Origin of the sequence: Streptacidiphilus neutrinimicus, from assembly GCF_000787815.1 — a bacterium.
In the GTDB taxonomy this organism is placed as follows: Bacteria; Actinomycetota; Actinomycetes; order Streptomycetales; family Streptomycetaceae; genus Streptacidiphilus; species Streptacidiphilus neutrinimicus.
This window is the reverse complement of the sequence record NZ_BBPO01000011.1, coordinates 1982-48828: the sequence shown is the minus strand read 5'-3', so window position 1 is coordinate 48828 and position 46847 is coordinate 1982. Positions and strand designations below refer to the sequence as shown.

Genomic DNA, 46847 nt, shown 5'->3' with positions numbered 1-46847 from the left:
GGGTCCGGCTCCGGCCGTACGGCCTGGAGGATACGGACCCGCCTCGGTCTGGCGCCGGTCGACAGGGCCTCGGTACGGCGCCGTGGCATGGGGGCGAACGGACGGTTGGTCGAGTGTCAGGGGCCGACCGGCCCAAGCGGTTGCGCCGGGGTGACAGTGAGACTGGAGCTTGTGAGCATAACCGGCACGCCCTTGCTGGACCACGCGCAGTGCCTGGCCCTACTGGCGGCCTGCCCCTACGGGCGGTTGGTCTTCACCGAGCAGGCGCTTCCCGTCGTCGTCCCCGTCTCCTGCCTGCTGGACCCGGACGGTCTGGTGATCGGCGACGGCGGGGACCGACGCCTGGACCACTTGGGCGACGGCGACGTCGTCGTCTTCCAGGCCGACAGGCCCGATCCGCGGGGCCGGTGCACCGAGAGCGTCGCGGTCACCGGACACGTCGAGCGCATCCGCGATCCGGCGGAGATCGGGCGCCTGTCCGCGGCTGCGTCCGAGGGGCGCTGGCATCCGGGCGCGGACGAGCGGGTCCTGCGGCTGACGCCCGCGGTCGTGCACGGCCGCCGCTACCGTCTCCTGCCGGGCTGACCACACGTGACGCAATCCGAGCGGTCACGTGCCCGTGTTCGGCGCGATACTGGTGACGCACGACGTCCGCCGGGAGCGCGAGCATGCCTGCGTCCACCAATCCATCCGAGGGGCCGGACCCACCGGCCAGGGACACGCCTGGGTCGCGTCCCTGGCACCTGCGCTTCCCCGACCCCGCCCGGCTGGAGCTCGACCAGTTAGTGGACAGCCTCCTCGCGACGGCGCAGGAGGTGCAGCGCACCCAGGGCCGGGTCCGCGCGTTGCTGCGCGCGGTCATGACCGTGACCAGCGAGAGCGACCTGGCCGAGGTGCTGAGTCAACTGGTCACCTCGGCGCACGACCTGACCGGCGCGGCCTGGGTCGCCCTGGTGCCGGACGGCTCCCTCGGCCCGGTCCACGAGAAGCTGATCCACACCGGGACGCCGGAGCCCGGGCGCCGCGCCCGGATCAGTGCGGCCCTCCCGGCGCTCGCGGGTCTTCTCACGGACCACGAGCTCGCGCGTGTGGACGACGCGACGACGCTTGCCGCGGGCGACCCACCGGCGGTTGCGCTGCTCGCCCTGGCCATCCCCGGAAACGGCGGACGCGCGGCGAGCCTGTATCTGGCCGACAAGCCGTATTCCGGGCACTCTCCGGGGCCGTTCACCGCCGAAGACGAGGAACTGCTGCAAGTTCTGGCGTCGGCGGCGGGCATGGCCATCGACCACGCCCTGCTGCTGGAGCAGACCCGACTGAGGGAAGCCTGGCAGCACGCCCTCACCGAGATGACCGCGGCGATCCTCAGCGACCCCGACAGCGACCACGCCCTCCAGCACATCGCCGAGCAGGCGCTGGTGGTCGCCGACGCTGACACCGCCGTGGTCACCCTGCACGAGCCTGCGGATGACGTACTGGTCGTTCGTGCCGCCGCCGGGACCGGCAGCGCCACCCTGCTCGGCCTGACCCCACCTCTGGACGCCTCGCTCGTCGGACACGCCTACACCATCGGAGAGCCCCAGATGATCGATGACGCCAGGACCGGCCCCCGCACCGCGGGCGCGCCCCCGTCCGGCGCCGACCTGGGACCCACTATGGCCGTCCCTCTCCGTGACAAGGGGCGTCCGGTCGGCACGCTGTCCGTCGCCCGCGCCGCGGGACGCCGGCGCTTCGGCCGAACCGAACTGGACCTGCTGGCCGCCTTCGCCACCCAGGCCGCGCTGGCCAGGCGCCTGGCCGCGCACCGAAGCGACGACGAAGAGCTCAAACTCCTGCAGGACCGCGACCGCATCGGTGCCGACCTGCGTGAGCGCACCATCCGGGACATCTACGCCATCGGTCTCGACCTGCACAGCGTCGCGCTCCGTCTCGACCCCGACCGCCAGCAGCGACTTCTCCGGGCAGTGGAGCGCATCGACATCGTCATCAAGGACATCACCACGACGGTCTTCGATCTCCGCGCCGATCCCGAACGCTGAATCATCCGCTGGTTCGTCTGTTCCGGCTGAGTCAGTCAGCGGGTTCCACCACGGCTCCGGGGCACGGGGTCGGGCTCTCCGGTTCGGACTTCACGCCCGGAGAGCCGGCTCGGCCGGATGCTCACCCACACCGGCCGATCGCCGCCCGCCCAGGGTGTCGGTTGCATCCGTTCGGCGAGGCCGGCCAGTTGCTCCGGATCGGTGATCCGTTCGGCGACGCCGATGCCCAGCACGCTCCAGCCGGAGCTGCGACCGTCGTCGATCCGGTCGACCTCGAAGCCGACCTCGTGTCCGACCGCGTGGGCGAGGACGCCTTCCTCGCCGGTTCGGAAGATCACCGTGCGGTCGACGATCCGGTAGTTCACGGGCAGCGCCGCCGGGCCCTCCGGCGTCACGAGCACCACCCTGCCGACGCCCCGGGCCGACACCCTGGCCCAGCACTCGTCGGGTGTGAGCTGCGCCAGGGAGGGCCGCTCGGCTGCCGTGGCGGAGCCCGGGGCCAGGTTCTCCCCACCGAGCAGCGCGCCGACCGAGGTCTGCAGAGCGTGGGCGAGCCGCATCAGTGCGCTGAGGTCGACAGGTACAGCGGTGGTCTCCAGATACTCGATGTAGTGGGGATCCATCTGCGCCCGTGCCGCCGTCTCCTCACGCGTGAGCCCGAGCTCCTCACGGCGCCGGGCGACGTGGCGCCCGACGTCGCCGGGGTCGTCCACGCGCGGTTGCCGGGTACGGGCCGTTTCATGGTTCGACATGGTCCGCCTCCCGGGCGGCGAGGGTTGCTGCTCCACCCACCCTCGCCCCGTTGGATCCACTGCCGACAGGGCCGGTCGGGCCTGGCGGGGCCGCCGGTGGTCCCCGCCGGTTGCGCCTGTGCGCCCAGGGGGCGCGGCGCGGATCGCAGGGGCAGCCGGCGGCAGCAACACGCGTGGGACGCGATCCCCGTCCGCTTCCGCGGACCACGGGCCGGCGCGCCAGGACAGGAGCTCGGGCGACTGCGGCATCGCTCACCCGGATCACGGACCTGCCGCCGAGGTTCGCCAGGGTCGGCCTCGGCCGGCCTCCGCACGGCCGGGGCGCGGAGCCCGTGGTTGTGGCGGACAGTGGTGGGGGAAAGCGGCGACGAGGAGGACGCCCACCCCCGGGTTCGGCGGCTTTCGGGAGACGGTCACGGCAGCCGGCCTTCGCACGACAAGAGGACGCTGATGCCGAACGGGAGGTCCGGATGACCGGGCACTGGCTCGCCAGGCCGCGGGCACGGTAGCCGTGCGCATCGGCGTCCTTACCAGCGGCGGCGACTGTCCCGGACTGAATGCCGTGATCCGTTCGGTGGTTCATCGGGCGGTCACCGGCTACCGCGACTCCGTGGTCGGGATCCAGGACGGCTACCGTGGCCTGCTGGAAGGCGAGGTGCGGCCGCTCGGCCTGGCTGACGTGCACGGCATCCTCGGGCGCGGGGGCACCGTCCTCGGCTCCGCCCGAGTCGAACCAGCGCGGGTGCGCGAGGCCGTCGAGCGCAGCGCGGAGCTCGCCTCCGGGCTGGGAATCGACGCCCTGATCGCGATCGGCGGCGACGGGACCCTGACCGCGGCGCATTTGTTCAGCCAGGCAGGGCTCCCCGTCGTCGGGGTGCCCAAGACCATCGACAACGATGTCGAGGGCACCGACGCGACCTTCGGCCACGACACCGCGGTGTCGGTGGGAACCGAGGCCGTCGACCGGCTGAAGACCACGGCCGAATCGCATCAGCGGGTGATGGTGGTGGAGTTGATGGGCCGCCACACCGGGTGGATCGCGCTGCACGCCGGGATGGCGGGCGGCGCGCACGGCATCGTGATCCCCGAGCGGCCCTTCGACATGGAGGAGGTCTGCCGCCTCATCGACGCGCGCTTCGCCCGGGGAAAGAAGTTCACCGTGCTGGCCGTCGCCGAGGGGGCCACTCCCGCGCCCGGCACCATGGAGTTCCGCCACGGCGGCATCGACGTCTACGGCCACCAGCGGTTCGGCGGGATCGGGCATCGGCTGGCCGCCGAGGTCGAGCGCTGGCTGGGCAAGGAGGCGAGGCCGGTAGTGCTGGGACACGTGCAGCGCGGAGGTGCTCCCACGGCGCTCGACCGGGTCCTGGCCACGCGATTCGGGTGGCACGCCGTCGAGGCCGCCCACGCGGGCGTCTTCGGACACTTCACCGCGCTGCGCCGGACCCGGATCGAGCTGCTGCCTCTCGCCGAGATGGTGGGCCGGCTGCGGACCGTTCCGCCGGACCAGTGGGCCGAAGCCCGCGTCGTACTCTGATCTCGTCAGACCCCGGGCGCAGTGCATCCCGGCAGACGAGAGGTGTCATCGCCGGCTTCCCGTATGGCCCGAGGCTCCTGAACTTGCCCATGCCGTGGGCCAGGGACTTTGCGGCCATGCTGGGGGACTCCTCCGCGACCGATGCTGACCTTTTGCTGACCACGGAGGGTGCGACACACCCCTGAGCAGGGAAGAACCGCCAGGGTTGTGGTATGCCCGACATATTGCCATCAAGGTCGGGAACGACCATGCTTCTACGCACGTAGATCCACGCTGAAGGCGAGGCGCCGCACATGTCGGAATCCGTCAGCAGGTCGATGCAAGGGTCCGGGGCCATGCAGGGAGTGCCACGCGTGGTGCGCGCGGCGCTCGTGCAGGCGAAGTGGACCGGGGACACCGAGTCCATGGTCGAAGTGCACGAGCGGTACGCGCGGGACGCGGCCGCGCAGGGTGCGCAGGTGATCGGGTTTCAGGAGGTGTTCAACGCCCCCTACTTCTGTCAGGTGCAGGAGCCGGAGCACTACCGATGGGCCGAGCCCGTGCCGGACGGGCCCACCGTGACGCGGATGCGCGAGCTCGCGCGCGAGCTGAACATGGTGATGGTCGTGCCCGTGTACGAGGTCGAGCAGTCGGGCCTCTACTACAACACCGCCGCCGTCATCGACGCCGACGGCAGCTACCTCGGCAAGTACCGCAAGCACCACATCCCGCAGGTCCACGGGTTCTGGGAGAAGTACTACTTCCGTCCCGGCAACCTCGGCTGGCCGGTGTTCGACACGGCCGTCGGCCGGGTCGGGGTGTACATCTGCTATGACCGGCACTTCCCGGAGGGCTGGCGTGCGCTCGGGCTCGCGGGGGCCGAGATCGTCTACAACCCCTCCGCCACCAGCCGCGGGCTCTCCGCGTACCTGTGGCAGCTGGAGCAGCCGGCAGCGGCCGTCGCCAACGAGTACTTCATCGCGGCGATCAACCGCGTCGGGGTGGAGGAGTACGGGGACGACGACTTCTACGGCACCAGCTACTTCGTGGACCCGCGCGGGCAGTTCGTCGGTGAGGTCGCCTCCGACAAGGAGGAGGAGCTGGTGGTCCGCGACCTCGACCTCGGGCTGATCCAGGAGGTCCGCAACCAGTGGGCCTTCTACCGCGACCGGCGCCCCGACGCCTACGGTCCGCTGACGGAGGCCTGACCGCCGATGCCCTACGACGAGACCGACAGCACGAACCACGAGGCAAAGAGCCTGCTCGACCGGCACCGGGCGGTCACCCCGTCCTGGCTGGCGCTGTACTACCGCGAGCCGCTGGAGCTCACGCACGGCGAGGGCCGGCACGTCTACGCCTCCGACGGCCGCCGCTACCTGGACTTCTTCGGCGGCATCCTCACCACGATGACCGCCCACGCGCTGCCCGAGGTGACCAAGGCCGTCGCCGACCAGGCCGGGCGGATCCTGCACACCTCGACGCTGTACCTCTCCTCGCCCATGGTCGAGCTGGCCGAGCGGATCGCCGAGCTGTCCGGCATCCCCGACGCCAAGGTCTTCTTCACCACCTCGGGGACCGAGGCCAACGACGCGGCGCTGCTGCTCGCCACCGGCTACCGCCGCTCGAACCAAGTGCTGGCCGTGCGCAACAGCTACCACGGGCGGTCCTTCTCCACCATCGGCATCACGGGCAACAGCTCCTGGTCGCCGACCAGCCTCTCGCCGCTGCAGACGCTCTACGTGCACGGCTCGATCCGGACGCGCGGCCCGTTCGCGCACCTGGACGACGCCGCGTTCGTCGAGGCCTGCACGGCCGACCTGGAGGACATGCTCGGGCAGGTCGGCGGCCCCGTCGCCGCGCTGATCGCCGAGCCGATCCAGGGGGTCGGCGGGTTCACCTCCGGGCCGGACGGGCTGTTCGCCGCGTTCAAGCGGGTGCTGGACCGGCACGGGATCCTGTGGATCAGCGACGAGGTGCAGACCGGCTGGGGCCGCACCGGCGACCACTTCTGGGGCTGGCAGGCCCACGCGGACGCCGGGCCGCCCGACGCGCTGACCTTCGCCAAGGGGCTCGGCAACGGCCTGTCCATCGGCGGTGTGGTGGCCCGCGCCGAGCTGATGGACTCCCTGGGCGCCAACTCCATCTCCACCTTCGGCGGCAGCCCCGTCACCACGGCCGGGGCCCTGGCCAACCTGCGGCACCTGCTGGAGCACGACCTGCAGGGCAACGCCCGGCGCGTCGGGGCGGTGCTGCGCGAGCGGGTGGAGGCCGGGGCGCGGCACCTGCCCGTCGTCCGCGAGGTGCGCGGGCGCGGACTGATGCTCGGCATCGAACTGGTGGACCGCGCGGGCGAGCCGAGCGCGGCCGCCGCGGCGATGGCCCTGGAACACGCGCGCGACCTGGGCCTGCTCATCGGCAAGGGCGGCCCGCTCGGCAACGCGCTGCGCATCGCCCCGCCGCTGTCGCTGACCGTCGACGAGGCGGAGCAGGGCGCGGAACTGCTGGTGCAGGCGCTCGACCGGGCGCAGAAGGAACTGTGGGCGATCGAGGAGGCGCTGTGACGCACGGACGGACCGTCATCCGCAACGGGCTGGTGATCACCGCCGCCGACGAGCTCCATGTCGACGTCCTCATCGACGGCGAGCGCGTGGTCGCCCTCGCGGCGACAGGGAGCCCCGAGGCCCGGGCGTGGCAGGCGGACGCGACGATCGACGCCACCGACTGCTACGTGATCCCCGGCGGCGTGGACGCGCACACGCACATGGAGCTGCCCTTCGGCGGCACCTTCGCGTCCGACACCTTCGAGACCGGCACGCGGGCGGCCGCCTTCGGCGGCACGACCACGATCGTGGACTTCGCCGTGCAGAGCGTCGGCCACAGCCTGCGCGAGGGCCTGGACGCCTGGCACGCGAAGGCGCAGGGCAACTGCGCGATCGACTACGCCTTCCACATGATCATGTCGGACGTCACCGAGCAGTCGCTGAAGGAGATGGACCTCCTCGTCGAGGAGGGCGTGACCAGCTTCAAGCTGTTCATGGCCTACCCTGGCGTCTTCTACAGCGACGACGGCCGCATCCTGCGGGCGATGCAGCGCTCCGCCGGGAACGGCGGGCTGATCATGATGCACGCGGAGAACGGGATCGCCATCGACGTCCTGGTCGAGCAGGCCCTCGCCGCCGGGCACACCGACCCCCGCTACCACGGCGAGGTGCGGCGCGAGCTGCTGGAGGCCGAGGCGACGCACCGGGCGATCCAGCTCGCCCGGGTGGCCGGCTCCCCGCTCTACGTCGTGCACGTCTCGGCCGAGCAGGCCGTCACCGAGCTCGCGCAGGCCCGCGACCTGGGGCTGAACGTCTTCGGCGAGACCTGCCCGCAGTACCTGTTCCTGTCGACGGACAACCTGGCCGAGCCGGACTTCGAGGGCGCCAAGTACGTCTGCTCGACGCCGCTGCGGCCCAAGGAGCACCAGGCGGCGCTCTGGCGGGGCCTGCGGACCAACGACCTGTCGGTGGTCTCCACCGACCACTGCCCGTTCTGCTTCGTCGGCCAGAAGGACCTGGGCCGCGGGGACTTCTCGAAGATCCCCAACGGCCTGCCGGGCGTGGAGAACCGGATGGACCTGCTGCACCAGGCCCACCTGGACGGCCACATCTCGCGCCGCCGCTGGATCGAGCTGGCCTGCGCGACGCCCGCCCGGATGTTCGGCCTCTACCCGCGCAAGGGCACGATCGCGCCCGGTGCGGACGCGGACATCGTCATCTTCGACCCGCGCGAGCGCTACACCATGTCGGCCGCCACCCACCACATGAACGTCGACTACTCCGCCTACGAGGGGCGCCAGGTCACCGGCCGCGCCCGCACGGTCCTGTCGCGCGGTGCGGTCGTCGTCGACCGCGGCGAGTACCTCGGCCACGCCGGCCACGGCACCTTCGTGCCCCGGGCCACATGTCAGTACCTGCACTGAATCCCGCGAGCCATCCCCGCACCGCACCACTGAAAGGCCCCGCATGGACATCGGCCTCGTGCTCCAGACCGACCCTCCGGCCCGTCTGCTCGTCGAGCGGATGAAGCGCGCGGAGGCGGCCGGGTTCACCTACGGCTGGACCTTCGACTCCTGCGTGCTGTGGCAGGAGCCGTTCGTGATCTACAGCCAGATCCTCGCCAACACGGAGCGGCTGACGGTCGGCCCCATGGTCACCAACCCCGTCACCCGCACCTGGGAGGTCACCGCCTCCCTGTTCGCGACGCTGAACGACATGTTCGGCAACCGCACTGTCTGTGGCATCGGCCGCGGCGACTCCGCGCAGCGCGTCGCGGGCCGCAAGCCCGCCTCGCTGGAGCGGCTCGGGCAGGCGATGCACATCATCAAGGAGCTCGCCGAGGGGAGGGAGGCCGAGCTCGACGGGACGGCGATCCGGATCCCGTGGGTGGGGGCCGGGGCGAAGCTCCCGGTCTGGATGGGCGCCTACGGCCCGAAGGCGCTGGAGCTGACCGGCCGCCAGGCCGACGGCTTCATCCTCCAGCTCGCGGACGAGTTCCTGACGGAGTGGATGGTCAAGGCCGTGCGCCGCGCCGCCGAGGAGGCGGGCCGCGACCCGGACGCGGTGACCATCTGCGTCGCCGCACCCGCCTACGTCACCGACGGCAGCGAGGAGCAGCTCGCCCACGCGCGCGAGCAGTGCCGCTGGTTCGGCGGCATGGTCGGCAACCACGTCGCCGACCTCGTCGCCCGCTACGGCGAGCACTCGGGCATGGTCCCGGACGAGCTGACCGCCTACATCAAGGAGCGCCACGGCTACGACTACAGCCACCACGGCCGCGCCGGGAACCCGGACACGACCTTCGTCCCGGACGAGATCGTCGACCGGTTCTGCCTGATCGGCACCGCCGAGCAGCACGTCGCCAAGCTGGAGCGGCTGCGCGCGCTGGGCGTGGACCAGTTCGCCGTCTACGCGATGCACGACGCCGTGGACGACGTGATCGCCGCCTACGGGCAGGGGGTGATCCCGGCCGTCAGGCGTCCCTGAACCCGATGAGCCGTTTGACCGCCGCCCGCGCGCGGCGGTCGAAGGCCGTGAGCGGCAGCCGCTCGCGGTAGTAGGCGGGGGAGGGGACCGGGCGTGCGCCGAGGTTCTCCTTGAAGCGGGCGAGAGAGGAGCCGGCCCGGGCGTCGCCCATGTCGTAGACGAGGCACCCGGCCGCGCACGCGTCCTCGACGGCGAGCCGGTGCAGCAGTTGGTTGGCGTGGACCGGCCCGGCCACGCTGCGGTCCATGGCCCCGCGCCAGTACTTGGCGTGGGTGCCGTGACGCAGCACCACGATCGCGGCGGCGGGCTGTCCCTCGACGCTCGCCAGCCAGATCGCGCAGGACTCGCCGAACCGCTCGGCCACCGCCTCCAGCAGGCGCGGCGGCTCGTCGCGCCGCTGACGCCAGCGGGCGAGCGTGAGCGGCTCGTGCTGCTGCTCGGCCCACCGGGCCACCGACTCCCGGTGGAGCCGCTGGAAGAGCGGCACCAGGCGCCCGGTGCGGTCCACCGTCACCTCGACCGCGGCGCGCTCGGCGCGGCGCACGCCCTGGCGCACGGACGGGTGGAAGCGGCGCGACCACACCGCGTCGAAGCCGGGGGAGAGGTCCAGCAGGTAGGTGGTGCGCTCGACGGTCGCGAACCCTCCTGACGCCGTCGCCTCCCAGACCGACCCGGCCAGGGGGGCCGAATCGGCGGAGGAGGCCGAGCCGGCCGAGTCGACCCGGAACGAGGCAGTGGTGCGGGGGTTGAACCGAACCGCGACGCGCAGCGCGGGCCGCGCGGCCAGGTCGGCGAGGACGAGATGCGCACGGCCCGCGTCCGGAGCGCCGTCAAGGCCCACGGCCCCGCCCACACCCCACCTGGGCCAGGATTCCTCCGCCAACAGCCCGGGCAGGCGGCCACGGTGCCGCACCATCGGCACCAGCAGGTGGCCACCGTCGGAGAATCGGTAGAGCCGGCTCGCGTCCACGAACGGCCAGGCGTCGCAGAGGCAGTCGAGCCAGGTCGGGGTCTGCGTGACCAGAGCCAGCTCGTCGCGGCGAAGCAGGTCCCACCACACGTCCCGGGTCGCAGGACTGGTCACCTCGACAGCACAGGACGGGGTGCCGTGGAGGTGGAAGCTGGGCACGCCCTCGCTCCTCTCCGGTCGAACCCGCCGGGAAGCCGGGTGACTCCCGTACGATCATGTCTGATTAGCGCCGAATGTGCCTCTTATGCCATATGGTCAAACTGGCTTGTCTGTCTGCTGTGGGAGGCTGCGTGCCCACGAAACACCAGGTTGTAAGCCCGGCGCCCAGGTCGGAATGGATCAGCCTGCTGGCGAGCGACCCAGCCTCGTCGGTCTTCCAGACCCCGGCCTGGTTCGATTCCGTGATCGAACTGACCGGTGCCCGGGATGCCAGTCGGCTCTACACGACCGGGGACGGGCGCTCTCTGCTGCTCCCCTTGCTGCGTCGCAGTCCTGTGCCGGGGATCGCCTTCGACGCAGCGTATCCGCACCGCATGGGCCCTGGAGGGCTGCTGGCGACGGGTGGGCCGCAACCGGCCGACGTGAGGCTGGTCCTGTCCGACCTGCTCGGCGGACGACCGGCCGGGGTGCGGATCTCGGTGATGCACGACGTGACGGACCGCTGGGAACAAGGCCTCGTGCCCGGCGTCGACGCGATCCGGTCCCACGTGCACGTGCTCGATCTGGACGGAGGCTTTTCCCGTGTCTGGGGTGAGCGGTTCCACGCCTCCACGCGGAAGAACGTGCGCAAGGCCGAACGCTCGGGTGTCACCATCGAACGGGACCTGACGGGTCTGCGGGTCCCGGACTTCTACGACGTCTACATGCGATGGTCGGCGGAGCGGGCCCAGAAGTCGGGTGTTCCCTGGCCTCTCGCGGCCGCTCTGGCACGCCATCGGGAGCCTCTGCCGATGTTCGAGGCCCTTGCGAAGTCCCTGGAAGGGGCATGTCGCATGTGGCTGGCGCGTTACGACGGCGAGCCGGTGGCGGGGTTGATGACCTTCGTCTACCGGGATCACGCCGTCTCGTTCCGCAGTTACTCCGTGAAGAAGTTCGCGTCCCTGCGAGCCGGTTTGCTGCTCCAGCGGACCGCGATCGAGGATGCCTGCGACCATGGTTGCCGTTTCTACAGCATGGGCATGTCGGGAGGGGTCGCCGCGCTCGAGGCCTACAAGGAAGCGATGGGCGCCGTTCCCCGCACCGTGCTCGAATGCCGCATGGAACGCCTGCCCCTCGGCCGCCTTGAGAATCTGCGAAGCAGGGCGGAATCGACCGTAGCGCGCATGCTGGCCAACCTTCGCGGCGCCCGCGCAACCTAGCCGGTCGGGCCACTGTGCCGTGAGGTGGTGGGCGGCGGGCCGGGGCTCCAGGCATCCGGTTCTGCCCAATTGGTGACCTTATGGGCATAAAATGGGCGAATCTGATCCGGGCCGAGGACGGGAGCCCGCCGGTGGTGAGCACCGGAGCCAGTGCATCGACCGCCGCGAAGCATTCGCTGCGGTCACGCAGCAGGGCGCTCGTGGCGGCAGCTGCCAGATACGACCCCCTGCTGCGCAACGGCCATCTGCTCACCCTCAGTTCCGCGCTGACCGCGCTCTTCGGCGCGCTCTACTGGGCGCTGGGCGCCCACTGGTACACCCCCGACGAGGTCGGCCGGAACTCCGCCGCGGTCTCCGCGATGATGTTCCTCGGCGGTGTGGGCCAGCTGAACCTGGCCAACGCGATGGTCCGCTTCGTGCCCTCGGCGGGTCCGCGCACCGGACGGCTGGTCGGCCGGGCCTATCTCGTCGCCGCCGCGGTGACGCTGCTGCTCGCCGCAGGGTTCGTGGCGCTGGTCCCGCACCTCTCACCCGGGCTGGACTTCCTCCACACCTGGAGTCTGGGCCTCTGGTTCGTCCTCGCGACCGGCGGCTACGCCATCTTCAACCTCCAGGACGGCGTCCTCACCGGCCTGCGCCGTGCCGACTGGGTGGCGCTGGAGAACGGGCTGTTCTCGGTCGAGAAGATCGGCTTGCTGGCGGTCTTCGCCGCAGTCGGCACGGCGAGCGGCATCCTGGTCTCCTGGATGGTCGGTCTCGCGCTCTCGCTTGTGTTGACCAACCTCTTCGTCTTCGCGCGGGCTCTGCCCCGTCACGAACGCGCTGCGCCGCAGCCGGCCGCGGACACCTCCGGGCTCACGCTCGGCTACGTCGCGGCCGACTACGTGGGCGCGATGTGCTGGCTGGCCGCCGTCAACCTGCCGCCCGTGATCGTGCTCAACCGGCTCGGCGCCGCCGACAGCGCGTACTTCGCGCTGGCCTGGTTGGTGCCGCTGGCGCTCTATGCCTTCAGCGTCAACATGGGCTACTCGCTCATCGTGGAATCCGCACGGGACGTCACACGGCTGGAGGACTACCGGCGGGTGCTGCGACACGCGGGCCGGGTGCTGGCCCTCGCGGTGGTGGCGGTACTCGCCGTCTCGCCCTGGGCACTGCGCCTGTTCGGCCCCGCCTACGCCCAGCACGGCCTGGTGGCACTGTGGCTGCTGACGCTGTCCGCGCTGCCGAACCTGCTCAACACGACCGTGGTCGCCCTGTCGCGGGCGCGGCGCCGGATGCGCGTCGTGGTGGGCGTGCTCGCGGGCCTCGCGCTGCTGGTGCTCGGACTGACGGAGCTGCTGCTCCCGGTCCTCGGCATCACGGGCGCGGGCGCCGCCTGGCTGATCGGGCAGAGCCTGGTCGCGGCGGTGCTGCTGTGGCGGCGCGACTGGTGGCTGCCCGCCCCGACGCCCCGGCCGCCGACGTGAACCGGCTCGACTCGCCCGGCGTAAACACGGGGTGCACCCTTGAACGAAGAGTGCCTGCGGAGGAGGACGCCGTACCGACCGGCTTCCCGGGAGCCCGATGATGAGCCCGACCAGGAGCGAGGCCAGCCCGACGGGCGCGGCCGGGGCCCGGGCCGGGCGCGGGCAGGAGGGCGGTCCGGTGCCCGACCCGTTCGCGACCCTGGACGAGGCGCTGGCCGGGCTGTGCTCGGCGCTCGCGGCGGACGAGTGGCTGGACGCGTTCCTGTGGGCGGCGGGGGCCTCGCAGATCGTCGAGGACCGCATCGACGGCGTCACCTGGCCGCCGCGCCGCCTGCTCGTCCACCTGGCCCGTCACAGCGGCGACGGTCCCGGGGTCCGTCCCGCGCTGCGCCTCGCCTCCCGCGCGCTCGACGCCGTCGGCGCGGGGTACCGCGCCGCCCCGCCGACCCGGGCGCTGCGCGCCTGGGCGGCCGAGGCGACGCGCGTGACGGTGACGCTCGCCGGCCTGGCCCTGGGGCACGACCCCGGACCCGTCACCGCCGGGCGCGTGCTGGCCGGACCCGGACGCGTCGCGCAGCTGGTCGGACGGGAGCTGCTCCGGCCGCCGGCGTGCTTCCGCAGTTTCGACCAGCACCCGGAGGACATGGCCGAACTGGCCCGCCGCTTCGCCCTGGTCTACCCGGCCCGTGAGCCGCCGCTGCTGGTGCTCGGCGTGCGGACCTCCGGCAGCTACCTCGCGCCGTTGCTGGCCGCGGCCCTGCGGGGCCTCGGGTACCGCCGCGTGGCCGTGGCCACGACCCGTCCCGGTGTGCCGCCGCCGCGCGGAGCGGCGTCCGCCGCGCGCGTGCTGCTGGTGGACGACCCGCCGGTCACCGGCGGCGCACTCGCCGACGTGGCGGCCGCGCTGGAGCGCGCGGGAGTCCCCGCGCCCGCGATCGTCCCCGTCTTCGCCTGCTTCGGCGACCCGGCCCTCGTCCCCGACCGGCTGGCCCGCCTCGACTGCGTGACGCTGCCCGGATCCGCCTGGCACGTGCCGGCCCTGCTCGCGCCGCGCGCGCTCGCGGGGCTGGTTCCGCGGCTGCTGGGGGACGTCCGGGTGCTCGGCGTTCGGGCGGCCGAGCCCGGGCCCGTCGCGCGCGGCGGACACCTGTCCGTGCCCCTCACCGCGGTCGTCGCACACCCCGACGGCGCGCGCGAGGAGCTCGCCCTGTGCGCCGAGTGGACGGGCGTCGGCCGCTTCGGACGCCTCGCCCCCGCCACGGCCGCCGCCCTCGACGGCTTCGTCCCCCGCGTCCGCGGCTTCGCCGACGGCGTGCTGCTCAGCGACCGTCCGAACGGTGGTCGGTCCGACCCGGGCGACCCGTCCGGTGGTGCGCGGCAGCCCGTCACACCGCGCGAGGTCGCCGTCTACCTCGCCGAGCGCGAGCGCCGGCTGCCGCTGCACGAGGACCGCAGCGGACGGCTCGGCGGACGCGACCCCGTCTGGGAGTCCGCCGCCCGCACTCTGGCGCCCGCGCTCGGCCGGGCCGCGGTGCTGCTGCGGCCCGCGCTCGTCCAGCCGCTGACACGGTGCCTGCTCGCGTCGGCGCCCCGGCCCTGCCTCGTCGACGGCCGCACCGCTCCCGAGCACTGGGCGACCGACCCCGCCGGAGCCCGCCGCAAGCTGGACTGGGCCGAGGGCGGCTTCGCCAGCCTCGACCTGGCCTGCTACGACGCCGTCTACGACCTGGCCGGAGCGGTCGCCCACGGGCCGCCGGACGACGAGGCCGAACGGGAACTGCTGCGCCACTACGCCGAGCTGACCGGCCGTCGCGTCGACCCGGCGCGCTGGTTCCTGTTCCAGCTGGTCCAGGCCCGCAACACCGTTCGGCTCACGCCCGGCGCGGACGGGCAGGACGGCCCGGCGCTGCGGGCCCGCGCACGACGCGCGCAGGCCAGAGCCGCGCAGCGGTTCCTCGCCGACGCCCTGCTGGCCGACCTCGACGAGCGGCCGCCCGCGTCCGAGCCGCGCGGCTGGTGCGTGCTCGACGTCGACGGCGTGCTGGAGACCGACGTCCTCGGCTTTCCGGCCGCCTCACCGCTCGGGGTCACCGCGTTGCGCGCCCTGCGCGCCCACGGCTACCGGCCGCTGCTGGCCACCGGCCGCTCGCTCACGGAGGTACGCGACCGCTGCGCCGCCTACGGCCTGGCGGGCGGCGTGGGGGAGTACGGAGCCACCTGCGTCGACGCGGGCAGTGGCCGCGTCCGTGTCGCTCTCGACGACGCCCGGCGCGGCCGGGGTGACGGCGGGCTGGGCTCCCTGCTCGCCTCGCGGCCCGGCCACGAGACCGACCCGCTGTCGCACTGGTGCGTGCGCGCCGCGATCCGCCACCCGGACGGGCGGCGCACCGGCCTGCCCGAGCAGGAGACCGCCGAGCTGCTGAGCGAGCCTCGGTTCGGCCGTCTTTTCGACGCCGTACCCGGCGACGCGCAGACCGACTTCGTCCCGCGCGGAGCGGACAAGGCGAAGGGCGTGCGAGCGCTGCTCGCGTTGATGGGCGAGCCGGCGGAGCCGCCCGTGCTGGCCGTCGGCGACGGCCCCGCCGACCTGCCGCTGCTGCGCTGGGCGCGCAACGCGGCGGTGCCCGCGCACGCGCGGAAGTTGGCCGAGACCGGCATCCACGTCACCTCCGGCGCCTACCAGTCCGGCCTGGCCGACGCGGTCGCCGCGCTCCTCGGCCACCGCCCCGGACGCTGTCCCGTCTGCCGTCCGCCCTCGCTGCCGCACGAGACGCGAGCCGTGCTCGCGGTCCTCGCGCTCCCCGAGGCGGGCCGTCGCGGAGCCCTGACGCGCCTCGCCCGGCTGGCGCTGGAGAACGCGGACCTGACGGCCGCGCACGAACTGCAGACGCACGGCCTGGCGGCGCACGGCCTGTCGACGCACGGTCTGGACTGGCACGGCTTGGACCGGCACGGCCCGGACCGGCATCGCCCGACGGCGCGCGGCCCCTCGGCGCACCGGCGCGGGACGCACGCGAGGGACGGGGGCGAGGCCCGATGAGCGACGAAGGGCAGATGGTGACGCTCGGGGATCAGCTGCGCGGGTGGCTGCCCGTCCGCCGCCCGGCGGTGCTGCGGGGACCGGCCGAACGACGCCTCACGCGCCGACTCGCCCGGGCGTACCGGCCGGACGATCCGCCCGCCGCCCGGCGTCGCGGCAACGGCCTCGCCGACGTGCTCGTCCTGCAGCTCGACCAGCCGGGCCGGGGCGGCGTCGTGCTGAAGCACGCCCACAGCGCCCCTGCCGCCGCCGCGCTCGCCCGGGAATGGGAGGTGCTGACGCGCCTCCGGCACGACGAGCGGCTGGGCGCGTGGCGGCACCTGATCCCCGTTCCGCTCGACCGTCGTCTGGACGCGCCGCTGCCGCTGATCACCCAGAGCCTGCTGCCCGGCCGGGACGCCGAAGCCGTCCTGTCCGATGCCGACCCCGACACCGTCGACCGCGTCGCGCGCCTGGCCCTGTCCACGCTCGCCGTCTTCGGCCGCGCCTCCGTGCGGCCCGAGCCCAGCGCGGGGCGGACCAAGGCGTGGGTGACCGAGCCGCTGGCCGTCGTGCGCGACCGCGTCCCGTGGTGCCGCGCCGGCGCGAACGCCGCCGGGCTGACCGCCGTGGGCGAGCGGCTCGCCGCCTACCTGGACGGGCGCACGCTCGCCGTCGGCTGGGCCCACGGCGACTACCACCCGGGGAACCTGCTGCTGGACGAGCGGTCGAGCCGCGTGACCGGCGTCATCGACTGGGGAGAGGGCCGCGAGGACGGCCCGGTGGCCGTCGACGCCTGCACCTTCGTGCTGATGCTCCGCTGCCTGCGGACCGGGGCCGCCCTCGGCCCGCTCGTCGCGTCCATCCTGCGCGCAGGCGCGCTCACCCCCGACGACGCAACTCTTCTGGCCTCGGCCCGGCCGCCGGGCTCGGACGGCGGCGCCGATCCGGAGTCGATGCTGCTGGCCTGGCTCTGGCACGTCGCCGCCAACGTCTCGAAGTCGCCGCGCTACGGGCGCAGCCGGATCTGGTACCGCCGCGCGGTCGCGCCGGTGCTCGCGGAGGCGGTGCGATGGCCGGGGCGGTGAGCGTGAGCGCGGTGGGCGTGGGGCTGCGGCGGTACGCGCCCTGCGCGCCGCTGCCCACCGCGCTGGTGCTGTGGCTGGTGTCGCTGCGTCAGGTCGACCTGACCGGCATGGGCGACCTCGGCCTGCTCCAGGTCCTGACGCCGCTGTACTGGGTCGCCGTCGTCCTGCTGACCGTCGGCTTCGTCTTCACGCTCCGCGATCCCCGCCTCGGGCAGGGCTGGCTGGCCGGCTACGTGCTCGCGCTCATCGCGTTCATCCACGCGACGCCGTCGCTGCTCTACCCGACCCTGCGCTACGCCTGGGCCTGGAAGCACGTCGCCATCGTCGACGCGATGCTGCGGCACAACGGGTTGGTGCCGCACGCCGGGGATCTGGAGATCTACAACCAGTGGCCTGGGTTCTTCCTGCTCAATGTCGGCGTGCTCAAGGTCCTGGGCCTGTCGTCCCCGGTTTCCTACGCGGCGTGGGCGCCGCCGTTCGTCAACGCCCTGGTGCTGGTGCCGCTGCTGTGGCTGTACCGCTCGATCACGACGGACAGACGGGTAGTCTGGGCGGCGGTCTGGGTCTACTACTCCACCTCCTGGGTCGGTCAGGACTACTTCGCGCCTCAGGCGTTCGCGTTCATCTGTTACGCCTGGCTGATGGCGCTCGTGCTGCGCAGGCTCCCCGCCCTGGCGAGAGCGCCGGGTGAGCCCGGCCCCGGCTACCCGCCCGACCGTCCCGCCCGCGGCAGACGTTGGGGGTGGTCGCTGGCCGTCGTGCTGCTGCTCGACGCTGCGATCGTCTGCTCGCACCAGCTCACCCCGCTGATGGTGATCAGCAGCCTCGCGCTGCTGGCGGTGCCACGGCGCAACCGGCGCGTGGTGCTTCCGCCGCTCCTCGGCTCCATGGCGCTCACGGCTGCCTGGGGCGCGACCGTGGCGCGCCCCTATCTCTCGGCGAACCTCGGATCGTTCGTCTCCTCGCTGGCCAGCCCTGACGGGAACGTGGCCTCCGGATTCCGCAGCCTGGGCACCGCCGCTCCCGAACAGGTGCTGGTCGGCTGGGTGGACCGCGGTCTGTCCGCCGGGGTGTTCCTGCTGGGCGTCGCCTGCCTGGTGCTCAGGCCCTGGACCCGCCGCACGCCGGTCGTCTGGCTGTTCTTCTCGCCCCTGCCGCTCCTCGCCGCGAACGCCTACGGCGGTGAGATGCTCTTCCGCGCCTATCTGTTCTCGCTTCCTTACGCGGCGTTTCTCATCGGCGTGCTGTTGAGACCGCGCCTCAAGGTCCCGCCGGAACCCGCCCCTGCGCGGTGGCAAGTGCTGCGCAAAGCCGCGCTTCCCGCGATGCTGCTCGCCATGCTGGGTGGGCTGTTCTTCAGCTACTACGGCAAGGAGGCCATGAACTACTACACCCCCGGTGAAGTCGCCGCCACGCAACGGATGATCCAGGAGGCGCCGCCGGGGGCGGTGATCGTCGGCGTGACCGGGTCCGTGCCCGGCATCGACGAGCGTTACGAGGAGCACCCCGAGGTACGCCTGGTCTCGGCCCCGGGCGTCACCCAGGAGTTGCTGGTCGCCGACCCGGTGGCGGGTCTGCGCGAGAGCGTCGGTTTCGTGAAGCCGGGTACTCCCGTGTACCTGATCCTCAGCCGTGCGCAGACCTGGGAGCTCCGGTTGACCGGCGAGCTGCCCGGCGACACGGTCGCCCGACTGGCGGATGCCCTGGCGACCACCCCTGGATTCACACTGGTGTACCAAAATGCCGACGCGTCGGTGTACCGCTTCGCGGCGTGAGGAGGTGGCCGGGATGCGTGTGACACGGCGGACCGGTCCGATGGCATGGACCCGGATGGCGACGTGCCTGCTCGTCCTCTGGGTGAGTGCGGCGTGCGGGGCCACGTCGCCGGGCACCGGCTCCGCCGCTGCAGGGAGGCCGTCCACCGGGACGGCCGATCCCTCTGTGAGCACGCCGGCACCGGCCGCCGGGGCGGGCGGTTCCTGGCATCTTGTGTTCTCCGACGACTTCGGCGGCGGCTCGCTCGACAATGCGAGTTGGGCCACCTGCTACGACTGGAACGTCTCCGGCTGCACCAACGCGGGCAACCACGAACTGGAGTGGTACCTCCCCGGTCAGGTCTCCGTCTCCGGAGGAACGCTGCATCTGGACGCCACCCGTACGCCGACGAAGGGCAGTGATGGCAAGACCTATCCGTGGGCCTCCGGCATGGTCACCACCGGGCGCGACAACTGGGACGGGCAGCCCCGGCAGACCTTCCTGCACGGCTACTTCGCCGCAGCGATCCGCATCCCTTCGCAGAAGGGCATGTTCCCCGCCTTCTGGCTGCTCCCGGCCCAGCACGATGTCCCCCAGGAGATCGACATCGCCGAGTTCAGCGGCACCACCCAATTGGTGCAGAACACGCTCCACTGGCAGCTTCCTGACGGCACGCCCAAGCAGCGCCAGAGCTGGTTCGGCCCGGTCAACTTCCCGGCCGGTTTCCACGTCTTCGCGGTGGACTGGGAGCCGAACTCGGTTACCTGGTACGTCGACGGCATCGCCCGCTGGAAGATATCCAACCCCGCGGAGATTCCCAGCCTTCCTATGGAAATGATCCTCAACCTGGCTGTCGGGTACCCCTACGCGCCCCCGTCCGGCGTCAACCAGGCCCAGATGCAGGTGCAGTGGGTGCGGGTGTGGCAGCACTAGGCAGGGAAACGACTCGCCTCAGCGGGCGGAGGGCCGTACCGTCGCGGGCATGAGGCTGCTCTCCGTCAACATCGGCAAGCCGCGGCCCAACCCGTGGAAGCGGCTGCACGCGACAGGCATCGACAAGCGGCCCGTCGCCGTCCCCGTCTCCGTCGTCGCCCCTGGCCCCAAGGGCACCGGCGAGGTCGGTCTCGCGGGCGACCGCGTCTACGACGTCAAGCACCATGGCGGCCCGGATCAGGCCGTCTACGCCTATTCCCGCGAGGACCTCGACGGCTGGGCGGCCGAGCTGGGACGGCCGCTCGCCGAGGGCGTCTTCGGAGAGAACCTCACAACCCTCGGGGTCGACGTCAACGGCGCGCTGATCGGTGAGCGTTGGCGCATCGGGCCGGACGTGGTCCTGGAGGTGTCGTGCCCGCGGATTCCCTGCGCGACGTTCCAGGGGTGGCTGGAGCGCGAGGGCTGGATCAAGCGCTTCACCCGGGCCGCGGTGCCAGGCGCGTACCTGCGCGTGATCGAGCCGGGAGAGATCCGGGCCGGAGACCCCGTAGAGATCGTGCACCGGCCCGACCACGACGTCAGCGTGGCACTCGTCTTTCGTGCGATGACTCTCGAGCCTGACCTGCTCCCACGGCTGCTGGTCGCCGACGCGCTGCCCGAGGAAGCCCGAGAGGCGGCCCGCCGGCGCACGACCGCGTGACCGCGACGGAACGGCTCCCACGAGACGAGCGCGGGAGCCGTTGCAGGGGGACGGTTACGGCCACTCGTCCGAGAGGACGACGTCCATGTCGTCGAGGAACTCGTCGTCCGACATGTCGTCGTCGTCCGGGTCCTCGACCATGGCGAGGGCGTCGACGTCGTCATCCTGCGGGGTGATGCCGTTCTGCGGCATGGCGCACTCCTTGCTCGGTTCCTGGTGTGCGCGCCCAGCTCAGCAGGGGCGGGGGGCAGGTGCTCGTCGAGGCGTCCGATCGGGTGGTCACCGGGTGTGTCCGGCGCGCCAGGTGGGGGTCGTGCGCGTGCCGACCGGTCTCGGCTGAGGCAGCCTGGAGCGATGACCGAGTCACCGGAAGAGCAGCGGCGGCCCCAGGTGGTCGTCCACCCCGTCGACGTCGAGCACGGCGACACGCCGTTCCGGCAAGTCGACATCCTCGACCAGGCCGTGGGACACGCCTGCGACGCCGCCGACGTCGTGGAGTTCATGCGTCGCGCCGGGCTGGACACCGCCCTGGTGGACGCGCCGGGCGTGGTCGAGTGGCGTGGCGGCGGACCTGACGAGTGGACCTGGCACACGCCCGTCTGAGGTCGGGCTCAGCGCGGCAGCGGGAGCCCGAGGCGGGCGCGCAGACGGCGGTAGGCACGCCAGCCGAGGGTGGACCAGCGGTCGGGGAAGGGGGCGACGGGTGCGCCCCGGCCCTCCAGCCAGCCCTGGAACGTCGCGGGAGAGGTGTCCGCTCGGACAGTGAGGCGAGCCAGCCGCAGCGTGTCGTCGGAGGTCGAGCTGAACGCGTTGGCCACCCCGCACGCGCAGTCCCAGCCGGTGCGGAGCACCTTGCGTCGCACCGCCGGGCTCGAGTAGCCGTGGGGGTAGGCGAAGCTGCTGACGGAGTGGCCGAGGGCCTCCTCCAGCTCCCGCTTGCACAGCTCCAGCTCCACGCAGAGCGCGCGGCTGGTGAGGGTGTCCATCTGCGGGTGGGTGACCGAGTGCCCGCCGATCTCGATCCCGACGGCGTCCAGGCCCGCGATCTGGCGCCAGTTCAGCATGTCGGCCGGGCCCAGCAGGCTGCCCGACGGCGCGCCGCCGGGCGGGTGGACGGCGCCGGTCGTGACGAACAGCGTGGCGGGCAGCTCCCGTGCCTGGAGCTGGGGGGCGACCGTCCAGTAGAAGTCCGCGAAGCCGTCGTCGAAGGTCAGCACGGCGGCACGCGCGGGCAGCGCCGGGCCGCCCCGGATCGCGGAGACCAGGCGGCGCAGCGAGACCACGGTCAGTCCCGCGTCCGTGATCCGGTCCAGCTGCTCGGTGAAGGCGCGGGGGGAGACGGTGAACGGCGCGATCCACTCCGACGGCGAGTCGCTGACGGAGTGGTAGACGAGCACCGGCACCGCGGTCATCTCCCACCGCCTCGCTCCCGACGCCGGGCAGGACGCGCGGACAGCAGGGCCGAGGTCGCGAGAGCACGCAGCGGCCGACCGGGACGGGCGCCGGTGGCGGCGGCGTCCGGCCGCGAGGACCTCAGCCGGTCCAGCGTTCCGGCGGCGTAGCCGAGGACCGTCGCGGACACGCCCGCGCCCAGGGCCAGGGCGCGGCCCGGCGACCAGCGCGGGCCGGGCAGCAGTGCGGCGGCGACGGCGTGCGGGACGGCGCTGCGCAGGTAGGCGCGCTCGCTGGCCAGGGCGCGGGACGCGCCGGTGCGGGCGGCGACGGCGGACTTCGACAGGCCCTCGCCGTAGCAGCGGGTCAGGAAGTAGCGCCAGGTCCCGCGTTGCGGCGGCACGTGGTGGCGGACGACCGCGTCCGGCCGGTGCAGCAGTGCCGCGTCCTGCCGGGAGGCGGTGAGCCGCAGGCACAGCTCGGTCTCCTCGCAGCCCAGCGGCCGGGTGCCGACCCGGCCCAGGTCGGTGCGAAAACCGCCCGCCTCCGTGAGGGCCGCCCGGCGGAAGGACATGTTCGCGCCGATGAAGTTCCGCACGGGCGCGGCGGTTTCCGGTCCGCCCCGGTAGGAGCAGCCGACGACCCAGTCGAACTCCGGCGGGAACCAGCGCGGCCGCCCGCCTTCCCAGCGGGCCAGCACGGCCCCGCCCACACCGAGCACGTCGGGGTCGTCCGCCTCGGCCCGGCGCGCGTAGCCCGCGAGGAGCGCGGCCGCCCAGTCGGGCTCCGCGGCCGCGTCGTCGTCAAGGAACGCCACCACCTCGCCGCGGGCCGCCGCCACGCCGGTGTTGCGTGCGCCGGAGAGGCCGCGGCGTTCCGCGTTCGCCACGACCCGTACCCGCGTCCCGTCCGCGAGCCGCTCCACCAGCCGCTCCAGGGCGGGACAGTGGTCCACCACCACCAGGGTCTCCAGCACGGGCGGCCGTTGGGCCGCCACGGAGGCGACGGCCGCGCGCACGTCGTCCCACCGGTCGGTGGTGTAGCAGCAGACGACCACCGAGAGCGTGGGTGCGGCGCCGGGGTCAGCGCCGTGGGCCGGCCGCACCCGGTCTCACCGTCCTCGTCGTCGGGAGCCCCCGGCCCCGGCCCTCGCCGCGTCCGAGCCTGCGTCCCAGGCCGCGTCCCAGGCCGCGTCCCCGGCGCGGCCCGCTGCCGCGCCCCGCGCCGTACCTGTCCTGGAGGGCGCTGCGCAGGTAGCCGATGGGGCCGTAGGCGAGCCCGCGCAGTTGGAGCCGGGCCAGCTCGGCCGCGCTCGCGCCGGCGAGCGGCGACCGGGGCGCGTCGCGTCCGCCCGTACCCCGCAGGGCCACGCCCACGCCGCGCGGAAGGACTCTCAACAGGGCGGGCAGCGCCGCCGGTTGGTGCCGCACCGCTGCCGCGAGATACGCGCCGAAGCCGACCCCGTAGCCGAACGCCTGCGCGGGGACGGCGTCGAGGGTGCGGCGGTGGTGGTGCCAGACGATCGCGTCCGGCTGGTAGACCAGGGACGCGCCCGAGGTCAGCACCCGGAAGAAGGCGAGCAGGTCGTCGCCGCCGCGCGCCGGGGTGCCGGTGCCGGTCGCCGGATCGAAGCCGCCGAGGCGGCGCAGCAGGGAGGCCCGGAACGCCATGTTCGCGCCGGAGCCGAACCGACCGCTGGCGAACGGGAAGAGGGGCTCGCCCCGCGGCGGCTCCCACAGCGACCAGCGGCGCGGGGCGAAGCCCTTGGCGTAGCCGCCGTGCGCCTCCAGCGCGGCCTGGGCGGGCGTCTCCAGCTCGGCGGGCAGGATCAGCCCGGTGACGCAGCCGACCGAACGGTCCGTCGCGAAGGCGTCGGCCAGGGCGCTGGGCCAGCGCGGGTCGACCATGGTGTCGTCGTCGGTGAACGCCACCACGGCGCCGTGGGCGGCGGCCAGGCCGCGGTTGTGCGCGCGGGCCAGGCCTGCCACGGGCTCGCGCAGGTAGCGCACCTGCGGCGGATACCGCGTCAGGACCAGTTCCCGCGCCTCGGCGGTGGCGGGCGCGTTGTCGACGACCAGCACCTCCAGGCCGGGGTAGCGGGTGCGCAGCAGCGAGTCGAGGCAGCGTTGCAGCGACTGCGGCCGGTTGTGGGTGGCCACGACGACGCTCACGGTCGCCCCGGATCGGGACGTCGGCGCGGCCGGGTCGGGCCCCCACGGCTCACGGCGGCGCTGCTGACGGCGTCGCTCCCCGGTACGGCGCTGTTCGGGTCCGTGCCGTTCGGGGCTTCGCTGTTCCGGGATGGGCAGTTCACAGTAAGCGGCAGCGACCAGCGCCCGGCGGAGCCCGGCCGGATCGCCGGCTGCGCCGTCGGCCTGGACCAGCCCGAGCGGGTGTCCGTGCAGTCGCACCAGCGCCGACACGCGTCCGCTCGGGACGACGGGACCCAGGCCGCCCGGCGCGCGCAGCTCCTGCGGCCGGTCCAGCTCCAGTTCCACGACCCGGACGGGGGTGTAGCGCAGATCGCGTGCGGCAAGGCAGGGACAGGCTGCTTCGGAGCGCCGGTCGTGGCCTCTCATCGGTCCGCCCTCGCGGGAGCCGACCCCGTTCCCGCCACCGCGCCGACCGCCTGCCGGACGCCCTCGGAGAGCCTCGGGCGTTCGGCGAACAAGGTGCGCAGCACGCGTCGGCCGTCCGAGAGCGCGTGCAGGTGCGACCGTCCGGCGCGGCGGGGGAGTTCCAGGCTCGGGACCTCGGCGACGCGCAGGCCCGAGCGCAGTGCGTGCGCCACCATCTCCGTCTCGATCTCGAACCCGGGCGCGTGCAGGTCGAGTTCGTCCAGGAAGCTGCGCCGGAAGGCGCAGAACCCGTAGCACAGGTCGGTCAGACCCGCGTCGTAGAGCAGGTTGGTCGCGGCGACCAGGAGCTTGTTGCCGAACGAACGGATCGTCGTGAGGTCCTGGGAGCCGCCGCCCGCGATGTAACGCGAGCCTTTGACGAAGTCGTAGCCGTTGTCCAGGAAGTGGATGTAGTGCGGGATCTCTCCGGGCCACATGCTGCCGTCGGCGTCGAGCATCACCACGTAGTCGCAGCGTGCCGCGAGGAAGCCGGTGCGCAGTGCGCTGCCCTTGCCGGGGGCGTCCTGCCGCAGGATGCGCGTGGCGGGCCGGCACAGCCGTGCCATCCGTTCCGTCGCGTCGTAGGAGTCGCCGTCGACCAGCAGCACCTCGTCCACGCAGCGCGGGATCTCCTGGAAGACCCAGGGGATGTTGCGCGCCTCGTTGTAGGCGGGGATGACGAGGCTGACGGTGGATCGGGTCCGCGGGAGGTCCGTGGCGCGACGCCGGGGGACTGCGCCGGCCGCGGTGCGAGGGATGGGGGGCATAGTCAGGGGCTTGCCGGTGCTCATCGGAGATAAGCCTCTCCGGAGGGCGGCAGGGCATGCGCCGTCGGGGCGTGCGCCACCGCTGCGCGGGCCTACGGGCCCGCACGATGTCGGGAACGATCGCATCGGCGGAGTGCCCCAGCCCTGACTCCGAAGCCCGCCCCCGAGCCTCGCCCCCGTGCCGCCGGTCGATCTTGACGCGTGAAGCGTCGACCACCACGTCGGCAGCCGATGACGGCCGGATCGAGGACCCGTGCCGACGACTGCCAGGGGAACATCATCCTCAGCTGGAGGGGCGGAAGTCAAGGCAATTTAACTGGGTTTTATGCTATTCGTCCCTTTTTGGGGATTTGCCAGGAACAGCTCTTCCAGCTGCTCCGGCGTGACCGGGCGGCCGAAGTGCCAGCCCTGACCCCAGTCGCAGCCCAGGGCGCGCAGCCGCTCGGCGGTCTCGCGCGTCTCCACGCCCTCCGCCGTCAGCGTCAGTCCCAGGCTGCGGGAGAGGTCGGCGAGGCCGCCGATGATGCGCCAGGCGACGTCCGAGTCCGGCACCGGCTCGGCGGACGGCTCGGCGATGAACGAGCTGGACAGCTTGAGGCCGGACAGCGGAAGGTCGCGCAGATAGGCGAGGTTGGACCAGCCGGTGCCGAAATCGTCGACGGCCAGCGTGATCCCCCGGTCCACCAGGGCGTTCAGGACCCGCAGCGACTCGTCGCGCGGGCCGAGCGCGGTGCTCTCGGTGATCTCCAGCTGCAGCAGTCCGGGTTCCAGGCCGGTGTCGGCGAGGATCCGCCCGATGTCGGCGATCAGTCCCTTGCTGCGGGCCTGACGCGCCGTGATGTTCACGTTGACCTGCGGGGCCCGCTGCCCGTAGCGGCGCTGCCAGTCCGCCCCTTGGGCGCAGGCCTGACTGAGGATCCACCGGCCGAGCGGCAGGATCAGGCCGGTCTCCTCCGCGGCGGGGACGAACTCGTCCGGGCCCAGGGTGCCCAGCAGCGGGTGCCGCCAGCGCACCAGCGCCTCGACGGCGGTCAGCGAGCCGTCGGCCAGCGAGCACAGCGGCTGGTACTCCAGGAAGAACTCGCCGCGGTCCAGCGCCATCGGCATCCGCACCGACACGGTGTAGCGGCTCACGGCCTCGGCGTTGGTCCGGGCGTCGTAGAGCGTCCAGCGGGCGCCGCCGGCCTCCTTGGCCCGGTAGAGCGTCAGGTCGGCCGCGCGCACCGCCGCGCCCGGGGTGATCGTGCCGACGGGCCGCTCCAGCACCCCCACGCTGGCGCCGACGGCCAGCTTGTGGCCGTCGATGAGGATCGGCTCGCGCAGGGCGCCCAGGACCGTGCGGGCGGCGGCCACGGCGTCGTGCTCGCCGCCGCAGTGCTCCAGCAGCACGACGAACTCGTCGCCGCCGAGCCGGGCCACCGTGTGGCCGAGCGGACCGAGCGCCGTGGCCAGCCTTCCGGCGACCTCGACGAGCAGTTGGTCGCCGGTGGCGTGGCCGAGCGAGTCGTTGACGATCTTGAACCGGTCCAGGTCGATGTAGCAGAGCCCGAAGTGCGCGCCCGGCGGAGCCTTCGCGAAGAGCTCCTCCAGGCGCTCGAAGAACGCCGCGCGGTTGGGCAGGCCGGTCAGCGGGTCGTGGGTGGCCTGGTGGTGCAGCCGCTCCTGGAGGCGGTAGCGGTCGGTGATGTCCTCCAGCATCGCCACCTGGTAGCGCGGTGTGCCGTCCTCGTCGCGGATCAGCGAGACGGTCAGGTGCGTCCACACCACCTGGCCGTCCTTCCGGTAGTACGGCTTGTCGCACTGGAAGCTCTCCCGTCGCCCGCCGATCAGGTCCTCGTAGGCATGCCAGATCTCCGGGGTGTCCTCGGGATGGACCAGGTCGGTGACCGCGCGGCCGCGCAGATCCTCCAGCCGGGCGCCGAACATCTCCAGCAGCGAGCGGTTGGCGGCCAGGATCTCGCCGTCCACGCTGCCGACGCCGATGCCGACGGCCGCGTGCTCGAACAGGGCCCGGAACCGCGCCTCTGAGGCGTGCAGCGCCTGCTCCGCCTCGCGACGGGCGACGTCGGCGGCGGTGCGGATGGTCTCCTGCTGGCGCAGGGTGCGCTCGCGCAGGGCGATCGCCCAGGCGGCGGCGAAGGCGCCGGCCGGGTCGCCCTCCTGCGAGGGGGCTCCGCGCAGCAGCTCCACCGCCTCGACCAGCAGGTCGGGGTCGGTGAAGTGCGCGGCGACCAGGGCGGTCGCGGCCTGGCCGGGCCGTCCGTCGCAGATCATCGCCGCCGTCCGCGCGCCCAGCGCCGCGACCTTGGTCGGGTGCAGCGGGGTGCCGTGGCGGCGCAGCATCGCGGTCCAGCGCTCCGGGAACGGCGGCGGGGGTGACGTGCGCGAGGATGCCTGCGGGGACGCGACCGAGCCGGCGTCCTGGGCCCTCGCGGGGTTCGCGGCGTCCGGAGGCTCCTTCCCGGCGTGCGGTGGCGGCGGTGCGGGTCCCCGTGGGTCGGCGGTCACGGCAACAGCCCGACCCCGACGAGGCCCGGAAGCCGCTCCGGATGCGGCCCCACCGCTTCGGGGCTGTCGGGACGCCACTGCGTCAGGTAGACCAGGCCCGGATCCACGAGGGTGAAGCCGTCGAAGAAGCGCCCGATCTCCGCGTGGCCGCGCATCGTCAGCGGCGTGCGGGTGCGGGCGTAGATGTCCTGGTGCGGGCCGACCTGGTCCGGGCGGCCCTCGCGGCAGGCGTGGCACAGCACCATCGCGCTGCCCGGCGGCAGCGCGTCGCGCAGCCGCGCCACCTGCGCGTGCGGGTGCAGCTCGTCGGGCACGAAGTGCAGCACCGCGACCAGCAGCAGCGCCACCGGCTCGCCCGGCTCCAGCAGGGCCGCGACGTCCGGCTGGGCCAGCAGCTCGTCCGGCTCGGTCACGTCCGCCTGGACGACCCGGCACAGCGGGTCCTCCTCCAGCATCAGCTGGCTGTGCGCCACCGCGACCGGATCGCGGTCCACGTAGACGACCTGCGCCTCGGGCTGGAGCTCCCGGGCCACCTCGTGCACGGGGCCGAGAGTCGGGATGCCGGAGCCGATGTCCAGGAAGCGGGTGAAGCCCCGTGCCGCCAGATACTGCACCGAACGGCGCAGGAAGGCCCGGTTGGCCTGCATGATCTTGGGCAGGTCCGGCCACTGCTCCATGGCCTGGCGCGCCATCCGCCGGTCGGCCTCGAAGTTGTGGCTGCCGCCGAGGTAGTAGTCGTAGACGCGGGCGGCGTTCGGCGTCTCCAGGTCGACCCAGCTGGGCGACCAGGTCTGCCAGGTGTGATGGGCCACGGGCGCGCTCCTTTCCCAGTAGGGAGCGGCAGCGGTAGCGACATTCCGAGGCTGCGAGGCACCATATTATGACAAAGAGCGCAAAAGCGGCGGTACTTCGCACGGGATCGACCTCGGCCATACGTCGACGCAGGGCGGGACGGACACATGGCGGGACGGATCGAGGACTACGCGCTCCTCGGAGACCTGGGCACGGCCGCCCTCGTCGGCGCGAACGGCTCCGTCGACTGGCTCTGCCTGCCCCGCTTCGACTCGCCCTCCTGCTTCGCCGCGCTCCTCGGCGAGGAGCGCCACGGCCACTGGACCCTGGCCCCCGCCTACGACGGCGCACACCCCGCCGGCCGTCGCTACCTCGGCGACACCCTCGTCCTGGAGACCCGCTGGCGCACCCCCGACGGCGAGGTCCGGGTGCTGGACTTCATGCCGCAGCGGCCTTCGGACCGCGACGGCGAGCCGCCGCGCCTGGTCCGCCTGGTGGAGGGTCTGGACGGCAGCGTCGCCATGCGCGGCAGCCTGCGGGTCCGCTTCCACTACGGCCGCGTCGTCCCGTGGGTGCGGCGCACCGGCCACCACCGGGTCGCCGTCGCCGGACCGGACGCCGCCTGGCTCTCGGTGCCGCCCGGCGTCCACACCTACGGCGCGGGGGAGGGCGCCGACGGCTGCACCCGCTCCGAGTTCACCGTCGCGGCCGGCGAACGCGTCGCGTTCACCCTGACCTGGCAGCCCTCGCACCTGGCCGCCGCCCGCCGCTTCGACCCCGAGCGCAGCCTGCGGCAGACCCTCGACGGCTGGGAGGACTGGTCCGCCCGCTGCCGCTACCAGGGCCCCTGGCGCGCGCCCGTGCTGCGCTCGCTGCTCACCCTCAAGGCGCTCAGCTACGCGCCGACCGGCGGCATCGTCGCCGCGCCCACCACCTCCCTGCCGGAGTGGGTCGGCGGCCCGCGCAACTGGGACTACCGCTACTGCTGGCTGCGCGACGCCAGCCTCACGCTCGCTGCGCTGCTGCGCGGCGGCTACCGCGAGGAGGCCGCCTCCTGGCGGCGCTGGCTGCTGCGGGCCATCGCCGGGGACCGCTCGGGGCTCCAGGCCCTGTACGGGGTGGCGGGGGAGCGGGCCCTGCCCGAGACCGTCGCCGACTGGCTGCCCGGCTACGACGGCTCCCGGCCCGTCCGGCTCGGCAACGCCGCGGTCGCGCAGATGCAGCTCGACATCCAGGGCGAGGTCGCCGACATGCTGCACCGGGCGCTGGAGGCCGGGATCCCCATGGAGCGCCAGGTCTGGAGCCTGTTCCGGTCCTTGATGGCCACCGTCGCCGCCCGCTGGCACGAGCCCGACGAGGGCCTGTGGGAGATGCGCGGCGGCAAACGGCACTTCACCCACTCCAAGGTCATGTGCTGGGTGGCGGCGGACCGGGCCGTGCGGATGGCCGAGAGCACCGGGCTGCCCGCGCCGCTCGCGCAGTGGCGGGCGCTGCGCGACACCGTCCACGCCGACGTCTGCGCGCACGGCTACGATGCCAGGCGCGGCGTCTTCGTGCAGGCCTACGGCGGCGACGGGCTCGACGCCGCCACGCTGCTGCTCGCCCAGTGCGGCTTCCTGCCCGCCGACGACCCGCGCGTGGCGCGGACCGTGGACGCGATCCGCGACGAGCTCGACCTCGACGGCTTCGTCCGCCGCTACGACCCGGCCGCCACCCCCGACGGGCTGCCCGGCGGCGAGGGCGCGTTTCTCGCCTGCAGCTTCTGGCTCGCCGAAGCGCTGGCCCTCGGGGGACGCCGGGCGGAGGCCGCCGAGGTGTTCGACCGCACCGTCGCGGCCAGCGGCGAGCTCGGGCTGCTCAGCGAGCAGTGGGACCCGGTCGCGCGGCGCCAGCTCGGCAACGCGCCGCAGGCGTTCACCCACGTCGCCCTGGTCAACGCGGCGTTCGCGCTGAACACTCCGCTGAACGGTGGGTGAGGGGCGCTTTCCCGGTGGCGCGCGCCGTCGTATCCGCGGTGCACACCTTACGGTGTGTCACTCTTCTTGCGCGCTCTGTCATAGGAGTGCTAGCAATTGTCACTGAACGCACCTGCCAAGGGATCCCCCTGACCATGCGGCTCACCTTCCTCGGGACCACCTCGAACAACGGCAACTGCCCCACCCTCTACGCCACCGACCGGGGCACCCTGGTGGTCCAGGGGTACGCGGTCACCGATCCGCACGCGCGCGAGCAGCTGCGGGATCTGTTGCCGGGGGAGGACGCGGTCGAGATCCCGCGGGAGTTGCTGACCTTCCTGGGCTGAGACCGGGCCCTGGGCCGGGACCGGGCCGGGCGTCGAGTCCGGGTCGGGGGCGAACCCGCCGGGTCCTCGGGAGGGCGTTCGGGAGGGGCGGCGGCATGACGGACTTTCAGCGCGAACGCGAGGCGTTGGGTGCCTGGCTGCACCGGCTGCGCCGGGACGCCGGCCTCAACGGCAAGGAGCTGGCCGAACGGCTCGGCTGGGCGCCGTCGAAGGTCTCCCGGATCGAGCACGGTCGGCAGACGCCGACCACCGCCGACCTCGACGCCTGGTCCCTCGCCTGTGGCCAGCCGGGGGCCGCCGCCGAACTCACCGCCAGGCTCCAGGCCCTGGACAGCCACTACGTCACCTGGCGCCGCTCGCTGCGCGCGGGCCACGCGCCGCGTCAGCGGGTCGGCATGGAGCTCGACCGGGCCACCACCGTGCTGCGCGTCTTCGAGCCCGGCATGGTCCCCGGCCTGCTCCAGACCGCCGAGTACGCGCGCTCGCTGTTCACCGCGCTCGTCGCGCTGCAGGGCACGCCCGACGACGTCCCGCAGGCGGTGGAGGCCCGGATGGAGCGTCAGCGTGTGCTCTACCACGTGGGCCACGAGTTCCACTTCGTGCTGACCGAGGCCGCGCTGCGCGCCCGGCTCTGTCCGCCCGAGGCGCATCGCGGCCAGCTGGACCGGCTGCTGGCGGTGGCGTCCCTGCCGGGCGTCCGCCTCGGGGTCATCCCCGACACGGCGATGCTGCCGCTGGCGCCGCTGCACTCGTTCTGGATCTTCGACGACCGGCTGGTCCAGGTGGAGACCTGGACGGCCGAGGTCAACGTCTCCGAGGCGACCGAGATCGCCCTGTACCGACAGGTCTTCGACCGCTACGTCACCGTCGCGCGCTACGGCTCGGCGGCGCGCGCGATCGTCTCCTCGGTCCTGGCGGAGTGCGTGCGGTCCGAAGAGGTGATTGATGCGTCCGTGCCGCCTCAACTGGGACGAGATTCGCAATAACGCGCAATCGGAGTGCGTCGCAGGTGGGCCAGGCCCTACCCTCCTGCCATGGCGGACAGCGCGCGGGCGATCGGCTGGCTGCTGCGCGCGGCGCCCGTTCCCGGCTCGACCCTCGCCGAATGGAACGGCCGCTCCGACGGCAGCGCCGAACTCGCCGTGGGCGTCGTCTGGGACGTGGTCCGCGCCGAGCTGGAGCTCGGCCTCGAGGCCCTCGACCGTCTCCGCCTCGCCGGCGCCGCCGGCCCCGCGCTGTGCGCGGTCGCGGAGCGCCTCGTCTCCGTCCTCGTCCCGGTGGGCACGGCCGCGAGCTGGTCCCCGCCCATCCGCGGCGTCACCACCGCCGGCCGCGGCCAGCCGCTCCGCGTCCCCTTCCCCCGCGTCTCCCAGGGCCCCTACCACTGGCTCATCCCCCCGGACGGCAGCGGCCTCCTGACGGACCCGTCCCACCTCCGCACCGCCCTCCGCCGTGCCGAACGCGTCTACGCGGCCGAGGGCGCCGCCCGCTGAGGTGCGGCCCGCTGGCGCCGCCTCAGCGGGCGAACTTCGCGACGGCCTCCGGGGTGACGGGGGTGAAGAAGTTGACGAGGTTGCCGTCCGGGTCGCGGAAGAGCAGGGAGCGGTTGCCCCAGGGCATCGTGGTGGGGCCTGCGACGAAGTCGGTGACGAAGGTCGTCAGGTTCTCGTGCACGCGGTCCACGTCGTCGACGAGGAACTCGGTGATCACGCTGTGGTTCTCCGCCGGGCGGGCGGAGCCGGGGGCGAAGAGGGGGACCGTGCGGGTGCCGGCGATGGCCAGGGTCGCGCCCGCGGTCCTGAGCTCGGCGAAGTCCTCGGTGGCCCATGTGGCCTGCGCGCCCGTGGCCCGCTCGTAGAACGCGACCAGGCGCGCCACGTCGGCGGTGATGATGCGGATCGAGATGAAGTCCATGGGATCTCCTCGGCTGTGCTGAAGGTGAACGGGTCGTTCACCACGCAGGCTAGGAGAGATAGAGGACAGAATCGGTCCAGTATTCGCGTTAGGCTGCGAACATGCCCCGACCCACTGGACGCGTGCTGACACTCCTGGAGCTGCTCCAGTCCGGCGGCACCCGCACGGTGGCCGAGCTCGCCGACCGGCTCGCCGTCGAGGGACGCACGGTGCGGCGGTACGTCGACCAGTTGATCGACCTCGACGTGCCGGTCGAGTCGGTGCGCGGCCGCTACGGCGGGTACCGGCTCGGGCCCGGCTACCGGCTGCCTCCGCTCATGCTGAGCGACGACGAGGCGCTGGCCGTGTTGCTCGGCCTGGTCGCCGGTCGCCGGGCGGGGCTGACGCCGGCCCAGCGCACCGCCAACGAGACGGCGTCGGCGAAGATCCGCCGGGTGCTGCCCCAGCACATCGCCCGTCGGCTGGACGCTCTTCTCGAAACCCTCGACTTCACGGACCGGCCCCGCGAGTCCGACGCTCCGGACACCGCGGTCCTGCTCACCGTCGCCGACGCGGTCCGCCATCGCCGACCGGTCTCCGTCCGGTACACCGACCGCGAAGGACAGCGCAGCGAACGCACGCTGCACCCCTACGGGATCGTCGCCCACGGCGGCCGGTGGTACGTCACGGGCGTGGACGCCCGGATCGGCGAGGAACGGACCTTCCGGCTCGACCGCGTCGCGGACGCGCGGACCCTGCCCGGCTCCTTCGACGCGCCCGAGGGCGGCCCGAGCCCGGCCGAGCGCCTGCTGTCCGGCTTCGCCGCCGCCGAGCACCGGCATGAGGTGGCCTTGCGGATCCACGGGACCGCCGAGCAGATCCGCACCCGATTCCCCGCCGGCCTCGCGACCCTCTCGGAGCACGAGGACGCGCCCACGCACGAGCCCGCGCCCATGCGCGACCCCACGCCGGGCCGGGACCCGGCGGCCGAGCGCTGGCTGCGCGTCGAACTGCGGGCGGAGCGGCTCGACTGGCTGCCGCCGCTCCTCGCCTCCCTCGACCGGCCGTTCGTCATCGAGCGCCCCGACGAGCTGCGCGACCTCGTCGCCGCCCTCGCGGACCGGCTTGCGTCCTGCGCCCGCGAAGGCTGAGCGCCCTCGGTCTGGGCGCCCCGCAATGGAGAGCCCCGCGTGTTCAGACCGCGAGCGACCCCGCTCCGTACGGGGCGAGGACGAGGCGGATGACTTCCTCGAGGCGGGCGAAGGCGTCCGCCAGGGTGCTGCGGCCGGTGACCCAGGCGACCAGTTCGCTCTGCCAGGCCGCGTCGATGAGATGGGGGACCACCTCCCGCGCTGCGGGCGGGACGTCGGGCATGAGAGCGAGCAGGGAGGCGCGCCCGGTCGCCGCCATCGCGTCGACGACCTCGCTGGCGAAGGGGTCCGTGGACACCGTGACGGTGACCAGGAGACGCGCGAGGTTGGGCTGGCGCTGGAACGCGCGCATGCCGCGCCGGACGAAGCGGACGACGCGGTCGCTGCCGCGTGTGGGCGGAACGGAGCCGCGCAGCTCCGCGGCCAGATCGTCCATCAGCTTGGCGCGCCAGTCGGATGCCGCCGCGGCCAGCAGATGGTCCTTCGAGGAGAAGTAGCGGTACGTCGTACCGAGGGCGACCCCGGAGCGCTCACTGACCTGCTTCATCTGCAGCCGCTCCACACCGGTCTCCGAGACCAGGGTCAGAGCTGCGTCGATCAGGTGCTTCCGGCGTTCCAGCTGGCGAGGAGACATGGTCTCGACGGGCCTCGGTGACAGGTCTACCTTGGACACGCCGCCATCGTACCGGGAACCCCGTTGCACGTGTATGACGCCTCGTCAGCCGGTTCTCCGTCGGGAGGGCCGACCACCCGGCCGAGGCAGGCGGGGCGGGGCTCCGGGGGACGCACGGGCGTCCCCCGGAAGTGGAATGACGTTCTCATCCGACCGTCAGGTCAGCGAGATCTGCCCGCCGCTGACGCTGATCTTCTCCTCCGCGAGCGGGCTCGGCGCCGGACCACCCGCGACCGAGCCGTCGGTGATGTGGAACTGGCTGCCGTGGCAGGGGCAGTTGATGGTCCCGCCGGAGACGCTGCTCACCGTGCAGCCCTGGTGTGTGCACACGGCGGTGAAGCACTTGAAGTTCCCGGCCGTAGGCTGGGTGACGACGACCTTCTCCGCCGCGAACACCTTGCCTCCGCCGACCGGCACGTCCGAGGTCGCGCCGAGGACCGTGCCCGTGCCCCCGCCGCCCGCGCTCCCGCCGCCCTGGGACGGCGCGCTGCTGGGCGCGCTGCTCGGGGCGCCGGCGGCGCCCTGTTGCGACGGCGGCGCATCGGAGGAGCTGCTGCCGCCGGCGCTGGAACACGCCGCGAGCACGGCGGAGACGCCGACGACTCCGGCGCCGGCCAGAAGCGTGCGGCGCGCGGGCAGGTGGGCGGCCGGCTGGGCGTTGTCCGGTTCGTCCTCGTTCGTCCGCTGCGGGGTGGTCGTCATGTGGTACTCCCGTGGTGTGAGGGGCCGTTGGGGATGGTTTACGCACCCGCCGCCACCCCGGTTCAACCACCGCGGGACCTTCTCGCGAGCTCCACACGAGCTCCACATGAGCCTCGCATCGGCGCGTCAGCGCGTCGCCGCTCAGGCCAACAGCGCCCGCGCCCGCTCCCAGGAGTCCGGGTCCGCCGCCGCGAGCAGGCCGGAACGGTCCTCGCCCGGGCGGTAGCGGGAGCCGTCGAGGCGGCGGGCGTGGCCGCCGGCCTCGTCGAGCAGGAGCGTGCCGGGCGCGTGGTCCCAGGGCAGGATGCGGCGGTACAGCACGAAGTCGCGCTCGCCCTCGGCCAGGCGCGGGTAGTCCACGCCCGCGCAGCTCGCCCCGCGGCCGAGGGAGGCGAACCGGGGTGCGGCCGCGGCGACGCGGGCCCTTGCCGGTTCGTCGAGGAAGCGGGTGAGCACGTCCCCGCGCAACGCGGCCGGATCGGCGGGCGCGGGGGCGCGCCGCAGGCGGGTCCCGCCGCGCCACGCGCCCGAGCCGCGCTCGGCGACGTACGCGGTCCCGTCCACGGGCCGCAGGATCCAGCCGGCGACCGTCTCGCCGTCGCGGACCAGTGCCGCCATGACGGCGAAGCCGGGCCGTCCGGCGACGAAGTTGCCGGTGCCGTCGATCGGGTCCACGACCCACGCCGCGGGCGACTCGTTCAGCGCGCGCGGCAGCGTCGGATCGGCGGCGGTGGCCTCCTCGCCGACCACGGGCGCGTCCAGCAGGTCGCGCAGCCGTCGGCTGATCAGCGCCTCGGCCTCCCGGTCGGCGACCGTGACGAGCTCTCCGGGGGTCTTCTCGCTCACCTCACCGGCTGCGAGCGCCCCGAAGCGCGGCATGACGACGGTCTCCGCCGCCTCGCGCAGGATCTCGGTCACGTCGTCGATCTTCATGCCCGTCAGCCTAGGGCCTGCGGTCGGCCGACGGCGGCACGGACCACGGCCGCCGCGTCGCGGGGCCGCCGCCGAGGCCGGCGGCCGGGTCAGGCCTGGGGCTTGGGTCTGCGGATGCGGATCAGCGCCTCCTGGACGACGGAGGCGACGAGGCGGCCGTCACGGGTGTAGAACTCGCCCTGAGCAAGGCCCCGGCCGTCGGAGGAGGAGGGGCTGCGCTGGGCGAAGAGCAGCCACTCGTCGGCGCGGAAGGGGCGGTGGAACCACATCGCGTGGTCCAGCGAGGCCAGGCTGATCTGCGACGGCTCGGTCCGCTCGGCGCGCGGCACCTGCACGTGCAGGGCGGCGGTCGAGGCGAGGGTCAGGTCGGAGAGGTAGGCCAGGGCGCACACGTGCATCAGCGGCTCGTCCTGCGGCAGCGGCTGCGCCGACTTGAGCCAGACGAACTGCTGCACCACGCCGGGCAGTTCGACGGGCAGCCCGGGGCGGTCGCGGGGGACGATGCGCATGTCCAGGGTGAGCCGGCCGGTGGTGCCCCAGTAGTTCTCGGGGCCGCCCGCCGCCCAGGCGGCGTACGGGTCGGGCAGGCCCTCGGGGTCGGGCAGGTCCGGGATCTCGCGCTGGCGGTCCGGGCTCTCCTCCGGGGTCTTGAACGAGGCGGAGAGGGTGAAGACGGCCTCGCCGTTCTGGATCGCGGTGACCCGGCGCGTGGTGTACGAGCCGCCGTCGCGCAGCGCCTCGACCTCGTAGACCAGCGGGCGGCGCGGGTCGCCGGGCCGCATGAAGTAGCCGTGCAGCGAGTGGACCAGCCGTCCCGGGCTCACCGTGCGTCCGGCCGCGACGAGCGCCTGCGCCGCGACCTGCCCTCCGAAGGCGCGCAGCGGTGCGCCGGCGTGGCACCAGCCCCGGAACAGGCCCTGGTCGATCTCGTCGAGACTGAGCAGGTCGTCGAACCCCTTGATCTCGGGCCCGGCGGGGGAGGACGGGGAGGCTGGCTGGTGCGGTGTCGCGGCTGTCACCGCCCTATCGTTTCAGACCGCAACTGCCAGGCAGCTGTGATCTGCACAACCTTGCAAGTCAGCGGGGCCCTGCGACGCCTCCCGGCGGCTCGGCGCGTTCGGCGCGTTCGGCGTGCACGGCGCGCACGGCGCGTCTCAGCGCCGGAACTCGCCGCCGAGCCTGCGGAAGTCCCAGGAGGTGAGGGTCTCCGGCCGGATCCGCAGCCAGGCGTGGCGTCCGTCGTGGAACATCCGCTCGCCGAAGCCGTACTTCAGCGCGAAGGTCTTCTCGACGGTCTCCAGTTCCGGCACCGGCTCCGCCCCGGTCCGCGGCGCTTCGCCGACCGGCAGGGCGGAGCCCGTCACCTCGACGCCGCACAGCTCCCCGTACTCCTCGCCCGCGTCGACCACGACGGCGACGCGCGGGTCGGCCCGCAGCTCCGCCCAGCGGCGGCTGCGGACGATGGAGTACAGCCACAGCGCGGAGCCGTCCCAGGCGAACCAGAGCGGCGTCACGTGCGGACGCCCGTCGGCCGACACCGTCGCGACCCGGCAGGTGCGCTGCGCGCCGAGGAACGCGTCACGTTCCTCGGGGGTCATCATGATGCGGCGCCCGTGCCGTTGTTCGCGCATGGCCTTCCCCCTCCCGCCGGGATGCCGGACGATGAGGCACCAGTAGAACGTGTTCTTGTTCAGTGCGCCAGACTTTCCATGCGCCGAGTGCGGGAGGAGCCCAGTGAGCCGCTTCGAGACCCTGGACTACGAGGCGGGCGAGGACGGCGTCGCCTGGGTGACGCTGGACCGCCCCGAGGTGCACAACGCCTTCGACGCCCGCATGCTGCGCGAACTGCGCACGCTCTGGCGCGAGCTGCGCGCGGACGACTCCGTCCGCGTCGTCGTCCTCACCGGCGCGGGAGACCGCGCCTTCTGCACCGGTGTCGACCGCGGCGCTCTCGCCGACCCCGAGCTGCGCGTCGGCACCCGCGGCGGCACACCCCTGCACTTCGACGACCCCGGCGACTGGATCAGCCCCAAGACGGCGGGCGACCTGTGGAAGCCCGTCATCGCCGCCGTGAACGGCATGGCCTGCGGCGGGGCGTTCTACCTGCTCGGCCAGGTCGAGTTCATCATCGCGGCGGAGCATGCGACCTTCTTCGACCCGCACACCACCTACGGGATGGCGTCGGTCTTCGAGTCCATGGCCATGCTGCAGCGCATGCCGCTGGGCGAGGTGATGCGGATGCAGCTGATGGGCAGCCACGAGCGCATCGGCGCCCGCCGCGCGTACGAGATCGGCCTGGTCCAGGAGGTCGTGCCCGCGTCCGAGTTGCGCGAGGCCGCCGGCCGGGCCGCGGCCGCCCTCGCCTCCCAGCCCCCGCTCGCCGTCCAGGCCACGCTGCGCGCGGTCTGGTACGCGCAGGAGCTCGGCTACCGGCAGGCCCTCGACGTCGCCAAGACGCTCATCCAGGTCGGCAACGACCCCGCGTCCCTCGCCGCGGGGCAGGCGGCCTTCGCCTCCGGCGCGAGGACGCCGTGGCGGCTCCGGTGAGCGCCGGCGTGGTCCTATGCTCGGGCGCATGACCCTTCTGCGGATGGACAACGTCGGCATCGTCGTCGACGACCTGGATGCCGCCGTCGCGTTCTTCACCGAGCTCGGCCTGGAGCTGGAAGGCCGGCAGGAGGTCGAGGGCCTCTTCGCGGACCAGACCGTCGGGCTCGACGGCGTCCGCAGCGAGATCGCGATGATGCGCACCCCGGACGGCCACGGCAGGCTGGAGCTGTCGACCTACCGCCACCCCGCGCCAGTCGCCCCCGTGCCGCCGAACCCGCCGCCCAACACCCTCGGTCAGCACCGGGTCATGTTCGCCGTCGAGGACATCGACGACACCATCGCCCGCCTGCGCGCCCACGGCGCCGAACTGCTCGGCGGCGTGGCGCAGTACGAGTCCGTCTACCGGCTCTGCTACCTGCGCGGGCCGGCGGGCGTCATCGTCGCGCTTGCCGAGCGGATCGGCTGACGCGGGCGGACGGCCGGGTGGACGGCTCGGCGACACACCCACGCTCGGATCAACGCCCGTGGCCTGCGGGACGGGCGACTTAGGGTCGGTCCGAATCCAGGTGCGGGAGCTTCATGGCCGCGCGCCCACCGACCCCAGGGGAACGACCATGTGGAGAGTTGTCGCCTCGGCCGTCCTGGCCGGCGTCGTCGGCCTGTCGGGCGGCGCTCCCGCCGCCGCCCAAGGGACCGCGCGACCCGCGCGCGATCAGGTCACCGCGGTCTCGGTCACGCCGAGCGTCTCCCCGGTCCCCGTCGAGGGCACCGACGGCCGCATCCACATGCCCTACGAGCTGCTGCTGGTGAACTTCGGCACCGATCCCGCGACGATCGACTCGGTCCTGGCCCTCGACCGCGGGCACCCCTCCCGGGTGCTCGACTCGCTGACGGGCAACCAGGTCGCCGCGCACTTCGCCATCGCACAGATCGGCACGGTCCCCGGGCCGAGCGCGGTCCTCGGCGCCGGGCAGGAGGGGATCGTCTGGATGGACGCCACCGTCCCGAACCGGGCGAGCGTCCCGCGTCAGATCGTCCACCGGATCTGGGTGAGGTTCCCGAAGGGACAGGCGGGCGGCCTGGTACCGGCCGACGTCACCGTGACCGTCGCGCCGACGGCCGTCTCCCACCTCCCCGCGCCCGTCGTCGCGCCGCCGCTGTCGGGCACGCGCTGGTTCGACGCGAACGGATGCTGCTCGATCGTCACCGCCCACCGCGGGTCGGTCAACCCGCTCGACGGACGGACCAACTACCCCGAGCGCTCAGGGATCGACTTCATCAAGCTCGACGACCACGACCGGCTCTTCACCGGACCGGCGGTCAAGCTCTCCAGCTACGCGTACTACGGCGCCCCCGTCACCGCCGCGGCCGACGGCGAGGTCGTCGAGCTGCGCGACGGCCTGCCCGACCAGGTGCCGACCATGGAACCGCCGCTGGGACAGCTGCCGCTGGCGGACTTCGCCGGCAACCACGTCATCGAGAAGTTCAGCTACGCCGGCCACACCTACTACGCCCTGTACGCGCACATGAAGCCGGGCAGCGTCCGCGGGCGCGTCCACCTCGGCGAGCACCTGCGCGTCGGACAGCAGGTCGGCCAGGTGGGCAACAGCGGCAACAGCGCCGCGCCGCACCTGCACTTCCAGGTCATGGACCGGCCGTCCGCCCTTGCCTCCCAGGGCATCCCCTACGCCTTCGACCGGTTCCTGCTGCGCGGCCGGGCCGCCTCGGAGAACGTCGTGACGGACGTCCTCGACGGGCGGCGGTTCACCTACGCGCGCGGCGTCAGGCCGCAGCAGCAGCGGTGCCGCCTGCCCCTCTACCTCGACCTGGTCGACTTCCCGAGGACCGCCGCGCACCGATGACGGCCGATCATGCGGGGCGTAGCCTGCCCGCATGACGAAGCGGACGTTCTCCTGGGAGACCGAGGCGCACCGCTACGACGAGTCGCGCGGGGGCGAGGTGCGCGCCCGGTCGGCCGCGGAGGGGCTGGAGGACCTGCTGCCCGCTGACGTGCGGCTGCTCGCCGACGTCGGCGGCGGCACCGGGATCATCAGCCGGAGGCTCGCCCGCCCGGAACGGGAGGTCGTCGTCGTGGACCTCACCCACGCCATGCTGCGACTGGCGAGCGCCCGCATGCCCGGGCGCGCCCTGCGCGCGACCGCGGAGCGGCTGCCGTTCCGGGACGGGACGCTGGACGCGGTGACGAGCGTGTGGCTGCTCCACCTGGTGCCGGACTCACGGCCCGTCGTCGCGGAGTTCGCGCGGGTGCTGCGTCCCGGCGGGGTGGTGGTCTGCACGGTCGACAAGGACGCCTGCCACGACGTCGGCAGCGACATCGACGCCGTGCTCGGGGATCTGCGGCCGCGCCGGGGCAACGCCGTGGGCGCCGCAGAGCAGGACGCGACCGAGCGGATCGTCGCGCACGGGGCGGAGGTCGGGCTGGAGCCGGTCGCCGAGGGGGCGTTCACCGCGCATCTGCGCGGCACGACGCCCGCCACCCTCGCGGACCTGATCCGCGCCGACCGGTACCAGTTCTGGGCCGACCGCCTCGCGCCCGCCGACCGGCGGCGCGTCCTGGACGGGCTCGCCGCGCTGCCGGACCAGGACCGCAGGCGGCCGGACCCCACCTTCCGCCTGCTGGCTCTGCGCCGCACCTGAGGCGGGGCGCCGTCAGGCGGGCGCGCGCACCGCGTCGTTCTCGTCGTCCTCGTCCGGCCGGTCCGCGCCGCCGGCTGCGGTGGCGTCGGCGGTGGCGTCGGTGGGGGCGGCGTCGGCGTTGAGCTCCGGCAGGACGGGGACGAGCGACTGGGTGTCGCCGTCGACGTCCTCGTACGCGCCGGGGGCCGCGACCGCGCGCCACCAGGCGCGCTGCGGCAGCGGCTCGTCCGGTTCGAACGGCTCCCCCGGCCGCGGCGTGGCGAGGGGGACCTCGTGGGCGAGCGCCGCCTCCATCGTCCGCTCGATCGGCTCGTCCCAGGCGTGCGGGGCGAGGTCGAAGGTGCACCAGTGGATCGGCAGCAGCACGCCGCCGCCGAGGTCGAGGTGGGCGCGCACGCCCTCCTCGGGCGTCATGTGGACCTCCGGCCAGAACCGGCTGTACGCGCCGATCTGGATCATCGCCGCGTCGAAGGGCCCGTGCTGGGCGCCCGTCTCGGCGAAGCCGTGGAAGTAGCCGGTGTCGCCGCTGTGGTAGATCCTGCGGTCGCCCCCCGCGACGATCCAGGACGCCCACAGCTGGTAGCGGCTGGTGCGCGGGCCGCGCGAACAGTAGTGACGCGCGGGCGCGGCCGTCAGCGTCAGTCCCGCGACCTCCGCGGACTCGTGCCAGTCCAGCTCGATGATCCGCTCCGGCGGGACGCCCCAGAACTCCAGGTGCGCGCCGACGCCCAGCGGCACCGCGAAGACCGCGCCGCACGCGCCGAGAGCTCGCACGGCCGGCAGGTCGAGATGGTCGTAGTGGTCGTGGGAGATCACCACGACGTCGACCGCGCCGAGTTCGGCGGGCGGGATCGGCGCCGGGTGGAGCCGGCGCGGGCCGAAGCCGGGGATGGGCGAGCAGCGCTCGCCGAAGACCGGGTCGAACAGGACCCGGCGTCCGCCGATCTCGGCCAGCACGCCCGCGTGCCCGAGCCAGGTGAGCCGCAGCCCGCTCGCGGGCGGCGCGGCGAGCTGCTCGGAGGTGAGGCGGTGCACGGGCACGGCGCGGGCCGGGCGGCGGCGGTCGCGGTTCTCGGTGAGCCCGGCCTGCAGCGCGGCGAGCGTGGTGCCGGGCAGCATCCGCCGGGTGCGGACGGGGTTGCGGAAGGCCCCGTCGACGAACTGCGGCGAGCGCCGGATCCTGGCCAGTCGCTCGCCGGTCGGCTCGGCCGCGCAGCCGAAGCCCTCAGGGCGGACACCGCCCGGGCGACGGAGGCGGCCGAGCCATTCCAGCCGTTCGGCGAGCGGCTCGCTGACCGAGGGGAGCGAGACGGACGGGAGAGAGGGCAGCGAGTCCAGCAGCAGGGACGGCGAGGTCGGTTCCGCGGGACGCGGGGACCCCTCGGGACGGGCACGGCCGGGCACAGCACCTCCAGGAGACGCGGTGAGCGGTGAACTGCGTGACGATCTTTCGCAGCCTACCCGCGCGCCACCCGGGTCGCCCGGGCGGCGACCGGCCGTGCCTGCTCCGTCAGGCGGGGATCACGCGTGCGTCACGCCTGCCTCACGCATAGAAGCGGGTGATCGTGTCGGCGACGCAGTGCGGCTTCCCGGCGCCCTTGCTGGTGATGGTGTAGCGGACCACGACCTGCAGGCCGCCGGAGACCGTGTCGGCGGAGACCAGTTCGGCCGTCGCCCGGACGGAGGAGCCGACCGGGACGGGGGCGGGAAAGCGCACCTTGTCCGAGCCGTAGTTGACGGCCATCCGGACGCCCTCGACGCTGTAGCACTCCTTGGCGAGCACGGGGATCAGCGACAGGGTCAGGTAGCCGTGCGCGATGGTCGTGCCGAACGGCCCGTCCTTGGCGCGCTCCGGGTCGACGTGGATCCACTGGTGGTCGCCGGTGGCCTCGGCGAACAGGTCGACGCGCTTCTGGTCGACGAGATGCCAGTCGCTGCTGCCGAGCTCGGTGCCGACGGCGGCGGCGAGGTCCTCAAGGGAGGCGAAGGTGGTCATGCTCCGGAGCGTAGCCCCCGGTCCGGTCCACCTGAATGTGGCGCAGGTCACGACGCTTGGCGGGTCGGGGCTGGGGCATGCGAAGGCGGGCCGAGGCGTGCGGGAGGTCGCGCGGCGGTCAGGCCGGGTCCGCCCGCCGCCCGTGCGCGGCGCGCATCTCGATCGTGTCCGCCCCTCGGGCACGCCCCGCCGGGATGGGCTCGCTTCGGGTACCGGGCGCAGGCCGCCTGCGCGCCGGGCGCGTGGGGCTTGGGCGCTGCGGGTTCCGTGCGCGTGCGCTCCGAGTGCGTCGGGAAGCGGCGGCGAGGTGTGGGTGGCCGGTTTTCTGTGCGGTGGCAGGGGGTAGAGGGCCGGGGCGAGCAGGTGAGGCGTATGGGGCGGACGCCGGGGGGACGGTTCCGACCTGGGGTTGCGCGCACGGGGGCGTCTTTCGGTGGCGGCCTTCTGGAACGTTCCGGTGTGGTCAGGTGTCAGGTGTGGGGGTGGCGTGGATCTCGGGGTGGAGCTCGTGCTCCTCGGTGCCGAGTGCCCCGACGAGCGCGCGTTCGGCGGCTCGCTCGGTGCGGCGCAGGGCGCACAGCGCTTCTGGCGTGCCGTCACGACGACGCTCGCGGACGCCGGTCCCGGACGTTGCCGGGTCACCACCGTGCACCCTGAGGCCGACGCGAACGCCGCGCTCGCCGCCCTTCAGCAGGCGGCCGCGCGCGAGGGACGGCTGCTGTTGGTGTACCTCGCGGGACAGCTCGCCTGGGACCCGCGCCGCCGGCGTCCCGTGCTCGTCGTCGCGGGCAGCCTGCGCGACAGCGCGGCGCAGCGCGGGCTCGCCTGCGACTGGGTGACCAGCGCGATGGCCCACGGCTCCGCCGCGGAGGCGCTGCTCGTGGTGGACCTGACGGCGGACCAGGAGGCGTGGCAGGAGTGGCCGCAGTGGGCACGGACCGTCACGGCGACGGGTTCGGTGCCGATCTGGGGGAGGGTGGCGCGTTACGAGCCCCCGCGCCGGGGGCGTGCGCCGGTGCACGGCCGCGCGGGAACACTTGCGGAGGCGTTCGACGCGCTCCTTGACGTCGGGTTGCCGGGTGCGCCGGCCGTGCTGGATCCGGGCACGCTCCATCCGGCCCTTCTCGCTCTCGACCCGGACGCGCCGCAGGCGGCGGCGGGTCGGGGCGGCGGCTCCCCGGCCGCCGCGCACTGGCTCGGTCCGCCCGAGGGAAGCCGGTTGCTGCTGCGCAACCGCGCGCTGCTGCGCGGCCTGCTCAGAACCGGTCCACGACGCGGTCCGGCGCCTCCCGGGTACTGACTTCGGCATATTCCTGTGAGTGACCTTGACGTGCGCATTACCGTGGAGAGAATTTCAGCCACAAGCCGGGACAGCACGCTGTGCGAGGCATATGGTGCTGAACACCGTCAACTGGGTACTCGGCGGCAAGGGGGGAGCCATGCGGCGTCTGGGACCCGCATTCCTGAACCACCCTTTACGCGACCAAAGGGCCCACCCGGTCAACGAGCCGGAACGGGCGGTCGCGACGGACACCACGGCGGGCCGGCCTGGGGACCTCTGCCGCCGCCTCGCGGCTGCGGTGCTGGTCGGCGCGGTGAGCGTGGTGCTCGCGGCCTGCGGCAACAGCGGCAGCGCCCAGACGCTCGACGGCGCGCCGTCGAACCCCGTCAGCGCGCCGCCGCCCAGCCTGCGCCCGGCCCAGGGCCTGAGCGGTCCGTCCGCCGAGGTGGTGCTCCGCGCCTACCGCGGCTACTGGTCGGCCCAGGTACGCGCCATGTCCACCGGCCATGCGGACGGCAGCGACCTGTCCACCTACGCCACCGGGGAAGCGCTGAGCGACAGTTACGCCAACGTGGTGCGGCTCGTCTCGGCCGGGCTGCTGATGTCGGGGGCGCCGCAGATCCACCCCGTGGTCACCTCGGTCGGCCCGCTGCGCGGCGACCCGGCGGAGCAGCAGGCGACGCTCCAGGACTGCCTGGACGTCTCCGGCTGGCACCAGGTGACGGCCCAGGGCGGCCGGACCAGCGAGCCCGGCGACCGACTGCTGCGCTATCCCCTCGAGGTGACGGCCCGAACCGTCGGAGGTGCCTGGATGATCAGTCAAGTCACGCGCGAGACGGGCAGAACATGCTGAGCGGCCCGCCCGTGCGCCGACCGGGCCGACGGACGTGGGCGCGCGCCGGCGTCGCCGTCGCCCTGGCGCTCGGCGGTCTCGTGGGCGCGGGCGGCACCGCGCACGCGGGCGTGGGCCCGTGCGACAACAGCTACGTCTGCGTGATCGTGGGCGGCGGCGGCAAGCCCCCGACGGGCGGCGGCGGTTCGGGCGGCGGAGGGGGCGGCGGTGGCGGCGCCTGCTGGTACGGCCAGACCCCGATGGCCTGCTACATCCCCGGCATCGGCTGGCTCTCCGCGCAGGACGGCTGCTACTACATGCAGATGGCGCCCCAGCCTCCGGCGGGCGACCCGCTCTGGCAGGGGCACCAACCGGGCGACGGCGCCGTCTACGTCCGTACCTGCTCCCTGAACGCGGGCGGCGGCACCGTCACCCTCTGGATGGCCGCACCGCCCCCGATGCCACCGCAGGTGACGCCCGGTGAGCTGGCCGCCTGGGCGATCGCGAAGATCCCGCGCCGCGCCGCGGTGATCCACAGCGCGCCCGGCAACGGACAGCACGGCCTGGTCAACTCCCCCGTCATGCTCTGGATCGGCAAGCAGGGCAAGGGCTACCACAACACCTACATCGCGCCGAGCACGCCCGCGTGGGCCACTGCCAGCGTGCCCGGGCTCTCGGTCACCGCCTACGTCTGGTCGACCGGGGTCACCTGGAGCACCGGCGCGGGCCAGACGGTCTGCGACGGACCGGGCACGGCGTTCGACAAGAAGGCCGGGTTCGTCTCCGGCTGCTCCTACACCTACGACAAGGCCAACGACGCCTACGTCATCTCGGCCCTGGTCGGCTGGCACGTGCGCTGGACGGCCAGCACCGGCGAGACGGGCGACTTCGGCCTGGACGACATGCAGAGCGCCAACCAGATCGACCTCGCGGTCAAGGAGATCCAGGTCCTCAACTGACCGCGCTCACCACGGCACCACCGCACGGTAGGCACCACCGCACCGAACGCACCACCGCACGGAACGGCAAGGACGCACCGCAAGGAACGCACCGCAAGGAACGCACAGCAACGCCACGGACGAAGGAAAGAGGCGAACCACGGTGGAAGCCCCCGCGTCGCCGACGCTCACTGCCGGACAACGCCCGGCCGCCGCACCCGCGCGCGCCCCGCAACG

44 protein-coding genes are annotated in these 46847 nt (G+C 73.4%); 27 read left to right on the top strand and 17 right to left on the bottom strand.

What is annotated here, in order from left to right; genetic code table 11:
- Positions 1–171: 171 nt before the first annotated feature.
- Positions 172–585, top strand: coding sequence for a pyridoxamine 5'-phosphate oxidase family protein (locus tag TR48_RS10060; RefSeq protein WP_042365651.1), 414 nt, complete (start codon positions 172–174; stop codon positions 583–585).
- Between the two features lie 83 nt (positions 586–668).
- The gene (locus TR48_RS10055; RefSeq protein WP_152627885.1) at positions 669–2039 is read left to right on the top strand and encodes a GAF domain-containing protein; all 1371 of its coding nucleotides are present in this window, start codon (positions 669–671) and stop codon (positions 2037–2039) included.
- Between the two features lie 35 nt (positions 2040–2074).
- On the opposite strand, the gene TR48_RS10050 is transcribed toward TR48_RS10055, so the two are convergent.
- Complete coding sequence (locus tag TR48_RS10050) at positions 2075–2791, bottom strand: helix-turn-helix domain-containing protein (RefSeq protein WP_042365649.1); 717 nt, start codon at positions 2789–2791, stop codon at positions 2075–2077.
- Positions 2792–3302: 511 nt separating this feature from the next.
- On the opposite strand from TR48_RS10050, the gene TR48_RS10045 reads away from it, so the two are divergent.
- The 5 genes from TR48_RS10045 (at position 3303) to TR48_RS10025 (ending at position 9334) form a co-directional block, all read left to right on the top strand.
- Complete coding sequence (locus TR48_RS10045) at positions 3303–4328, top strand: ATP-dependent 6-phosphofructokinase (protein WP_042365648.1); 1026 nt, start codon at positions 3303–3305, stop codon at positions 4326–4328.
- 344 nt (positions 4329–4672) lie between these two features.
- A complete protein-coding gene (locus TR48_RS10040; RefSeq protein WP_152627897.1) occupies positions 4673–5515 on the top strand; it encodes a nitrilase-related carbon-nitrogen hydrolase in 843 nt (280 codons plus the stop codon).
- 6 nt (positions 5516–5521) lie between these two features.
- Complete coding sequence (locus TR48_RS10035) at positions 5522–6868, top strand: aspartate aminotransferase family protein (protein ID WP_042365645.1); 1347 nt, start codon at positions 5522–5524, stop codon at positions 6866–6868.
- Positions 6865–8271 carry a dihydropyrimidinase gene (gene hydA, locus TR48_RS10030; protein ID WP_042365644.1) on the top strand — a complete coding sequence of 469 codons (1407 nt, stop codon included), beginning with the start codon at positions 6865–6867 and terminating at the stop codon, positions 8269–8271. Before TR48_RS10035 ends, hydA begins: the two co-directional genes overlap by 4 nt.
- A gap of 43 nt (positions 8272–8314) precedes the next feature.
- Positions 8315–9334: a TIGR03842 family LLM class F420-dependent oxidoreductase gene (locus tag TR48_RS10025; protein WP_042365643.1), complete on the top strand. Its 1020-nt coding sequence runs from the start codon at positions 8315–8317 to the stop codon at positions 9332–9334.
- Here TR48_RS10025 and TR48_RS10020 read toward each other — a convergent pair.
- Positions 9321–10463, bottom strand: coding sequence for a GNAT family N-acetyltransferase (locus tag TR48_RS10020; RefSeq protein ID WP_042365642.1), 1143 nt, complete (start codon positions 10461–10463; stop codon positions 9321–9323). The genes TR48_RS10025 and TR48_RS10020 overlap by 14 nt on opposite strands.
- A 131-nt stretch (positions 10464–10594) precedes the next feature.
- Here TR48_RS10020 and TR48_RS10015 point away from each other — a divergent pair, with 131 nt between their 5' ends.
- The 7 genes from TR48_RS10015 (at position 10595) to TR48_RS09985 (ending at position 20623) form a co-directional block, all read left to right on the top strand.
- Entirely contained in the window at positions 10595–11662 is a 1068-nt protein-coding gene (locus tag TR48_RS10015) for a GNAT family N-acetyltransferase (RefSeq protein WP_042365641.1), read from the top strand.
- Positions 11663–11862: 200 nt separating this feature from the next.
- Complete coding sequence (locus TR48_RS10010) at positions 11863–13128, top strand: lipopolysaccharide biosynthesis protein (RefSeq protein WP_042365640.1); 1266 nt, start codon at positions 11863–11865, stop codon at positions 13126–13128.
- Positions 13129–13228: 100 nt separating this feature from the next.
- A complete protein-coding gene (locus tag TR48_RS10005) occupies positions 13229–16168 on the top strand; it encodes a hypothetical protein (RefSeq protein ID WP_152627884.1) in 2940 nt (979 codons plus the stop codon).
- The gene (locus TR48_RS10000; RefSeq protein WP_084729131.1) at positions 16165–17235 is read left to right on the top strand and encodes a phosphotransferase family protein; all 1071 of its coding nucleotides are present in this window, start codon (positions 16165–16167) and stop codon (positions 17233–17235) included. The genes TR48_RS10005 and TR48_RS10000 overlap by 4 nt, the downstream gene beginning before the upstream one ends.
- Entirely contained in the window at positions 17220–19010 is a 1791-nt protein-coding gene (locus TR48_RS09995) for a hypothetical protein (RefSeq protein ID WP_052442540.1), read from the top strand. Before TR48_RS10000 ends, TR48_RS09995 begins: the two co-directional genes overlap by 16 nt.
- A 166-nt stretch (positions 19011–19176) precedes the next feature.
- Entirely contained in the window at positions 19177–19923 is a 747-nt protein-coding gene (locus TR48_RS09990) for a glycoside hydrolase family 16 protein (RefSeq protein ID WP_161789800.1), read from the top strand.
- Positions 19924–19972: 49 nt separating this feature from the next.
- Positions 19973–20623 (top strand): MOSC domain-containing protein, encoded by a 651-nt coding sequence (locus TR48_RS09985; protein ID WP_042365636.1) that lies wholly within the window; start codon positions 19973–19975, stop codon positions 20621–20623.
- A 54-nt stretch (positions 20624–20677) separates the two neighbouring features.
- On the opposite strand, the gene TR48_RS43055 is transcribed toward TR48_RS09985, so the two are convergent.
- Complete coding sequence (locus tag TR48_RS43055) at positions 20678–20815, bottom strand: hypothetical protein (protein ID WP_161789799.1); 138 nt, start codon at positions 20813–20815, stop codon at positions 20678–20680.
- 162 nt (positions 20816–20977) lie between these two features.
- Here TR48_RS43055 and TR48_RS09980 point away from each other — a divergent pair, with 162 nt between their 5' ends.
- Positions 20978–21226 (top strand): hypothetical protein, encoded by a 249-nt coding sequence (locus TR48_RS09980; RefSeq protein WP_042365635.1) that lies wholly within the window; start codon positions 20978–20980, stop codon positions 21224–21226.
- An 8-nt stretch (positions 21227–21234) separates the two neighbouring features.
- On the opposite strand, the gene TR48_RS09975 is transcribed toward TR48_RS09980, so the two are convergent.
- The 6 genes from TR48_RS09975 to TR48_RS45350 all read right to left on the bottom strand — a co-directional run bounded on the left by TR48_RS09975 (position 21235) and on the right by TR48_RS45350 (position 28720).
- Positions 21235–22035, bottom strand: a complete 801-nt coding sequence (locus tag TR48_RS09975) for a polysaccharide deacetylase family protein (RefSeq protein ID WP_236652086.1) — start codon at positions 22033–22035, stop codon at positions 21235–21237.
- Positions 22032–23120, bottom strand: coding sequence for a glycosyltransferase family 2 protein (locus tag TR48_RS09970; RefSeq protein ID WP_063770954.1), 1089 nt, complete (start codon positions 23118–23120; stop codon positions 22032–22034). The genes TR48_RS09975 and TR48_RS09970 overlap by 4 nt, the downstream gene beginning before the upstream one ends.
- On the bottom strand, positions 23098–24594 hold the full coding sequence (locus TR48_RS09965; protein ID WP_084729127.1) for a glycosyltransferase family 2 protein: 1497 nt from the start codon (positions 24592–24594) through the stop codon (positions 23098–23100). Before TR48_RS09965 ends, TR48_RS09970 begins: the two co-directional genes overlap by 23 nt.
- Positions 24591–25400 carry a glycosyltransferase family 2 protein gene (locus tag TR48_RS09960; protein WP_170183526.1) on the bottom strand — a complete coding sequence of 270 codons (810 nt, stop codon included), beginning with the start codon at positions 25398–25400 and terminating at the stop codon, positions 24591–24593. Before TR48_RS09960 ends, TR48_RS09965 begins: the two co-directional genes overlap by 4 nt.
- Positions 25401–25712: 312 nt before the next feature.
- Positions 25713–27908, bottom strand: coding sequence for a putative bifunctional diguanylate cyclase/phosphodiesterase (locus TR48_RS41770; protein ID WP_236652085.1), 2196 nt, complete (start codon positions 27906–27908; stop codon positions 25713–25715).
- The gene (locus tag TR48_RS45350; RefSeq protein ID WP_042365633.1) at positions 27905–28720 is read right to left on the bottom strand and encodes an SAM-dependent methyltransferase; all 816 of its coding nucleotides are present in this window, start codon (positions 28718–28720) and stop codon (positions 27905–27907) included. Before TR48_RS45350 ends, TR48_RS41770 begins: the two co-directional genes overlap by 4 nt.
- A gap of 147 nt (positions 28721–28867) precedes the next feature.
- On the opposite strand from TR48_RS45350, the gene TR48_RS09945 reads away from it, so the two are divergent.
- From TR48_RS09945 to TR48_RS09930, 4 genes are all read left to right on the top strand, one after another.
- The gene (locus TR48_RS09945; RefSeq protein ID WP_042365632.1) at positions 28868–30676 is read left to right on the top strand and encodes a glycoside hydrolase family 15 protein; all 1809 of its coding nucleotides are present in this window, start codon (positions 28868–28870) and stop codon (positions 30674–30676) included.
- Positions 30677–30810: 134 nt separating this feature from the next.
- On the top strand, positions 30811–31002 hold the full coding sequence (locus TR48_RS09940; RefSeq protein ID WP_042365631.1) for a hypothetical protein: 192 nt from the start codon (positions 30811–30813) through the stop codon (positions 31000–31002).
- Between the two features lie 95 nt (positions 31003–31097).
- Complete coding sequence (locus TR48_RS09935; RefSeq protein WP_042365630.1) at positions 31098–31988, top strand: helix-turn-helix domain-containing protein; 891 nt, start codon at positions 31098–31100, stop codon at positions 31986–31988.
- A 48-nt stretch (positions 31989–32036) separates the two neighbouring features.
- Complete coding sequence (locus tag TR48_RS09930; RefSeq protein WP_042365629.1) at positions 32037–32495, top strand: hypothetical protein; 459 nt, start codon at positions 32037–32039, stop codon at positions 32493–32495.
- Between the two features lie 22 nt (positions 32496–32517).
- Here TR48_RS09930 and TR48_RS09925 read toward each other — a convergent pair whose 3' ends face one another.
- Entirely contained in the window at positions 32518–32916 is a 399-nt protein-coding gene (locus tag TR48_RS09925) for a VOC family protein (protein ID WP_042365628.1), read from the bottom strand.
- A gap of 101 nt (positions 32917–33017) precedes the next feature.
- Between TR48_RS09925 and TR48_RS09920 the strand changes: the two genes are divergently transcribed.
- Complete coding sequence (locus TR48_RS09920) at positions 33018–34046, top strand: helix-turn-helix transcriptional regulator (protein WP_042365627.1); 1029 nt, start codon at positions 33018–33020, stop codon at positions 34044–34046.
- Positions 34047–34089: 43 nt separating this feature from the next.
- Here TR48_RS09920 and TR48_RS09915 read toward each other — a convergent pair whose 3' ends face one another.
- From TR48_RS09915 to TR48_RS09895, 5 genes are all read right to left on the bottom strand, one after another.
- Positions 34090–34719, bottom strand: a complete 630-nt coding sequence (locus TR48_RS09915) for a TetR/AcrR family transcriptional regulator (RefSeq protein ID WP_084729123.1) — start codon at positions 34717–34719, stop codon at positions 34090–34092.
- A 156-nt stretch (positions 34720–34875) separates the two neighbouring features.
- Positions 34876–35421, bottom strand: coding sequence for a Rieske (2Fe-2S) protein (locus TR48_RS09910; protein ID WP_042365625.1), 546 nt, complete (start codon positions 35419–35421; stop codon positions 34876–34878).
- A gap of 141 nt (positions 35422–35562) precedes the next feature.
- Entirely contained in the window at positions 35563–36354 is a 792-nt protein-coding gene (locus tag TR48_RS09905) for an inositol monophosphatase family protein (protein WP_042365623.1), read from the bottom strand.
- Positions 36355–36443: 89 nt separating this feature from the next.
- Positions 36444–37373: an acyl-CoA thioesterase gene (locus TR48_RS09900; RefSeq protein WP_042365622.1), complete on the bottom strand. Its 930-nt coding sequence runs from the start codon at positions 37371–37373 to the stop codon at positions 36444–36446.
- A 135-nt stretch (positions 37374–37508) separates the two neighbouring features.
- Positions 37509–37985 (bottom strand): pyridoxamine 5'-phosphate oxidase family protein, encoded by a 477-nt coding sequence (locus tag TR48_RS09895; RefSeq protein ID WP_042365621.1) that lies wholly within the window; start codon positions 37983–37985, stop codon positions 37509–37511.
- Positions 37986–38088: 103 nt separating this feature from the next.
- Between TR48_RS09895 and TR48_RS09890 the strand changes: the two genes are divergently transcribed.
- The 4 genes from TR48_RS09890 (at position 38089) to TR48_RS09875 (ending at position 41562) form a co-directional block, all read left to right on the top strand.
- A complete protein-coding gene (locus TR48_RS09890; RefSeq protein ID WP_084729121.1) occupies positions 38089–38901 on the top strand; it encodes an enoyl-CoA hydratase/isomerase family protein in 813 nt (270 codons plus the stop codon).
- Positions 38902–38929: 28 nt separating this feature from the next.
- The gene (locus TR48_RS09885) at positions 38930–39370 is read left to right on the top strand and encodes a VOC family protein (protein WP_063770957.1); all 441 of its coding nucleotides are present in this window, start codon (positions 38930–38932) and stop codon (positions 39368–39370) included.
- A gap of 148 nt (positions 39371–39518) precedes the next feature.
- Entirely contained in the window at positions 39519–40766 is a 1248-nt protein-coding gene (locus TR48_RS09880) for a M23 family metallopeptidase (protein ID WP_042365620.1), read from the top strand.
- Between the two features lie 31 nt (positions 40767–40797).
- Complete coding sequence (locus TR48_RS09875) at positions 40798–41562, top strand: class I SAM-dependent methyltransferase (RefSeq protein WP_042365619.1); 765 nt, start codon at positions 40798–40800, stop codon at positions 41560–41562.
- A 12-nt stretch (positions 41563–41574) separates the two neighbouring features.
- Here TR48_RS09875 and TR48_RS09870 read toward each other — a convergent pair whose 3' ends face one another.
- Both TR48_RS09870 and TR48_RS09865 read right to left on the bottom strand, forming a co-directional pair.
- On the bottom strand, positions 41575–42834 hold the full coding sequence (locus TR48_RS09870) for an MBL fold metallo-hydrolase (RefSeq protein ID WP_084729158.1): 1260 nt from the start codon (positions 42832–42834) through the stop codon (positions 41575–41577).
- 271 nt (positions 42835–43105) lie between these two features.
- Positions 43106–43558 (bottom strand): MaoC family dehydratase, encoded by a 453-nt coding sequence (locus TR48_RS09865; protein WP_042365618.1) that lies wholly within the window; start codon positions 43556–43558, stop codon positions 43106–43108.
- A gap of 499 nt (positions 43559–44057) precedes the next feature.
- Between TR48_RS09865 and TR48_RS09860 the strand changes: the two genes are divergently transcribed.
- The 3 genes from TR48_RS09860 (at position 44058) to TR48_RS38720 (ending at position 46631) form a co-directional block, all read left to right on the top strand.
- Positions 44058–44858: a hypothetical protein gene (locus TR48_RS09860; RefSeq protein WP_042365617.1), complete on the top strand. Its 801-nt coding sequence runs from the start codon at positions 44058–44060 to the stop codon at positions 44856–44858.
- 139 nt (positions 44859–44997) lie between these two features.
- Entirely contained in the window at positions 44998–45693 is a 696-nt protein-coding gene (locus TR48_RS38725; protein ID WP_152627882.1) for a hypothetical protein, read from the top strand.
- Entirely contained in the window at positions 45687–46631 is a 945-nt protein-coding gene (locus tag TR48_RS38720) for a hypothetical protein (RefSeq protein ID WP_052442536.1), read from the top strand. The genes TR48_RS38725 and TR48_RS38720 overlap by 7 nt, the downstream gene beginning before the upstream one ends.
- The last annotated feature ends 216 nt before the right edge of the window (positions 46632–46847 follow it).

Coding starts and splice junctions, on each gene's coding strand:
- TR48_RS38720 (WP_052442536.1), top strand. CDS start 45,687: ATGCTGAGCGGCCCGCCCGTGCGCCGACCGGGCCGACGGACGTGGGCG.
- TR48_RS10050 (WP_042365649.1), bottom strand. CDS start 2,791: ATGTCGAACCATGAAACGGCCCGTACCCGGCAACCGCGCGTGGACGAC.
- TR48_RS09865 (WP_042365618.1), bottom strand. CDS start 43,558: ATGACCACCTTCGCCTCCCTTGAGGACCTCGCCGCCGCCGTCGGCACC.
- TR48_RS09880 (WP_042365620.1), top strand. CDS start 39,519: ATGTGGAGAGTTGTCGCCTCGGCCGTCCTGGCCGGCGTCGTCGGCCTG.
- TR48_RS09980 (WP_042365635.1), top strand. CDS start 20,978: ATGACCGAGTCACCGGAAGAGCAGCGGCGGCCCCAGGTGGTCGTCCAC.
- TR48_RS09975 (WP_236652086.1), bottom strand. CDS start 22,035: ATGACCGCGGTGCCGGTGCTCGTCTACCACTCCGTCAGCGACTCGCCG.
- TR48_RS09945 (WP_042365632.1), top strand. CDS start 28,868: ATGGCGGGACGGATCGAGGACTACGCGCTCCTCGGAGACCTGGGCACG.
- TR48_RS10005 (WP_152627884.1), top strand. CDS start 13,229: ATGAGCCCGACCAGGAGCGAGGCCAGCCCGACGGGCGCGGCCGGGGCC.
- TR48_RS09960 (WP_170183526.1), bottom strand. CDS start 25,400: ATGCCCCCCATCCCTCGCACCGCGGCCGGCGCAGTCCCCCGGCGTCGC.
- TR48_RS10025 (WP_042365643.1), top strand. CDS start 8,315: ATGGACATCGGCCTCGTGCTCCAGACCGACCCTCCGGCCCGTCTGCTC.
- TR48_RS43055 (WP_161789799.1), bottom strand. CDS start 20,815: ATGCCGCAGAACGGCATCACCCCGCAGGATGACGACGTCGACGCCCTC.
- TR48_RS10000 (WP_084729131.1), top strand. CDS start 16,165: ATGAGCGACGAAGGGCAGATGGTGACGCTCGGGGATCAGCTGCGCGGG.
- TR48_RS38725 (WP_152627882.1), top strand. CDS start 44,998: ATGCGGCGTCTGGGACCCGCATTCCTGAACCACCCTTTACGCGACCAA.
- TR48_RS09985 (WP_042365636.1), top strand. CDS start 19,973: ATGAGGCTGCTCTCCGTCAACATCGGCAAGCCGCGGCCCAACCCGTGG.
- TR48_RS09875 (WP_042365619.1), top strand. CDS start 40,798: ATGACGAAGCGGACGTTCTCCTGGGAGACCGAGGCGCACCGCTACGAC.
- TR48_RS09910 (WP_042365625.1), bottom strand. CDS start 35,421: ATGACGACCACCCCGCAGCGGACGAACGAGGACGAACCGGACAACGCC.
- TR48_RS09930 (WP_042365629.1), top strand. CDS start 32,037: ATGGCGGACAGCGCGCGGGCGATCGGCTGGCTGCTGCGCGCGGCGCCC.
- TR48_RS10055 (WP_152627885.1), top strand. CDS start 669: ATGCCTGCGTCCACCAATCCATCCGAGGGGCCGGACCCACCGGCCAGG.
- TR48_RS09895 (WP_042365621.1), bottom strand. CDS start 37,985: ATGCGCGAACAACGGCACGGGCGCCGCATCATGATGACCCCCGAGGAA.
- TR48_RS09905 (WP_042365623.1), bottom strand. CDS start 36,354: ATGAAGATCGACGACGTGACCGAGATCCTGCGCGAGGCGGCGGAGACC.
- TR48_RS09995 (WP_052442540.1), top strand. CDS start 17,220: ATGGCCGGGGCGGTGAGCGTGAGCGCGGTGGGCGTGGGGCTGCGGCGG.
- TR48_RS09920 (WP_042365627.1), top strand. CDS start 33,018: ATGCCCCGACCCACTGGACGCGTGCTGACACTCCTGGAGCTGCTCCAG.
- TR48_RS09935 (WP_042365630.1), top strand. CDS start 31,098: ATGACGGACTTTCAGCGCGAACGCGAGGCGTTGGGTGCCTGGCTGCAC.
- TR48_RS10035 (WP_042365645.1), top strand. CDS start 5,522: ATGCCCTACGACGAGACCGACAGCACGAACCACGAGGCAAAGAGCCTG.
- TR48_RS09965 (WP_084729127.1), bottom strand. CDS start 24,594: ATGAGAGGCCACGACCGGCGCTCCGAAGCAGCCTGTCCCTGCCTTGCC.
- TR48_RS09885 (WP_063770957.1), top strand. CDS start 38,930: ATGACCCTTCTGCGGATGGACAACGTCGGCATCGTCGTCGACGACCTG.
- TR48_RS09925 (WP_042365628.1), bottom strand. CDS start 32,916: ATGGACTTCATCTCGATCCGCATCATCACCGCCGACGTGGCGCGCCTG.
- TR48_RS09940 (WP_042365631.1), top strand. CDS start 30,811: ATGCGGCTCACCTTCCTCGGGACCACCTCGAACAACGGCAACTGCCCC.